Source organism: Methylobacterium sp. (assembly GCF_019750675.1).
Classification (GTDB): domain Bacteria; phylum Pseudomonadota; class Alphaproteobacteria; order Rhizobiales; family Beijerinckiaceae; genus Methylobacterium.
The window spans coordinates 1-56423 of the sequence record NZ_JAIEOF010000052.1 but is presented as its reverse complement, the minus strand read 5'-3'; the positions used below and the strand labels follow the sequence as shown (position 1 = coordinate 56423).

At 70.3% G+C, this 56423-nt stretch carries 48 protein-coding genes and 4 pseudogenes (1 of these 52 running past the window's edge); 19 read left to right on the top strand and 33 right to left on the bottom strand.

Translation table 11 applies throughout. The features are described from left to right. Positions 1–1690 carry the 3' portion of a cobaltochelatase subunit CobT gene (gene cobT / locus K2X24_RS02670; RefSeq protein ID WP_292494366.1) on the top strand. 212 nt of this gene lie to the left of the window's left edge, so 1690 of the gene's 1902 nt are visible here — the last part of the coding sequence; its start codon lies beyond the left edge, outside the window; its stop codon occupies positions 1688–1690. Between the two features lie 108 nt (positions 1691–1798). Here the strand turns inward: cobT and addA are convergent, their stop codons facing one another. The 10 genes from addA to K2X24_RS02620 form a co-directional block, all read right to left on the bottom strand. Further along, positions 1799–5290 carry a double-strand break repair helicase AddA gene (gene addA, locus K2X24_RS02665; RefSeq protein WP_292494365.1) on the bottom strand — a complete coding sequence of 1164 codons (3492 nt, stop codon included), beginning with the start codon at positions 5288–5290 and terminating at the stop codon, positions 1799–1801. Then, positions 5290–8424 carry a double-strand break repair protein AddB gene (addB, locus tag K2X24_RS02660; protein ID WP_292494363.1) on the bottom strand — a complete coding sequence of 1045 codons (3135 nt, stop codon included), beginning with the start codon at positions 8422–8424 and terminating at the stop codon, positions 5290–5292. Before addB ends, addA begins: the two co-directional genes overlap by 1 nt. A 66-nt stretch (positions 8425–8490) precedes the next feature. Continuing rightward, a complete protein-coding gene (locus tag K2X24_RS02655) occupies positions 8491–9231 on the bottom strand; it encodes a nucleotidyltransferase family protein (protein ID WP_292494361.1) in 741 nt (246 codons plus the stop codon). Between the two features lie 80 nt (positions 9232–9311). Further along, complete coding sequence (tsaE, locus tag K2X24_RS02650) at positions 9312–10841, bottom strand: tRNA (adenosine(37)-N6)-threonylcarbamoyltransferase complex ATPase subunit type 1 TsaE (RefSeq protein ID WP_292494378.1); 1530 nt, start codon at positions 10839–10841, stop codon at positions 9312–9314. Between the two features lie 191 nt (positions 10842–11032). Further along, positions 11033–13531 (bottom strand): ATP-binding protein, encoded by a 2499-nt coding sequence (locus K2X24_RS02645; protein ID WP_292494359.1) that lies wholly within the window; start codon positions 13529–13531, stop codon positions 11033–11035. A 321-nt stretch (positions 13532–13852) separates the two neighbouring features. Beyond that, on the bottom strand, positions 13853–15253 hold the full coding sequence (ahcY, locus tag K2X24_RS02640) for an adenosylhomocysteinase (RefSeq protein ID WP_292494357.1): 1401 nt from the start codon (positions 15251–15253) through the stop codon (positions 13853–13855). Between the two features lie 171 nt (positions 15254–15424). Beyond that, on the bottom strand, positions 15425–17041 hold the full coding sequence (locus K2X24_RS02635; protein WP_292494355.1) for an AMP-binding protein: 1617 nt from the start codon (positions 17039–17041) through the stop codon (positions 15425–15427). A gap of 10 nt (positions 17042–17051) precedes the next feature. After that, positions 17052–17651 (bottom strand): nitroreductase family protein, encoded by a 600-nt coding sequence (locus K2X24_RS02630; RefSeq protein ID WP_292494354.1) that lies wholly within the window; start codon positions 17649–17651, stop codon positions 17052–17054. A 204-nt stretch (positions 17652–17855) separates the two neighbouring features. Next, positions 17856–18095: a hypothetical protein gene (locus tag K2X24_RS02625; protein WP_292494352.1), complete on the bottom strand. Its 240-nt coding sequence runs from the start codon at positions 18093–18095 to the stop codon at positions 17856–17858. 69 nt (positions 18096–18164) lie between these two features. Then, positions 18165–18392, bottom strand: a complete 228-nt coding sequence (locus K2X24_RS02620) for a hypothetical protein (protein WP_238275472.1) — start codon at positions 18390–18392, stop codon at positions 18165–18167. 100 nt (positions 18393–18492) lie between these two features. On the opposite strand from K2X24_RS02620, the gene K2X24_RS02615 reads away from it, so the two are divergent. Beyond that, entirely contained in the window at positions 18493–18744 is a 252-nt protein-coding gene (locus K2X24_RS02615) for a hypothetical protein (protein ID WP_292494350.1), read from the top strand. 4 nt (positions 18745–18748) lie between these two features. Here the strand turns inward: K2X24_RS02615 and K2X24_RS02610 are convergent, their stop codons facing one another. Then, on the bottom strand, positions 18749–19369 hold the full coding sequence (locus K2X24_RS02610) for a glutathione peroxidase (RefSeq protein ID WP_292494348.1): 621 nt from the start codon (positions 19367–19369) through the stop codon (positions 18749–18751). 187 nt (positions 19370–19556) lie between these two features. On the opposite strand from K2X24_RS02610, the gene K2X24_RS02605 reads away from it, so the two are divergent. Then, positions 19557–20066, top strand: coding sequence for a PRC-barrel domain-containing protein (locus K2X24_RS02605; protein ID WP_292494346.1), 510 nt, complete (start codon positions 19557–19559; stop codon positions 20064–20066). Positions 20067–20226: 160 nt separating this feature from the next. Here K2X24_RS02605 and K2X24_RS02600 read toward each other — a convergent pair whose 3' ends face one another. Further along, positions 20227–20661: a histidine kinase gene (locus K2X24_RS02600; protein WP_292494344.1), complete on the bottom strand. Its 435-nt coding sequence runs from the start codon at positions 20659–20661 to the stop codon at positions 20227–20229. A gap of 319 nt (positions 20662–20980) precedes the next feature. Between K2X24_RS02600 and argJ the strand changes: the two genes are divergently transcribed. The 4 genes from argJ (at position 20981) to K2X24_RS02580 (ending at position 25043) form a co-directional block, all read left to right on the top strand. Then, a complete protein-coding gene (gene argJ / locus K2X24_RS02595) occupies positions 20981–22231 on the top strand; it encodes a bifunctional glutamate N-acetyltransferase/amino-acid acetyltransferase ArgJ (protein WP_292494342.1) in 1251 nt (416 codons plus the stop codon). Positions 22232–22260: 29 nt separating this feature from the next. Continuing rightward, positions 22261–22962 carry an SIMPL domain-containing protein gene (locus tag K2X24_RS02590; protein WP_292494376.1) on the top strand — a complete coding sequence of 234 codons (702 nt, stop codon included), beginning with the start codon at positions 22261–22263 and terminating at the stop codon, positions 22960–22962. Then, on the top strand, positions 22959–23375 hold the full coding sequence (locus K2X24_RS02585) for a (deoxy)nucleoside triphosphate pyrophosphohydrolase (protein WP_292494340.1): 417 nt from the start codon (positions 22959–22961) through the stop codon (positions 23373–23375). Before K2X24_RS02590 ends, K2X24_RS02585 begins: the two co-directional genes overlap by 4 nt. Positions 23376–23474: 99 nt before the next feature. Beyond that, positions 23475–25043, top strand: a complete 1569-nt coding sequence (locus K2X24_RS02580; RefSeq protein WP_292494338.1) for a DUF6880 family protein — start codon at positions 23475–23477, stop codon at positions 25041–25043. 33 nt (positions 25044–25076) lie between these two features. Here K2X24_RS02580 and K2X24_RS02575 read toward each other — a convergent pair whose 3' ends face one another. Both K2X24_RS02575 and K2X24_RS02570 read right to left on the bottom strand, forming a co-directional pair. Next, the gene (locus tag K2X24_RS02575) at positions 25077–25436 is read right to left on the bottom strand and encodes a DUF427 domain-containing protein (RefSeq protein ID WP_292494337.1); all 360 of its coding nucleotides are present in this window, start codon (positions 25434–25436) and stop codon (positions 25077–25079) included. Beyond that, on the bottom strand, positions 25433–26311 hold the full coding sequence (locus K2X24_RS02570; RefSeq protein WP_292494335.1) for a methyltransferase domain-containing protein: 879 nt from the start codon (positions 26309–26311) through the stop codon (positions 25433–25435). The genes K2X24_RS02575 and K2X24_RS02570 overlap by 4 nt, the downstream gene beginning before the upstream one ends. A 140-nt stretch (positions 26312–26451) precedes the next feature. Between K2X24_RS02570 and K2X24_RS02565 the strand changes: the two genes are divergently transcribed. Next, positions 26452–26673, top strand: coding sequence for a hypothetical protein (locus K2X24_RS02565; RefSeq protein ID WP_292494333.1), 222 nt, complete (start codon positions 26452–26454; stop codon positions 26671–26673). Positions 26674–26722: 49 nt separating this feature from the next. Then, entirely contained in the window at positions 26723–27487 is a 765-nt protein-coding gene (locus K2X24_RS02560) for a ComF family protein (RefSeq protein ID WP_292494331.1), read from the top strand. Positions 27488–27561: 74 nt separating this feature from the next. On the opposite strand, the gene K2X24_RS02555 is transcribed toward K2X24_RS02560, so the two are convergent. The 3 genes from K2X24_RS02555 to K2X24_RS02545 form a co-directional block, all read right to left on the bottom strand. After that, on the bottom strand, positions 27562–28818 hold the full coding sequence (locus K2X24_RS02555; protein WP_292494328.1) for a nitrate/nitrite transporter: 1257 nt from the start codon (positions 28816–28818) through the stop codon (positions 27562–27564). A 286-nt stretch (positions 28819–29104) separates the two neighbouring features. After that, a complete protein-coding gene (locus K2X24_RS02550; RefSeq protein ID WP_292494326.1) occupies positions 29105–31855 on the bottom strand; it encodes a PAS domain S-box protein in 2751 nt (916 codons plus the stop codon). 154 nt (positions 31856–32009) lie between these two features. Further along, on the bottom strand, positions 32010–32258 hold the full coding sequence (locus tag K2X24_RS02545; protein WP_292494324.1) for a hypothetical protein: 249 nt from the start codon (positions 32256–32258) through the stop codon (positions 32010–32012). 339 nt (positions 32259–32597) lie between these two features. Between K2X24_RS02545 and K2X24_RS02540 the strand changes: the two genes are divergently transcribed. Beyond that, on the top strand, positions 32598–33518 hold the full coding sequence (locus K2X24_RS02540; RefSeq protein WP_292494322.1) for a L,D-transpeptidase: 921 nt from the start codon (positions 32598–32600) through the stop codon (positions 33516–33518). 89 nt (positions 33519–33607) lie between these two features. Here K2X24_RS02540 and K2X24_RS02535 read toward each other — a convergent pair whose 3' ends face one another. The 3 genes from K2X24_RS02535 to K2X24_RS02525 all read right to left on the bottom strand — a co-directional run bounded on the left by K2X24_RS02535 (position 33608) and on the right by K2X24_RS02525 (position 34670). Next, a complete protein-coding gene (locus K2X24_RS02535) occupies positions 33608–33802 on the bottom strand; it encodes a hypothetical protein (RefSeq protein ID WP_238275503.1) in 195 nt (64 codons plus the stop codon). A 154-nt stretch (positions 33803–33956) separates the two neighbouring features. After that, a complete protein-coding gene (locus K2X24_RS02530; protein ID WP_292494319.1) occupies positions 33957–34319 on the bottom strand; it encodes a DUF6481 family protein in 363 nt (120 codons plus the stop codon). A 141-nt stretch (positions 34320–34460) separates the two neighbouring features. After that, complete coding sequence (locus K2X24_RS02525; RefSeq protein ID WP_238275572.1) at positions 34461–34670, bottom strand: cold-shock protein; 210 nt, start codon at positions 34668–34670, stop codon at positions 34461–34463. Positions 34671–35017: 347 nt separating this feature from the next. Here K2X24_RS02525 and K2X24_RS02520 point away from each other — a divergent pair, with 347 nt between their 5' ends. Continuing rightward, complete coding sequence (locus K2X24_RS02520; RefSeq protein ID WP_292494317.1) at positions 35018–36037, top strand: AraC family transcriptional regulator; 1020 nt, start codon at positions 35018–35020, stop codon at positions 36035–36037. A 197-nt stretch (positions 36038–36234) separates the two neighbouring features. Here the strand turns inward: K2X24_RS02520 and K2X24_RS02515 are convergent, their stop codons facing one another. Beyond that, on the bottom strand, positions 36235–37341 hold the full coding sequence (locus K2X24_RS02515; protein WP_292494315.1) for a PAS domain-containing protein: 1107 nt from the start codon (positions 37339–37341) through the stop codon (positions 36235–36237). Between the two features lie 572 nt (positions 37342–37913). Here K2X24_RS02515 and K2X24_RS02510 point away from each other — a divergent pair. From K2X24_RS02510 to K2X24_RS02500, 3 genes and pseudogenes are all read left to right on the top strand, one after another. Next, positions 37914–39398 (top strand): PAS domain-containing protein, encoded by a 1485-nt coding sequence (locus K2X24_RS02510; protein ID WP_292494313.1) that lies wholly within the window; start codon positions 37914–37916, stop codon positions 39396–39398. Positions 39399–39430: 32 nt separating this feature from the next. Continuing rightward, positions 39431–40715, top strand: a pseudogene (locus tag K2X24_RS02505) (chemotaxis protein CheW); the annotation flags it as partial. 82 nt (positions 40716–40797) lie between these two features. After that, positions 40798–41273 (top strand): annotated as a pseudogene (locus K2X24_RS02500) (chemotaxis protein CheW). Positions 41274–41520: 247 nt separating this feature from the next. Here K2X24_RS02500 and K2X24_RS02495 read toward each other — a convergent pair. The 7 genes and pseudogenes from K2X24_RS02495 to K2X24_RS02465 form a co-directional block, all read right to left on the bottom strand. Beyond that, a pseudogene (locus K2X24_RS02495) lies at positions 41521–42672 on the bottom strand (ATP-binding protein); the annotation flags it as partial. Positions 42673–43092: 420 nt separating this feature from the next. Further along, positions 43093–43398 (bottom strand): annotated as a pseudogene (locus K2X24_RS02490) (ATP-binding protein); the annotation flags it as partial. 20 nt (positions 43399–43418) lie between these two features. Further along, positions 43419–44426, bottom strand: coding sequence for an ATP-binding SpoIIE family protein phosphatase (locus K2X24_RS02485; protein WP_292494311.1), 1008 nt, complete (start codon positions 44424–44426; stop codon positions 43419–43421). Positions 44427–44428: 2 nt separating this feature from the next. Then, a complete protein-coding gene (locus K2X24_RS02480; protein WP_292494309.1) occupies positions 44429–44833 on the bottom strand; it encodes an anti-sigma regulatory factor in 405 nt (134 codons plus the stop codon). Beyond that, positions 44814–45218: an STAS domain-containing protein gene (locus tag K2X24_RS02475; protein ID WP_292494308.1), complete on the bottom strand. Its 405-nt coding sequence runs from the start codon at positions 45216–45218 to the stop codon at positions 44814–44816. Before K2X24_RS02475 ends, K2X24_RS02480 begins: the two co-directional genes overlap by 20 nt. A 4-nt stretch (positions 45219–45222) precedes the next feature. Continuing rightward, positions 45223–46104, bottom strand: coding sequence for an STAS domain-containing protein (locus K2X24_RS02470; protein WP_292494306.1), 882 nt, complete (start codon positions 46102–46104; stop codon positions 45223–45225). A 408-nt stretch (positions 46105–46512) separates the two neighbouring features. Beyond that, on the bottom strand, positions 46513–47007 hold the full coding sequence (locus K2X24_RS02465; RefSeq protein WP_292494304.1) for a DUF3280 domain-containing protein: 495 nt from the start codon (positions 47005–47007) through the stop codon (positions 46513–46515). 403 nt (positions 47008–47410) lie between these two features. On the opposite strand from K2X24_RS02465, the gene K2X24_RS02460 reads away from it, so the two are divergent. The 3 genes from K2X24_RS02460 to cysQ all read left to right on the top strand — a co-directional run bounded on the left by K2X24_RS02460 (position 47411) and on the right by cysQ (position 51922). Then, on the top strand, positions 47411–50035 hold the full coding sequence (locus tag K2X24_RS02460) for a cation-transporting P-type ATPase (RefSeq protein WP_292494303.1): 2625 nt from the start codon (positions 47411–47413) through the stop codon (positions 50033–50035). A gap of 115 nt (positions 50036–50150) precedes the next feature. Beyond that, positions 50151–51011, top strand: a complete 861-nt coding sequence (locus tag K2X24_RS02455) for a universal stress protein (protein ID WP_292494301.1) — start codon at positions 50151–50153, stop codon at positions 51009–51011. A gap of 62 nt (positions 51012–51073) precedes the next feature. Then, entirely contained in the window at positions 51074–51922 is an 849-nt protein-coding gene (cysQ, locus tag K2X24_RS02450; protein WP_292494299.1) for a 3'(2'),5'-bisphosphate nucleotidase CysQ, read from the top strand. Here cysQ and K2X24_RS02445 read toward each other — a convergent pair. The 5 genes from K2X24_RS02445 to K2X24_RS02425 form a co-directional block, all read right to left on the bottom strand. Next, positions 51824–53425, bottom strand: coding sequence for a bifunctional aminoglycoside phosphotransferase/ATP-binding protein (locus tag K2X24_RS02445; RefSeq protein ID WP_292494298.1), 1602 nt, complete (start codon positions 53423–53425; stop codon positions 51824–51826). The genes cysQ and K2X24_RS02445 overlap by 99 nt on opposite strands. A 16-nt stretch (positions 53426–53441) precedes the next feature. Beyond that, entirely contained in the window at positions 53442–53663 is a 222-nt protein-coding gene (locus K2X24_RS02440) for a hypothetical protein (RefSeq protein ID WP_292494296.1), read from the bottom strand. A gap of 116 nt (positions 53664–53779) precedes the next feature. Further along, positions 53780–54466, bottom strand: a complete 687-nt coding sequence (locus K2X24_RS02435) for a helix-turn-helix domain-containing protein (protein ID WP_292494294.1) — start codon at positions 54464–54466, stop codon at positions 53780–53782. Between the two features lie 124 nt (positions 54467–54590). After that, the gene (locus K2X24_RS02430; protein ID WP_292494293.1) at positions 54591–54815 is read right to left on the bottom strand and encodes a hypothetical protein; all 225 of its coding nucleotides are present in this window, start codon (positions 54813–54815) and stop codon (positions 54591–54593) included. Between the two features lie 93 nt (positions 54816–54908). After that, complete coding sequence (locus tag K2X24_RS02425) at positions 54909–55277, bottom strand: SPW repeat protein (protein ID WP_292494291.1); 369 nt, start codon at positions 55275–55277, stop codon at positions 54909–54911. Positions 55278–55619: 342 nt separating this feature from the next. Here K2X24_RS02425 and K2X24_RS02420 point away from each other — a divergent pair, with 342 nt between their 5' ends. Then, positions 55620–55877 carry a phasin family protein gene (locus K2X24_RS02420; RefSeq protein WP_292494289.1) on the top strand — a complete coding sequence of 86 codons (258 nt, stop codon included), beginning with the start codon at positions 55620–55622 and terminating at the stop codon, positions 55875–55877. Between the two features lie 100 nt (positions 55878–55977). Beyond that, complete coding sequence (locus K2X24_RS02415) at positions 55978–56283, top strand: hypothetical protein (RefSeq protein ID WP_292494287.1); 306 nt, start codon at positions 55978–55980, stop codon at positions 56281–56283. Positions 56284–56423: the final 140 nt, after the last annotated feature.

Genomic DNA, 56423 nt, shown 5'->3' with positions numbered 1-56423 from the left:
CAACGCCGACTCGATGGCCCTGCGGCTCGGCTGCCACGACGTCGCCGTGCACCGGCGCCTCGCACCGGAGAATGCCGGAGCCCGCGCGGTGTTCGACGCCGTCGAGCAGGCCCGCGTCGAGGCGATCGGCTCGCGGCGCATGGCCGGCGTCGCCGCGAACCTCTCGGCGATGCTGGAGGACCGTTACCATCGCGGCGGCAAGTACGAGGACATCACCGACCGGGCCGACGCTCCGATGGAGGATGCCGTCGCCCTGATGGTGCGTGAGCGCCTGACCGGGGCGGCGCCCCCGGCGGCCGCCAAGAAGATCGTCGATCTCTGGCGCTCGCACATCGAGGACAAGGCCGGCCCGAGTCTCGACGGCCTCATCGGTGCCATCGAGAACCAGCGCGCCTTCGCCCGCTCGGTGCGCGACCTCCTCACCTCCCTGGATATGGCGGACGAGACGCCGTTCGACCCCGAGGACGACGAGAACGACGACGAGAACGAGGCGCAGGACGACGAGCAGACCCCGAGCGAGGGCGAGGCCGAGGAACAGTCGCAGGGCGACCGCTCCGAGATGGAGACCTCGCAGGAGGCGACCGACGAGTTGCAGGAAGGCGCCACCGAGGCCGCCGACGCGCCCTCCGGCGAGTTGCCCGACGAGGCCGAGAACGCCGATTCGGAGGAGGCTTCGGAAGCGTGGCGGCCGCCGTCGCAGAAGACCAACGAGCCGCGCGGGCCCGAGTACAGGGTCTTCAACCCGCGCTTCGACGAGATCATCCACGCCGAGGACCTCTGCGACGCGGAGGAGCTCGCACGCCTGCGCACCTACCTCGACAAGCAGCTCGCCCATCTCCAGGGCGTGGTGGGGCGCCTCGCCAACCGGCTGCAGCGCCGGCTGCTGGCCCAGCAGAACCGCGCCTGGGACTTCGACCTCGAAGAGGGCCAGCTCGATCCCGCGCGCCTCGTGCGCGTGGTCACCGACCCGTTCCAGCCGCTCTCCTTCAAGCGCGAGAAGGACACGAATTTTCGCGATACCGTGGTCACGCTGCTGCTGGACAATTCCGGCTCCATGCGCGGGCGCCCGATCACCGTGGCGGCGACCTGCGCGGATATCCTCGCGCGCACGCTGGAGCGCTGCGGCGTCAAGGTCGAGATCCTCGGCTTCACCACGCGGGCCTGGAAGGGCGGACAATCGCGGGAAGCGTGGCTGGCCGGCGGCAAGCCGAACACGCCGGGCCGCCTCAACGACCTGCGCCACATCGTCTACAAGTCGGCGGACGCCCCCTGGCGGCGCGCCCGCAAGAACCTCGGCCTGATGATGCGCGAGGGCCTGCTCAAGGAGAACATCGACGGCGAGGCGCTGGACTGGGCGCACAAGCGCCTGCTGGCGCGCCCCGAGCAGCGCAAGATCCTGATGGTGATCTCGGACGGCGCGCCGGTCGACGACTCGACGCTCTCGGTGAACCCCGGCAACTATCTCGAGCGCCATCTGCGCTGGATGATCGAGGACATCGAGACCCGCTCGCCGGTGGAGTTGCTGGCCATCGGCATCGGCCACGACGTGACGCGCTACTACCGCCGCGCCGTGACCATCATCGATGCCGAGGAACTCGGCGGCGCGATGACGGAAAAGCTCGCCGAACTGTTCGAGGAGGATGCCGGCGGCGCCGCGCCCCGCCGCAAGGCGGCGGGCGGACGCCGCTAAGCGACTTTCGCGAAAGTGGTCGCCGATCTTGCAACCAAAATCTGCGATACACGAAAAATCGAGGCGGACTTGCGTTGGCGTGCCAAGGCAAGTCCGCCTCGGCGCGCCTCACGCGGCGCGCTGCGCCAGGGTCTCGAGGGCGTCCGCGATCTCGTCGGCCGAAAGCCGGCGGATCGTCGGCCCCGAGGTCCAGACCAGCATCGGGACGACCCGGTGCGCCGGGTAGATCTCGGCCAGCAGCGCGGCGTAGAGGGCGATCTGCCCGGCCTCCGCGCGGGGCAGAGGGGCTCCCGCCGCCGGCGGCCGGCCCGTCTTGAAATCCGCCACCCAAACCGTATCGCCCGAGATCGCCAGGCGGTCGACCCGGCCGAAGACCGGGCGGGCGATGCCCCCTGCCGTCACCCGTCCCGATAGGGTAACCTCGGCCCGGGCATCGCGGGCGAAGAGCGGCGCGAGATCGGGCTCTTCCAGCAGGCGCAGGGTCGCGCTGACGATGGCCGCCTGCTTGGGCCGCTCCAGCGCCGGGGCGCGGGCACGCACGAAGCTGGTGGCCGCCGCCTCGCGCTGGCCGGGCTCGATCCGGGGCAGGTGCTCGACGAGGGAATGGATCAGGGTGCCGCGTCGGCGCGCTTCGCTGTCGGCCTGGCGCCGGCCCGGCTCGCGGCGGGTATCGGCCGCGCCGAGGGCGCGCGAGGGCGTCACCGGAGGCGCCGCATCGGTCTCCGAGGGCACGGGCGCTTCGAGCCAGGCCGGAAGCGCGGGCCGTGGCGGGGGCGCGGAAGCGGCGCGCTCGGCCGGAATCACGGCACCGCCCTCGCGCCACAGGGTGGCCGGGCCGTACCGGGCCTCGATGACCTCGCCCGCGCCGAAGGCACGCTCCATCCCGCTGCGGATCATCTCGCACCAGGCCGCCTCCGTCGGCGCCTCGTGGCCACGATAGGGGGCCACCACGAGGCGGTCGGCCGCCCGGGTCATGGCGACGTAGAGGAGGCGGTTGTGCTCCTCGCGGGCGCGGGCCTGCAGGGCGGCGCGGGCCTCGGTCACGGCCGCGCAATCGCCCGCCTTGGCACCGGCCCAGATCGGCGGGAGGGGGCTGGCGCCGCGCCCGAACCGGGGCTCGGACAAGGATCCGGGCGCCATCGCGAGGAGGGGCGGATCGTTGCGCCCGAGGGTCTCGCAGCCGTCGATGACGATGACCACCGGCGCCTCGAGCCCCTTGGCCCCGTGGACGGTCATCACCCGGACCTCGTCCCGGCCCGATTCGAGGTCGCGCTTGACCGTGTGGCCGCCCTCCCCGCGCCCCGGCACGGTGTCGTAGCGGGCGAGAAAGCCGCCGAGGGACGGTGCGTCCGTGCCCTGCTCGGCCTGGGCCGCGGTCATCAGGAACACATCGATGGCATCGCCCGCCTCGCCGCCGAGGCGCGAGACCAGGGCACGCCGGCCGCCCCGCGCGCCCAGCAGCGTGGCGTAGAACCCGAACGGTCCCTCGCAGGCCGCGAGGTCGATCCAGGATCGCAGGGCCGCGTGACCCCGGATCGCGGCCGGGTCGCCGCCGGCGGCGTGCCGCGCGAGCGCGTCCTCCAGGGTCTCGTGCAGTTCGCGGCGCGACGCGATGCGCACGAGGTCGTCGTCGTCGAGGCCGACGAGCGGTGTCTTCAGAGCGCCGGCCAGGGTCAGGTCGTCGGCCGGCAGGAGCCCGGCCCGGCCCACCGCCACGAGGTCGTTGACGGCGATGTGGGCGGCGATGTCGAGGCGGTCCTGGCCGGCGACGGGCACGCCCAGGGCCTTCATGGCGCGAATCACCTCCTCGAAGGCCGCCGAGCGCTTGCGCACCAGGATGAGGATGTCGCCCGGACGCCAGACCCGGCCGGTCTCGTCGCCGGTGGTGATCCAGGCGAGCGCCGCCCGCGCCACGCGCCGGGCCGTGAGGATCGCGGGCGCGTTGGTCTCCGGCGCATCGACGGGGGCGGCCCAGGCATCGGGCTCGGGCTCGTCCGCCGGCTCCTCGATCGGCCAGAGCTCCACCGTGCCGGGGGCGGACGTCCGCGCCGTGCTGTGGCTGGTGCCGACGGCCGTGTCGTCGAAGGAGAGTCCCTCGTAGTGCTCGGGGATCGCGAAGGTCGCGTCCACCGCGCGCAGGACGCCCCCGGCCGAGCGGAACGACAGGGTGAGGTTCACGTCCGCGAAGGCGAGCCCAGCGCCTTCGGTCGCCCGCTGCCAGGCCCGGCGGGTGGTTTCGAACTCGCGGGGCTCGGCACCCTGGAAGCTGTAGATCGACTGCTTGGGGTCGCCGACGGCGAAGCGGGTCCGGGCGACCTCGCGGGCGCCCTCGCCGGAGGCGAACTCGGCGGTGATCCGGCGCAGGATCTCCCATTGGTGCGGGTTCGTGTCCTGCGCCTCGTCGATGAGCACATGGTCGACGCCGCGGTCGAGCTTGTACAGAACCCAGGTGGAATCGACCCGGCCGAGGAGGTCGAGGGTCTTGTGGATGAGGTCGTCGAAGTCGAGGGCGCCGAGGCGGGCCTTCTGGGCCTCGACCCGGCGGTGGATCTCGCCCGCCAGGGTGAACAGGGCGCGGGTGCGCTCCAGGGCGCGCACGCCCCGCAGGGTATCCCGCAGGGGTTCCAGGCGGTCCCGCTCCTCGCAGAGCGCGCTCTTCACGTCCTCCGGCACGGCCTTGGTGCCGAGGCTCTTGTCGGCCTTCGGCGAGCCCTCCTTGGTGAAGAAGATGCCCAGATAGGTCTCGAGGGCATCGGAGCGCGTCCCGGCGGCCTCGACGGCCAGCAGCCGGTCGGCGATGCCGTCATCCGTGGCCTTGCCGGTGCGCAGGCGCGCGGCCAGCGCGCCGAGATCCCCCAGGACGCCGTCGAGCATCCGCGCCTCGATCGCGTCGGCGGTCTCGCCCGGGCGGACGCCGAGGGCCTCGGCGAGCCCCGCGAACGGACCGTCGAGGCCGGCGCGGCCGTCGAGCACGTCGCGGGCCCGCATGGCGTTGCGGATCGCCTTGCGCAGGGCATCCCCCGTCGCCTCGGGGCCGACGACGGCCAGCGCCTCGCCGAGATGCGGATGGCGGCCGCCGATGGCGTCGGCCAGCACGTTGCCGGTCTCGATGCGGAAGGCGTCGGCGGCCTGCGTCTCGTCGAGCACCACGAAGCGGGCCGGCACGTTCGCCTCGAACGGGAACATGTGCAGGAGCCGCTCGCAGAGGGCGTGCAGGGTCTCGATCTTCAGGCCCCCCGGGGTCTCCACCGCGCGGGCGAACAGCCGCCGGGCCACCCGCAGGGTCGTTCGCGATGGGCGTTCCCCCGTGAGTTCGGTGAGTTCGGCCGTGAGCGTGGCGTCGTCCAGGGTCACCCAGCGCCCGAGGACGCGGAAGACGCGGATCGACATGTTGGCCGCCGCGGCCTTGGTGAAGGTGAGGCAGAGGATGCGGGCCGGCGGCGCCCCGTCGAGGAGCAGGCGCACCACCCGGTCGGTGAGCACCTTGGTCTTACCGGCCCCCGCATTGGCCGAGACCCAGGCCGAGGCACGCGGATCGGCGGCCTTGCGCTGACGGTCCTTGGTGAGATCGTCGACGACGAACGCTTCGCGCACGGACATCAGTCCTCTCCCTCGCCGCCGAGCGACCATTCGAGCACCCGGGCGAGGTGGTCGTAGTCGCCGTAGGATTTGGCGTATTTTGGGTATGGCCGCGAGGTGTAGGCGGCCTCGCCGGCCAGGAAGCGGGCCACGAGGCCCCGGAAGCGGGCGACGTGCTCGTCGACGATGGCGGCGACCTCGCGCTCCTCGCCGCGCGGGGGCTTCACGGCAAGCGGCTCGAAGGGTTTGCGGCCGCCCGAGGCGTGCACGTAGAGGAGGTCGGGCGTCAGCGTGCTGGCGGGAAAGCCGTCGAAGGCGCCGGCCATGAGCATCGCCGCTTCCAGCGTGAGCTGGGGCGAGAAGCCGGCGAAGACCTCCTTGTTGCTCGGCGGCAGGCCGGTCTTGAAGTCGACGATGCAGGCGCCGCCGTCGCGGCGGCGCTCGATCCGGTCGGCGCGCGCCCGCAGGGTGAAGTTCTCAGTGCCCATCGGAATCACCCACTTGCCGGAGATCTCCGGATGGACCTTCGCCACCTGCCCGCGCCGCTCGGCCTCCCAGTCCAGGAATTTCGCGGCCAGCCGCTCGTAGCGGGGCCACCACTCGGCATAGAGCTCCGGATAGGTGTCGGAGATCGGCCGGAAGGCGTTGAGCGCGAGGTTGAACAATCGCTCCACCGCCGCGTCCGGAAACGCGTCGGGGTGGGCCTGCGCGAATTGCCCCAGGATCTCGTGGATCAGGGTGCCGCGATCGGCGGCGCCCGGCTCGGCCGCCACGGGATCGAGGGGATCGAGGCCGAGCACGTGCCGGGCGAAGATGACGTAGGGGTCGCGCACCAGGGTCTCGACCTCGGTGACGCTCAGGGAACGCGGGAACAGGGCCGGGTCGGGCCGGGGCTTCGGTTGCTTGAGACGCGGCTGCGCGGGGCCGGTGCCCTGGTCCAGGGCGGCGGCATAGCTCAGGTACCGGCGCCCGGCCTCGGTCACCTCGGTCCAGCGGGCCTCGCCCGCGAAGGCGCGCAGGCGCTGGAGGAAGCGCGAGGGCACGGTGGGGGCGCCCTCGCGCTTGGCGGCGCGGGTCAGGATCGCGTCGTGATGGCCGAGCGCCTGGACGAAGTCGTGCGCGCTCTGGCCGATGCGGCGTTCGGGCGGGTTGAGGCCGATGCGCTCGCGCATGGGCCGGTTGAGGAAGGCGTCCGTGGTCGTCTTCATCGGCCAGACGCCCTCGTCGAGGCCGCCGAGCACCACGCGGTCGACGTGCATCAGCCGCGCCTCCAGGAGGCCGAGGATGCGCAGGCGGGGGTGCGGACGCCCGTCGCTGCAGGCCACGAGCCGCTCCCGCGCCAGCGCGCTGAAGAAGGCCGGGTAATCGGAAAAGCGCCCGGGCAGCAGGCCGGGTTCGGCCAGTTCGAGGTCGTCGAACAGGCTGTCGAGCACGCCGAGGGAGGCGTCGTCGACGGCCTCGCCATCGGCCGCGTCGATCAGCCGGTCGAAGGTGGCGCGGTGGCAGGCGGCGTAGGCGACGAGGTTGCCGACGCCGCGATGATCCACGTCGAGGAAGCCGTCGAAGGCCACCTGCAGCCGGTCGAGGAGGTCGGCGGCGAGGTCCCAGTCGCGTTCGGTGAGGCGGCGCTTGGCGCGGGGCCGTCGCCCGGTGCCGGCGCGCTGGTCGGCCAGGGCCTGCTGCAATCCGGCAAAGCCCGGCGCCGGCGCGGGCCCGCGCAGGGCTCCGATCTCCAGGGCGGCAGCCGCCCGGACCACGTCGCTGCGCGGCATGCCGAGGCGCACGTAGGGATGGGACAGGAGCGTGATCAGCCGGGCCGGCTGAAGGTCGGCCGCGACTTCGGCGGCGAGGCGCGCGAGGCGCCCCGCGCGGCTGCGCGACAGGGCCTCGCCGCCGGAATCCTCCGCGACGATGCCCCAGCGGGCGAGTTCCGCGGCGACCCGCACCGCCAGCCCCCGGTCGGGGGTGATCAGCGCCGCCGTGGCGCCGGGAGTTTCCAGGGTCTCGCGCAGCGCGATGGCGATGACCAGCGCCTCTTCGCGCTCGTCGGCGGCCTCGACCAGGGCGAGACCCCGCATCCCCGCCTCGGCCAGGTCGGCGCGCGCGCGCGCATCGAGTTCGGCCCAGGCCTCGGTGGTCTCGGCCGGACGCAGGGCCTGCGAGAGCAGGGCGAAGCGGGCCCGGGCCTCGGCGGACGGCGCGCCCAGGCCGACGATGTCGGCCCGGTCGCGGGCGAGGCATCCCGGCCCGAGCAGGCGGTGCAGGATCGCCTGCGGATGGCCGTGCGCGGTCTCGCGCGAAACCCCCTCGCCGGTCTCGATGGCGTCCCAGCCGGCGGCGTCGAGCTCGCCGTCGAGACCCGGGAGCACCACGGCGCCGCGCGGCAGGCCCGCCACGGCGGCGATCAGCCGGGCGGTGGCGGGAACCGAGCCGGTCGAGCCCGCGACGATCATGGGCTCGGCCGGACGATCCCGGGCGAGGCGCTCGGCCTCGGCGAGCACGAGCTTTCGCGACCGCGAGACCGGGTCGCTCATGCCGCGCTCGGCGAGGATGCCGGGCCAGGCCTCGGCGGCGATCTTCACGAAATCCAGGGTCAGGCCGAAATAGCGCGAATACTCGGCCTCGACGGCGCTTCCGATCTCGGCCCAGGGCAGGCCCTCGACGGTGAGCGCGTCCATCAGCCGTTCGAGGTCGGCGGCGAGGCCGATCGCGTCGGCGGGCGAGGAGGGCACGAGGAAGGGTACGTCGTCGTCGATGGGCAGCAGCGTGCGGTCCACCGCCTCCGCCCAGCCCTGGACGAGACGCGCGAGGATCAGCCGGCGCTCCAGGGGCGGCATCGCCGGGGCGAGCACGTCGGGGCCGTTCTCGATGAGGGGGTTGGCGGCGAGATCGAGTTCCGCCTCGTCCGCCTCGCCGAGGGGCACCATGCGCGGCAGCAGCGCCGCATGGCCGAGGCGGGCGGCCAGGATCGCCGAGAGGGCCCGGACGGCGCGCTGCGTCGGCAGGTAGAGGGTGACGGAGGCGAGCGCGAACGGATCGGCGCCGATGTCGCCCACGAGCCGGCCCGCGATCAGCGCCTCGGCGAGGGTCTCCAGGAAGGGCGCCCCGGGGGGGATGGTGAAGACGTGGGATCCGGCGGCATCGGAAATCGGCATCGATGTTCCATGCCACCAATCCCGCCGTTCTGGAATGGGCGGGCTGACGGGCCGGGCGCCCGCGCCTCAGAGCGCCTGCTGCGCGCTCGCCTTCACCCGCGCCTCGGCGGCCGTGATCGCCTCCGGCGTGCCGACGTGGAGCCATTGTCCGTCGAGGCGCAGGCCGTGCAGGCGGCGGGCCGCGATGGCGCGGTCGAACAGGAGGTTGAGGGAGAAGGCGCCCTCGGGGGTGTCGGCGAACAGGCCGGGCTTCAGGATGGCGACGCCCGCGTAGATGAAGGGCGCCACCTCGCGCTCGCCGCGCCGCTCCAGGGCCCCGCCGGAATCCATGACGAAGTCGCCGCCGCCCTCGTAGCCGAGGCTGGTCGCCGTGGGGGCCACGAGGAGGAGGATGTCCATCGCCTCCGGGTCCCAGGCGGCGACGAGGCGGGCGAGATTGGAATCCGGCCCTTCGAGCCAGAAGGAATCGGCGTTGAAGACCACGAACGGCCCGTCGCCGAGGAGCGGAAGGGCCTTCTTGACGCCGCCACCGGTCTCCAGCAGGGCGGCGCGCTCGTCGGAGATCACGATGTCCGGGGCGCTCCGGCGCTTGGCCACGTGCCCCTCGATGAGGTCGGCGAGGTAGTGCACGTTGACCACCGCCCGCGTGATGCCGCCCTCGGCGGCCCGGTCGAGGGCGTGGTCGAGGAGGGCGCGCCCGGCCACCTCCACGAGGGGCTTGGGCACCGTCGCGGTGATGGGGCGCATGCGCTTGCCGAGGCCCGCCGCGAGGACGAAGGCGCGGGTGATGGGGGGGGTGTCGGACATATCGGCTTCGTCTCGTCGGGAAGGTCTCGGGCGGGCGCAGGCTGCCGCGCGGCGGCCCGCGCCCGGGTCTCGCGGGTCCTTCAGGCGCCCTCGCCCGGCTCGGCTGCGGCAGGCTTCGGCACGAGATGCGGCAGGTGGGCCTCGTGCCAGAGGCGCAGGTGCGTCAGGGCCGGATGGTTGAGGTTGCGCGCGAGGTAGCCCTCGATGCGCGGCAGGTGGGCGAGGTAGCCGGGTTTGCCGTCGCGGCGGTCGAGACGGGCGAAGATGCCGAGGATCTTGGTGGCGCGCTGGGCCGCCAGCACCGCGTAGGCCCGGGCGAAGGCGTGCATGTCGAAATCGGGCTCGCGGGCCCGGCGCTCGCGCACGTAGAGGCCGAGCAGGCGCAGTTCGAATTCGGCCGAGGCATCCACCCGCGCGTCCTGCAGCAGCGAGGCGACGTCGTAGGCGGGGTGGCCGAGCACCGCGTCCTGGAAGTCGATGACGCCGATGCGCTCCAGCCCCTCCCGCTCGGGCAGCCAGATCAGGTTGGGCGAATGGTAGTCCCGCAGGGTCCAGGTCGGGCGAGCCGGGGTGATGCTGTCGAGGACCTCGGCCCAGAGGGAGACGAACTCGGACCGGGCCGGACCCGGAAGCTCGGCGCCCCGGATCGCCGGGCAGTACCAGTCCGGCAGCAGCTCGGTCTCGAAGACCAGGGCCTCGAGGTCGTAGGGCGGCAGCACGTGGTCGATGCCGTCGGCCACGGGCAGAACGCCCGGAAGCTCGGTGGCGTGGAGCTTGGCCAGCAGGCGCACCGCCTCGGCGTAGCGCTCCGGCCGGGGGCCGGCGGCATCGACCACGGGTTCGGAACCGAGGTCCTCAATGATGAGCAGACCCTCGGCGAGGTCCTCGCCGTAGATGCGGGGGGCCGAGAAGCCGAGCGCCCGCAGGCCGCGGTCGACGCCCACGAAGGCATGCACGCTCTCGGCGAGCTTGACGATGGCGCTGTAGGGGCGGCCGTTGCGCACCGGCGGCCCGTCGGCCCGGGGCGGCGAGATCATTAGGACGGCGCTCTTGCCGTCGGGCTTCACCAGGCGCTCGTAGGCCCGCGAGGAGGCATCGCCCTGCATGGCGATGCGCGTCGCCTCGTCCCAGCCGCTGCGGACGAGGAGCACGCGCAGGGCCCGCGCCCGGCGCAGGCGCCCGGCCATGCCGCCGCTGCCGTCGATGCGAGCGAAGCGGGCGCCGTCGCCGAACTCGGCCCGCAGGGAAAGGTCGATGGACAGGATCGGCGCATCGCGGGGGCCGAGGCGCTCGGGCCATTCGACCAGGGTGATGGCGGTCTCGGCCATCTCGTCGAAGCCGAGTTCGACGAGTTCGTCGGGGCTGCGCAGCCGGTAGAGGTCGGCATGCACGATGGCGCGGCCGTCGGCCGCCTCGTAGGGCTGGATCAGCGTGAAGGTCGGGCTCGGCACGTCGAGGGTCGGGGCCTCCGCGAGCTCGCGGATGAGCGCGCGCGCCAGCGTGGTCTTGCCGCCGCCGAGACCGCCCGACAGGGCGACGATATCGCCGGCCACCAGGAACTCGGCGAGGAAGCGGCCGAGATCCTCGGTGGCGCTCTCGTCGGGAAGCATGATCTCCCAGGCCGATTTCACCTCACGCCGGGGCGTGTCGGCACCATCCTCGTTCAACGCCCAACTCCTCCTCGGCCGCGATCGGCGGGATCGCACGGATCCTCGCGTTCATAACGGAGCATCCTTAACCAAATCGCGGACCCTGCCGAAGGCTCCCAAAGCGACGCAGGGGGGCCGGCCGCGGCCTCCGCCTACTCGGCGGCATCCTGATGGGCCGCCCTCTCGGAGATCGGGAAGGAGCAGGTGACGCGGGTGCCCACGCCGGGCTCGGAATCGAGGCTGACCCGGCCACCATGCAGTTCCACGAAGGAGCGCACGATGGAGAGCCCGAGGCCGACGCCGCGATGGCGGGTGCCCAGCGTGTGGCTCTCGAACCGATCGAACACCCGCGCGGCGACGTCGGGCGGCATGCCCTGGCCCTGGTCCGCCACGGTGAGGGTGAGCTCGGAGGCGTCGCGCCGGACCTCGACCCGGACCTGCTGACCGGGCGACGAGAAGCCGACGGCGTTCGACAAGAGGTTGAACAGGATCTGGCGCACGCGCTTGCCGTCGGCCACGAAGGTGCCGACGTCGTCGGGCACGTCGAGGTCGAGGGTGATGGCGGAATCGGCGAGCCGGTCCTCCAGCCCGCGCACGGCCGCGTCGACGGTGGCGCGGACGTCGACGACCTCGCGGGTGAGTTCGAGGGAGCCTGCGTCGATGGAGGCGAGGTCGAGGATGTCGTTGATCATCACGAGCAGCGCGCCCGACGAGCGCATGATGTGCCCGGAATACTCGCGCTGGCGCTCGTTGAGGGCGCCCACCGTCTCGTCGCCGAGAAGCTGGGTGAAGCCGATGATGTTGGTGAGCGGCGAGCGCAGCTCGTAGGAGACGTGGTTCACGAAGGTGTCGCGCAGCTGCGAGGTGCGCTCCAGGGCATCGTTCTTGTCCGTCAGCGCCCGCTCCACGTTCACGCTGGCGGTGACGTCGATCAGGGTGAGCAGCGTCGCGCCCTCGGGCAGGGGCTGGGCGGCGCAGTCGAGCACGGTGCCGTCGACGATCTCCAGGCGGCAGGTCAGGCCGGCCCGGCTCTCCAGGCCCGTGATGGCGCCGCGGATGTCGATCCACGGATCCTCGTCGGGCGAGAGGGTCTGGCAGGCGGCGATGACCGCATCGACGCGCGGGCGCTCGCCCAGGGTCTCGGGGTCGAGGCGCCACAGGGTGGCAAAGGCGCGATTGGCGAAGGTCAGCCGGCCATCGGCGCCGAACACCGCCACGGGCTCCTTCAGGGTGTCGAGGGTTTCGGCCTGCACCCGCATCAGCGCGTTGTAGCGGGACTCGAGCTTCATGTTCTCCGACACGTCGTCGAACAGGTAGGTCAGGCCGCCCTGCGGGTTGGGATCGGCGACGACGCGGAGCGACCGCCCGTCGGGCAGGTACCACCAGCCCTCGTTGGCCTCCACGGCGCGGTAGGCGGCGAGCACGTCGGCCTTCCAGGACTTGAAGTCGGCCTGCTCGGGCAGCTTCCGGGCGGCGCGGAGCCGGTCGAGGATCTCGCCGTCGAGGGGGCGGCCGTCGAGGAAGGCCTGATCGAGGTCCCAGAGCTGGCGGTAGGCGGCGTTGTGGAAGATCAGGCGCTGGCGGGCGTCGAACATCGCCACGGCGGTGGGGAGCTGGTCGAGGGTGCGGACGTTGGCGTCCATCTGGCGCTGGAGATCGGCGCGCACGCTCTCCAGTTCAGAGACGTCGACCGCGATGCCGACGCGGCCCGTCTCGATGGCGGTCTCGCTGACGTCGAGGGTCCGCCGCCCGCCGGCCACCACGGCGGAAAGCCTGTGGGCGGCCCGTCCGCCGGCGGCCAGGCGCGCGCCTTCGTCCCGGGCGATGAGGTCGCGCGCCTGCCGGTCGAGGAGTTCGACGCCGCCCTCGAGGGCGTGCTCGCGCGTGCCGGCCTCCACCGCCGCCACGTAGGCGAGGTTCACCCAGGCGAGAACGCCGTCGCGGTTGCGGCGCCAGACCGGCTGGGGAATCGCGTCGAGCAGGCTGCTCAGGGCCGACAGGCCACGCTTGGCCTCGTAGAGCGTCAGCCGCAGGTCGATGAGTTCACGCTTCTCGTCGGTGGTCTCGCGCAGGCGCAGCACGGCGCGGCCGGACAGGGCCTGCCCGTGCGCGTCGATGAAGCGCCCGTTCTGCGCGCGCAGGCTGAGGCGGAATCCGGTCCCGCGCGCCCGGAGGGTCTCGACGGCGCTGTTCAGGGCGTCGGCATCGACCGCGTGCAGCCAGGTCTCGAAGGCCAGGAAGGCCGCATGGACATCGCCCGGCATCCGCTTGCCGTCGACGAGGCCGGTATCGCCCTCCACGGTCGGGGCCCCGCGTCCGGACCAGGTCACGAGGATCTGGCGCTCGGCGTTGAGCAGCATCTCGGCCCGGTCGTGGGCGCCGCGCAGCATTGCAAGCTCGCTCAGGAGGTCGCGCTCCCGCCGTGTCCAGCGGCTGCGCTCGCGCATGTGCAGCAGGGCCACGATGGTCGCGAAGACCGTCAGGCCGATCAGGATCGCGAGACCCGCGGCGTTGTGGGTGTGCTGTCCGAAGCCCGCCGCGACGGCGCTGGCGTCCAGGCCCGCCGCGATCGCGTGCGCCGGGTGCGCGTTTACAGCGACGACGAGAGAGCCGACGCACACGAGCGCGCGCGCCGTTCGTTCGACCCTCATGATCCGTCCCGCCTCCACGAATCTTCGATGAGGCGCCAAAGCGCGCCCTTCCCGCATCCGCCCGAAGGCCGGGTGCGAGCCACTCCATCTGAGGAATCCGCCCACACTAGCGCGACGGGGAATCGTGGAGGAAGAGGGTTAAGCTTAACTTTAAACCATCCGGACGCGATCGGCCGCGAGGGGGCGCAGAAAAGCCACACTGGCCGACGGCTCGCGGGGGTCCTGGCGCGGGAGGCCGGACACGAAAAAGCCCGGCACGGAGGCCGGGCTTCGATCGTCGATGGCGGTCGTGCGACGCCCCGGGAGGGGCGTCGGCCGGCCTCAGTAGCGGTAGTGGTCGGGCTTGAACGGGCCGTTCTCGGAGACGCCGATATAGGCGGCCTGATCGGGACGGAGCTTCGAGAGCTTGACGCCGATCTTCTCGAGGTGGAGGAGCGCCACCTTCTCGTCGAGGGCCTTCGGCAGGGTGTAGACCTGCTTCTCGTACTTGCCCGGGTTGGTCCAGAGCTCGATCTGGGCCAGGGTCTGGTTAGTGAACGAGGCCGACATCACGAAGGACGGGTGGCCGGTGGCGTTGCCGAGGTTCACCAGGCGACCCTCCGACAGGAGGATGATGCGGTGGCCGTCGGGGAAGGTGATCTCGTCCACCTGCGGCTTGATGTTCGACCAGGTGAGGTTCTTCAGGCCGGCGACCTGGATCTCGTTGTCGAAGTGGCCGATGTTGCACACGATGGCGCGGTCCTTCATCGCCCGCATGTGCTCGATGGTGATGATGTCCTTGTTGCCCGTGGCGGTGACGAAGATGTCGGCACGCGGTGCCGCGTCCTCCATCGTCACGACCTCGTAGCCTTCCATGGCGGCCTGGAGCGCGCAGATCGGATCGACCTCGGAGACCAGCACGCGGCAGCCGGCGTGGCGCAGCGAAGAGGCCGAGCCCTTGCCGACGTCGCCGAAGCCCGCGACCATGGCGACCTTGCCGGCCATCATCACGTCGGTGCCGCGGCGGATGCCGTCGACCAGCGACTCGCGGCAGCCGTAGAGGTTGTCGAACTTCGACTTGGTGACGGCGTCGTTCACGTTGATCGCCGGGAAGAGCAGCTTGCCCTCCTTGGCGAGGTTGTAGAGGCGGTGCACGCCCGTGGTGGTCTCTTCCGAGACGCCCTTGATCGAATCGGCGAGACCCGCGAACCAGCCCTTCGGCTTCTCGGCGAGCTTCTTCTTCAGGAGCGCGAAGAAGATCTCCTCCTCCTCGGATTCCGGCTTGTCGAGGAAGGCGGTGTCGCCGTTCTCGGCGCGGAGACCCAGGTGCACGAACATGGTGGCATCGCCGCCGTCGTCGAGGATCATGTTCGGCATACCGCCGTCATGCCAGTCGAACAGCTTCGAGGTGTAGTCCCAGTACTCCTCGAGGGTCTCGCCCTTGATGGCGAAGACCGGGATGCCGGCGGCCGCGATGGCGGCGGCGGCGTGGTCCTGCGTCGAGTAGATGTTGCAGGAGACCCAGCGGATGTCGGCGCCCAGCGCCTTCAGGGTCTCGATCAGCACGGCCGTCTGGATCGTCATGTGCAGCGAGCCGGCGATCTTCGCGCCCTTCAGGGGCTGCGACGGACCGAACTCCTCGCGGGTGGCCATCAGGCCCGGCATCTCGGTCTCGGCGATCGAGATCTCCTTGCGGCCGTAATCGGCCAGACCGATGTCCTTGACGATGTAATCCTGGGCCATTGCGTGTTCGCTCCGTGTCTCGTTGCGTGTCGGCGAGGGCTATAGCAGGGCCGCCCCCAGGAAGCAATCAAGATATAAAGATGTCTTTATGCGACGGATTCCAGCCTGCGTCGGTCGAGCCGGACCGGCACCGCTCCCCGGGGCATGCAGCGCCCGTCCCGGCGATCGGCCTCACGTTTCGTCGCGCAATTGCCGCCGGATGATCTTGCCGGTGGTCGTCATCGGCAGGTGATCGCGGAAGGCGATCTCGCGCGGGTACTCGTGCGCGGAGAGGCGCGTGCGCACGAAGGCCTGGATCTCGGCGGCGAGTGCGTCCGAGGCGACGTAGCCATCGCGCAGGACGAGGAAGGCCTTAACGATCTCGGTGCGCAAGGGGTCCGGCTTTCCCACGGCGGCGGCCAGCGCCACCGCCGGATGCGAACCGAGGCAATCCTCGATCTCGGTGGGGCCGATCCGGTAGGCCGCCGAGGTGATGAGGTCGTCCTCGCGCCCGACGAAGTGGACGTAGCCGTCCGCGTCGCGCCGGGCGGTGTCGCCGGTGAGCATCCAGTCGCCGGAGAACTTCTTCTCCGTCGCCTCCGGTTGGTTCCAGTAGCGCAGGAACATCACCGGGTCGGGCCGCGCGACGGCGATCTCGCCGGGCTCGTCGATGCCGGCCTCGATGCCGTCGGCGCGCAGGATCGCGACGCGGTGCCCGGGCACCGGGCGCCCCGTCGAGCCGGCCCGCGCCACCCCGGCCGCCGTGCAGGCGGCCAGCACGAGGTTGCACTCGGTCTGGCCGTAGGCCTCGCCGATGGTCAGCCCGAGTTCGCGGCGCGCCCAGTCGAAGGTCTCGGGGCCGAGAGCCTCGCCGGCGGAGGCGATGTTGCGCAGGCCCGCCAGATCGAAGCGTCCGCGCGGGTCGGAGACGCCGCGCAGCATCCGGAGGGCCGTGGGCGGCAGGAACGCGGTGGTGATCGCCCGCTCGGCGATGAGCCGGAACGCCGCCTCGGGCTCGAACCGGAAACCAGGGCAGGCCACCACCGGCACGCCGAGATGCAGGCTCGGCAGGGTCGCGTTGAGGAGTCCGCCGGCCCAGGCCCAGTCCGAGGGCGTCCACATCCGGTCGCCGGGCCGGGGCGGGAAGTCGTGCATCATGAGGAAGCCGGGCAAGTGCCCGAGCAGCACCCGGTGGGCGTGCAGCGCGCCCTTGGCCGGCCCCGTGGTGCCGGAGGTGTAGATCATCAGGGCCGGATCGTCGGCCCGGGTGTCGACGGCGGTGAAGCCCTCCGGGGCCTCGGCCATCAGGGCCTCGGCATCGACCGCCCCTGCGCCGGCGCCGTCCATGCGGATGACGAGGTCGAGGTCGGGCAGGTCGGCCCGGATGGCTTCGAGCTTCTCGAACCCCGCCGCGTCGGTGACGATCACCCGCGCGCCGGCATCCCTCAGCCGGTAGCGCAGGGCATCCGGCCCGAACAGGCCGGCGAGCGGCAGGGCGATCGCCCCGAGCTTGTAGGCGGCGCCATGGGCGACCACCACGGCGGCCGATTGCGGGAGCAGCACGCCGATCCGGTCGCCGGGGCCGATGCCGTGCGCCCGCAGGCCCGCCGCGAAGCGGTCGGAGCGCGCGCGCAACTGTCCGAACGTCGTCTCCGTGACCGTCGCGCCCACCACCTCCTGGATCGCGACGCGGTCGGGCGCGCGCGCAGCCCAGCGGTCGCAGACATCGACGCCGATGTTGTAGCGCTCGGGGATGTCCCAGGTGAAACCGGAGACGAGCCCGGCATAGTCGGCGGCAGGCTTCAGCACGGCGGCGGACTCAGGCCTCTCGGGCCTTGAAGGCGCCCGCGAACGCGAAGTCCCTGATCGGCCGGCGTCCGTTCGGCACTTCCTTGGCGCGCTGCTCCTCGGTGAGGTCGGCGGGGTCCGCCGCGCGCCCGACCGCGTAGGCGGCCTCGACCTGATGGTCCGCCGGCACGTTGAGCAGCGTGACGGCGCGTTCCTTGTCGAAGCCGCCCATGCCGTGCACATGCCAGCCCTGGCGGATCGCCTGGAGCTGGAAGTTGGCCGAGGCGGCCCCGGTATCGAGGGAGTGGCTCGCCGAGGGCTTCAGGCCGTCGCCGGTCTTCATCAGCTTGCTGGAGACGAGGATGACCAGGGCACCGGCGCCCTCCGCCCATTTGCGGTTCCCCGGCACCAGCAGGTCGAGGAACGGCAGCCAGTCGGGCGTATCGCGCACGGCGTAGACGAAACGCCAGGGCTGGGAATTGTACGAGGACGGCGCCCAGCGCGCGGCCTCGAACATGCGCAGCAGTTCCGATTCCGGAACCGCCTCGCCCGTGAAGGCGCGGGGGGACCAGCGCTCGATGAAGAGCGGGTCGATGGCGTGGTCGGGCCGGCGAGGGTTCTGGGTGGTCAAGAAAGGGCTCCTGGGCGAGGTTCGCGGGACGCGGCACCGTTTCCCCGGCCCGTCATCCGCCTGCGAAAGCCGTACCCCTCTCAGGGTATGCCACGCGATCGCCCTGCCATGCACGAGGTTGTGCCGGCGAGGCAATCGGCCATTCGACCCAGGCCGTTCCGCCCGATGGACAGCGCTCCGGGCGGCGAACCGCCCGGCGGACGCTCAATCGACGACCTTGGCGGTCGGGCGATCGTTGCCCTGGGCCGTCTCGTCGTGCCACGCGCCCTTGCCGTCCTGGTAGCGGATCGGCTCGGTGGAGCCCGGAACCTGCTGCTCGGCGGCCGCCGCCTGCGCCGCCTGGAGGGCATCGTCGTGGCTCGGGAACGTCTCGGAGAAGACGTCGCCGACCTTGTAGGCGTAGCCGCCGTCGTGCTCGACGATGCGATAGGTGACCTCGGTCATGGTGGCGTCCTTCACTCAGAGCGTGAACCTGTGGGAGGGCGAACCCGGCGCGGTTCGGGAGGTTCCCGCTCAATGCCGCGTCGGCGGGGCCCAGGCGAGGTTGGCGACGGCCGCCTCGCAACCCGCGACCAGCGATCCGCGCACGTCCCCGGGATCGTAGCCCGGCCCGTCGGGAAAGCCGACCACGTGCACCGTCGGGCTGCCCTCCTGGCGAATCCGGGCGAGCCAGCCCTCCGGCGCACGCTCGAAAGCCACCTCGTAGGCGGCGCCCGCCTGCTCGAAGCGATGGGGTTCCATGATCCGTCTCCCGGGCGCTCGCTGCGGCGCCTCGCCGGATGTGGGGCTTTGGGGTATCGCAGCGAAAGCCCCGTCCGGTCGATCCCCGCGCAGGAACCGCATGCCACCGATCCGCCCCACCCGTCCCGTTCCGAACCCCTTCGTCCTCGGCCTCTTCGCCGTGACTTTCTTGGCCCCAGGCCCGGCTCGCGCGGAGTTCAGCCTGTTCGGCAGCGCCGAGCGCACGCCCGCCAATCCGTTCGCGTCGAACTACGCCTCGCCGCCGGTGCGCGGTTCGGCCGAGCGTCCCCGCCGCGTCCGGCGGAACGCGCCGGCCGAGGCGCCGAGGCCGCCGCGCGACATTCCCCGCTGAGGTCTCAGCCGGCGGGGAGCGCGTTGGCGATGGCGGTGACGATGCGCGGATCGTTGGGCTCGACGGAGGAGGGATAGGCCCCGAGCAGGCTGCCGTCCCGGTCCACGAGGTACTTGTGGAAGTTCCAGTTCGGCGTGCTGCCGGGCTTCTCGGCGGCGGCCCAGCGGTAGAACGGATGGGCCGCCGGCCCGCGCACGTGGGTCTTGGCCGTGACCGGGAAGGTGACGCCGTGATTCTTGCGCGCGGCCTCCGCGATGGCGACCCCGTCGAGGGGCTCCTGGTTGCCGAAATCGGGCGACGGGACCGCGATGACGGTGAGGCCCCGGTCACCGAAGCGGGTCCAGAGGCCCTGGAGTCCGGAGAACTGCCCGGCATAGCCGCAGGCCGTGGCGGTGTTCACGACGAGGATGGGGCGGCCCGCATAGGCGTCCAGCGGCAGGGTACCGCCCTCGGGTCGCTCGAAGGCGAAGGCCCCGGCGCGTATCTCGCCCGCGCGCGCCCCGGGAATGCCCCAGGCGACGGCCCCGCCGAGCAGCGCGAGGGCGTGGCGCCGGCCGATGGGATGCGCCGGTCGCCGCGACAGGCTGGCGGACGGCGTGACCTCCGAAATCAGGATCTTCGACATGGCGCGGCTCCCGTCAGGCGCGGGGAAACGCTCCACCGTCCTGTCCGGGGGAACTTAACGTCCCCGCGTCGTTCGTCCATCGGGGCCGGCGATTTGGCGGGAACCTTTCGGGAAGGCCTGAGCTTGAGCGTGTGCCATCTTGGACCCGGCGCTTATTTCGGGTCCGACCTTCGGAAAGACTTCGCCCATGCGCAGCCTGTTGCTCGGAACGACCCTTCTCGTCGCGAGCGCCACCCTCGCCCTCGCCCAGGCACCGGAGACGCCGGCCCCGGGCTCCAACGCCTCCGCCCCGGTCCCGGCCGCGCCGGCCACCCTCGCCAACGACCTGCGTCCCACCTTCGTGGCGCAGAACAAGAGCGACATGGTCACCTCGAAGCTGGTGGGCCTCACCATCCAGAACCGGGCCAGCGAGACCATCGGCGAGATCGCCGACGTGGTGCTCGACGAGAAGATGACGGTGAAGTCCTGGGTGGTCGGCGTCGGCGGCTTTCTCGGAATCGGCACCAAGTACGTCGCCATCGACCCGAGCGCCCTCAAGCTGGCGCGCGTCGACGACAACACCCTCAAGGCGACGATCGACACCAACAAGGACCAGCTCCGCGCCGCGCCGGAATACGTCTATCTCGGCAAGGCGAAGTCGAACGCGGACGCCAAGCCGGCGGACCCGAAGCCGGCCGACGCACCCAAGGCGCAGTAGCGGCTTCGCTCGGGATAGGGGCGCCTCGCGACGGCGGAACCGACGGGCGGCCGGCAATCCGGTCTCCCGGATGTCGGCGTCCATTGCGCGAAGCGCCGCCCGCGGCAGCGAAGATCGACCCCGCCGGGGTCACGGATCGGCGTCGTGTCCGGGGGAGCGATCAGCTCGCGCTGCGCAGGGCGTCCCACACCGTGGAGGCGACATGATCGATGCGCCGCACGGCGAGGAGGCCGGCGCGCGCGTGCTGGGGCAGATCGCCTTCGAACAGGGTGTCGATCGGGTCGGACGCGTCCTCGTCCGGCTGGAGACCGAGGTCGCTCGCGAAGACGATGCGCAGGTCCGGCCGCAGGGCGCGGGCTTCCTGGGCCAGCTTCAGGCAACACAGCTTGCCCTGAAGGCTCACATCCGTGACGAGGACGTCCACCGGCAGGCCGAGGGCCAGCACCGTCATGGCATCGACGCCGCAATCGACCGTGGTGGCGGCGAAGCCGGCCCGGCGGATCTGTGACGAGACTTCATCGCGCCAATGCTTCTGGCGCCCGGCGATGAGAACCTGGACGCCGTAAGCGCCACAAGGCGAGGTCGGTAGTTCCATCGTCGAGACATCCCTCTCGCGCCCGAACATCCGTGCCGAAGACCTTTCGTCGACTGTGCGTCGCAGCATGCTATGTCACGTCCGCCGACACAGACAAGCCCCCGCATGCAAGCGCGTGCACGGGCCTCGGGCAATGATGGTGCCAAGGCGACGCGCGATCCGGCCGCGCGATCCCGGCACCGGAAGCGGTCTCGGGGACATTGCCGTGATGTGACAGCCACATGACGGGCGCCCCGGTTGACGCAAGGGCGCCGCGCGGGGCAACACCGCCCTCGCCGCGCATGCCACGCAGCGGCGGACAGCCGGAGTCGTGAAGCCCATGTCATCCGCCAAGAGCCCGCCGGTTTCGCCGCTCGCCCCGCAAAGCCAGCCCGACCTGCCCCCGATTCGCGGCGTCGGCCTCGCCACAGCGCAGGCCGGCATCCGTTATTCGGGCCGCACCGACGTGCTCTACGTGGCGCTGGCCGAGGGCACGCAGGCGGCGGGCGTGTTCACCCGCTCGAAATGCCCCTCCGCCCCGGTGGACTGGTGCCGCGAGGCCCTCGGCAGCGCGGGTGCCCGCGCCCTCGTGGTCAATTCTGGCAACGCCAACGCCTTCACGGGCCTTCGCGGGCGCGAGGCCGTGGCGCTGACGGCCGAGATCGCCGCCGAGGCCGCGGCGTGCCGCCCGCAGGACATCTTCATCGCCTCGACGGGGGTGATCGGCGAACCCCTCGACGCCAGCAAGTTCCGGGGCGTGCTGGCCGATTGCGCCGGGCGGACCGAGGACGGCGCCGCGGCCTGGGCCGCGGCCGCCCAGGCGATCATGACAACCGACACCTTCCCCAAGCTCGCGACGCGCCGGACCGCCATCGACGGGACGACCGTGACGCTGAACGGGATCGCCAAGGGCGCGGGCATGATCGCCCCGGACATGGCGACCATGCTGAGCTTCGTCTTCACCGACGCCGCCCTGCCCCAGGACGTGCTGCAGGCGCTGCTCGCCGCCGGCACGGCGACGAGCTTCAACTGCGTGACGGTGGACGGCGACACCTCCACCTCCGACACGCTGATGCTGTTCGCCACGGGCGCGGCCGGCAACGCCGCGGTCTCGGCCGCCGACGACCCACGCCTGTCGGATTTCCGCGCCGCGCTGGACGAGCTCCTCGTCGAACTCGCGCAGCTCGTCGCCAAGGACGGCGAGGGCGCGCGCAAGTTCGTCACCGTGCGGGTCACGGGCGCGACCAGCGACGCCTCGGCCCATCGCATCGCCATGTCCATCGCCAACTCGCCCCTGGTGAAGACCGCCATCGCGGGCGAGGACGCGAACTGGGGCCGGGTGGTGATGGCGGTGGGCAAGGCCGGCGAGCCCGCCGACCGCGACCGCCTGGCAATCTGGTTCGGCGACGTGCGCGTGGCCCGCGAGGGCGCCCGCGATCCCGATTACAGCGAGGCGGCGGCGAGCGCGGTGATGCGGGAATCGGACGTGACCGTGCGGGTCGATCTCGGCCTCGGCGACGGCGCCGCGCGCGTCTGGACCTGCGACCTGACCAAGCTCTACATCGAGATCAACGGGGATTACCGCTCGTGAGGCGCGTAAGGTTAGCCCCTCTCATCGCGCTGGCGCTGCTCGGGTCCGTGGGTGACGCCCGCGCCGAGGAGAAGCCGGGATCGGGCGAGGGCCGGATCCATGTCGTCGGCCGCGCCCGCGCCGAGGTGGTGCCGGACTTCGCCGCGGTCGAGATCGGCGTCGAGGCCAGGGGTGCGAGCCCGGCCGTGGCCCTCGACGGCGCCAGCGCCGCCGCCAAGGCGATCCTGGCCCTGGCCGGGGAGTTCAAGGTGCCGGAGGCGGATCTCGGCACCTCCGCCGTCACGCTCCAGCCGGTCACCCGCTCGATCCGTCAGGCGGACGGATCCTTCGCCGAGAAGCCGGACGGCTACCGGGCCGGCAACACGGTGCGGCTGCGCCTCGCCGACATGGCACGCCTCGGCGAACTGATGCGCCGGGCCCTCGACGGCGGCGCGAATCGCATCGACGGCGTCGGCTTTGGCCTGCGCGATCCCGAGGCAGCCGAGGCCGCCATGCGCAGCGCGGCGATGAAGGACGCGCGCGCACAGGCCGAGCGGCTGGCCGAGGCGGCGGGCGTCACCCTCGGGCGGGTGGTGTCGATCCAGTCGCCGGCTTCGGCCAGCGCCCCGCCGATGGCCCTCGCGGCGCCCGCGCCGATGCGCGCCAAGCGCGGTGGCGCGCCGGTGCCCCTGGCGGCCGGAACCATCGAGACCGGCGCCGACGTCACGGCGACCTTCGCGATCGCCCCGTGAGCGCGCCCCTTCGCATTCTCCTGGTGGTCGCCGTCGCGCTGGTGGACACCGACGGGCGCGTCCTCCTGGCCCAACGCCCGCCGGGCAAGCAGCTCGCCGGCTTGTGGGAGTTCCCCGGCGGCAAGGTCGATCCCGGCGAGCGGCCGGAAGAGACCCTGATCCGGGAACTCTCCGAGGAACTCGGCATCGCGGTGAAGCAGGACTGCCTCGCGCCGCTCACCTTCGCGAGCCACACCTATCCGGACTTCCACCTGTTGATGCCGCTCTACGTCTGCCGGCGCTGGGAGGGCCTGCCGCGCTCCATGGAAGGCCAGGCGCTGAAATGGGTGCGCCCGCGCGACCTCAAGGACCAGCCGATGCCGCCGGCCGATGCCCCACTGATCCCGTTCCTCCTCGATCTCCTCGGCCCCTGATCCGGTTGCAACCGTGTTCGCCTACACCCGCGGTCCCCTTGGATTCGCGCGGCGTTTGTGCATCGCTGGCCGGCGGGCCGTGTCGGGGGAGTGCGGAACATGGGGCGCAAGGCAGCGGTGACCTCAGGAATCACCGCCGAGGAACGGGATGACGCGGACGTCGACGGGCCGGACATCGAGGCGCCGGCCGTGGCGGACGCGGCAGCCAAGCCGGCCAAGCCGAAGCGCGCATCCCGAAAGACCACGCCGAGCCATGAGACGCTGACCAAGCTCGGGATCGAGCGCCTGATCTCCCTCGTGCTCACCGAGGCATCGCACAATCCCAACTTCAAGAAGGTGGTGACGGCGGCGGTCGCGGCCCTCCAGGGGCCGGACGCCGTCGCGGCCCTGATCGACCGGCGCCTGACCGCCCTCGAGCGCGCCAGCGGCTACATCGACTGGATGAAGCAGCGCGCCTTCGCCCTGGACCTCGACGCCATGCTCACCACGGTGGTGGGCGAACTCGCCGCCCTCGCCCCCGACGCCGCCCTGGACAGGCTGGTTCGCTTCCTCGGCGGGGCCGGCGACGTGCTGGGGCGGGCCGAGGATTCGAGCGGCCGCATCCACGGTGTGTACGAGCGGGCGGCCGATGCCGCCGCCGCGCTCATCGTCGATCTTGACGACGCGAATGCCACCGCCATGGCCGTGCGCCTCGTGACCCGGCTCGAGACCGACGGGTACGGGCTGATCGAGGGTCTGATGCACGGCCTCATCCCGCGCCTGCCCGAGGCCGCCCTCGTCCCCCTCGACGACGCGCTCGCCCAGGCGACGCCGCCGGCCCCCGCCAGCGGCACGAAGGAGCGGGACTGGCTGACGGAGGCGGAGCGCAGCCGCCTCATGCGGCTCCGGCAGTCCATCGCGGACCGCACCGGCGACGTCGATGCCTTCATCGCCCTCGAGACCGGGCGCGCGCCGGAGCCGCCCGATCACGTCCAGATCGCGGAGCGCCTGCTCGCCGCCGGCCGGGCTCGGGAGGCGCTTCAATGGATCCGCCGTCCGCAGAAGCGCGGCACCACCATCGTCACGCGGGAGCAGTTGCTCACGGGGCGGTTCGACACCTCCGTCCCGGAGCGGGTGAAGATCGCCCTGGAGGTCCGCATTCACGACGCCCTCGGCGACTCCAAGGCCGCGCAGGACCTGCGCTGGCGGACCTTCGAGAACAGCCTCGACCGCGACATGCTGCGCGCCTACCTCGCCAAGCTGCCCGACTTCGAGGACGACGAGGCCCTGCAGCGCGCCTTCGCGATCGCCGAAGCGCATCCCGACCCGTACGGCGCCCTCGCCTTCTTCACGCATTGGCCGGACCCAGCCCGGGCGGCACGGATCGTGGAACGGTATCGCGGCACCTGGGACGGCTGGCGCTACGAAGTCCTGGCCCCCGCCGCCGAGGCCCTGGAAGATCGCGAGCCGCTGGCCGCCACCGAACTGTACCGCATCCTCGTCGACAACATCCTGGACCACGCCTACTCGGGGGCCTACGGCCACGCCGCCCGTTACCTCGCCGCCCTGGACGACCTCGCGGACGCGATCGCGCCGGGCGCCATCAGCCCCGACCCGGATCTCTACCGCAACGACCTGCGCCGCCGGCACGGCCGCAAGGCCGCCTTCTGGTCCCAGGTCCGGGCCTGATCGCGTCCGGTCCGCCGGACTCCTCCCGACGCCTCAGGTCGCCGCGATCGGGTCGATCTTGTCCGGGTAGAAGGCGAAGTGTCCCGCGATGGCCTCGACGGCCGCATAGGGGGCCTCGTAGCTCCAGACCGCGTCGGTGGCGCCGGCGTCCGGCGTCGTCAGGCTGAAGTAGGCGGCGTCGCCCTTGTAGGGGCAGTGGCTGCGCCGGGTGCTCGGGGTAAAGTGCGCCCAGCGCGCATCCGCGCGGGGAATGTAGAACACCGGCGGATAGTCCGCCTCCCGGAGGACCAGGGCGGCGTCGGTCTCGGCCAGCAGCGTGCCCGCGAGGCTGACGCGGACACGCCCCGGATACGGCGCGATGTGGATGGGGTGGTCCGGTCCGGGCTGTCTCATGAATTCGGTCCTTCGGGTTTCCGCTCGGTGGTGCCCAGCGCATCGGCGAGACGCGCCTGCGCGGTCCCGGGCTTCAAGGGCTTCTGCTGACTCTCGTGCGGGGCCCAGCCCGAGAGCCACAGGATCTCGAAGCTGGCGCGCAGGCGCCCGTCCGGATCGGCGAAGCGCTCGGCGTAGAGGGTGGCGGCGCGCATCAGGGTCGCCCGCCGCAAGGGAGTCCGCCGCCGCTCCGTGAGGACGTTGGTGAGGCCCATGGCGCGCAGGTCGCGCATCAGGGCGAACGGATCGGGGTAGCGCACGGTCACCGTCTCCACGTCGGTCACCGGCAGGGCGAAGCCCGCGCGCTGGAGCAGGCTTCCCATCTCGCGCACTTCGGCGAAGGGTGCGACGCGCGGGCTGATCCCGCCCTCGCACTCGCTCTCGGCCTGCCCGAGGACCTGCCGCAGCTCCGTGAGGGTGCGTCCACCCAGCAGGCACCCGATGAACAGCCCGTCCGGACGCAGCGCGCGGCGCAATTGCGCCAGGGTTCCCGGCAGGTCGTTGACGTGCTGCAGGGCCAGGAGCGAGACCGCCAGGTCGAGGCTCTGAGCCCGCAGGGGCAACGCTTCGGGATCGGCCAGGACGGTGCCGCGCTCGGGCACCGGGGCGAGGCGCAGGACCTGATCCGCCCGCCCGCTCGCACGAAGGTGATCGGCGGCCAGGGGCGTCGGCGTGGCCAGATCGAGGGCGGTCGGAAAAGTCCGCAATACGGCGGCGAGCCGGTCGTCGAGATCCTCCACCACCCGCCGAAGCAGAAAATCGGCGTAGCCGGCCCGGCGGGCGCGGGCGAGGCGGCTGCGGGCGAGGCCCGTATCGAACAGCGGTGGCGGCGTCATCTGGGAAGACATGCGGAATGATGGGAAGACATGCGGGATGACATGGCGCGCCCGGACGTGTGGCGCCAGCACCCGGAACGCGAAACCGGCCCCGATTGTTGAGGGCCTACGATTCGACAGCGAATCCGGAGATCAAAGCCATGAAAGCCATTCTGTTCGGCGCGGCCCTCACCGTCGCAGGCCTCTCCCTCGCCACCACCGGCGCGGAAGCGAAGGGCTGCATCAAGGGCGCGGTCGTGGGCGGCCTCGCGGGTCACGTGGCAGGGCACGGGGTGCTCGGCGCAGCGGCGGGCTGCGCGGTCGGGCGCCACCAGGCCAACAAGCGCGATCGCCAGGAGAATCAGGCGCAGCCGGCGCGCTGAGGCGCAGACCCGGTCGCCTCCGCGCGATGCGGAGGGTAGGGTCGCCGGCATGGCCCCTGCGTCCAGCATCGCCTTCGCCGGACTGCGCCGCCTCTGGGGCGGCGCAGTGTCCCTAGTCTATCCACCCACCTGCGCCGGCTGCGGCGGGGCCATCGCTGATCCGCACGCCCTTTGCGCCACCTGCTGGTCGGGCCTGCGAATGATCGAGCGGCCCTATTGCCAGCGGCTCGGACTTCCCTTCGCCGTCGATCACGACACCGGCCCGCTCCTCTCGCCGCGCGCCATCGCCGATCCACCGGTCTTCGATCGGGCCCGGGCGGTCACCCTCTACGAGGGCGGCGCCCGCGACCTCGTCCACCGCCTGAAATACGAGGATCGCCTCGATCTCGCCCCCGTGCTGGCGCGGATGATGGCGGGTGCCGGATCGGAGCTCCTGAGCGAGGCCGATTGCCTCGTGCCCGTCCCGCTTCACCGCTTCCGCCTGTGGCGGCGGCGTTTCAACCAGGCGGCGCTCCTCGCCGAGCGCGTCGGGCGTATCGCGCAGCGGCCGAGCGAACCCGGATACCTCGCCCGCGTGAAGGCGACGCGCTCGCAAGTCGGCTTGAGCCGCGTCGCCCGCGCCACGAACCTCCAGGGTGCGTTCCGGGTCCCGGAGGCCGCGCGGGCCGCGCTGCAGGGGCGCCGCATCCTGCTCATCGACGACGTCATGACCACGGGGGCGACCGCGAACGCCGCGTCGCGGGTCCTCCTGCGCGCCGGCGCAGCGTCCGTCGACGTCCTCGCCTTCGCGCTGGTCTCGGGCGAGGTCGGCTGACGCACGCCCGAACGGAAACGGGGACCCGAAGGTCCCCGTCCGTACCGGCCGGCTTTCGAAGATCCCGCCCGCCCTCAGGCGGTCACGGGGCCGAGGGGGGCCGCATGCCCCGATTCGGGGGCTGCCGGCGTCAGCACCTTGCCGCGCGGACCGACCCAGGTGCCGACCCACTTGCGCTGCCAGACCAGCAGGCAGCCCAGCACCACCGCCGCGAAGACCGCGTAGCCGACGAAGCCGTAGGCGAACGAGCCGGTATACTGCTTCGACAGGCCCATGACGTTCGGCAGGATGGCACCGCCGAGGGCGCCGACCTCGCCGATCATGGAGCCGGCGACCGCGGTGTTGGCCGGCCAGCGCAGGGGGACGAGCTGGAACAGGGCGCCGTTGCCGGCCCCCAGCGCCGCGAAGCAGAGCATGAACAGGGCCGTGGTCAGCGCGAGGGAGGGCGTCGCGGTCAGGAGCAGGAATGAGCCCACGGCGGCCAGCAGCACCACCGACAGCACCAGGATGCCACCCATGCGGTCGGCGAAGTAGCCGCCGACGACGCGGATGCCGGAGCCCATCAGGGCGGCCAGCATGGTGAGGCGTCCGGCCTCCACCTTCGTCACGCCGAACTGCTCGTAGAAGAAGGTCGGCAGGAAGTTGGACAGGCCGATGAAGCCCCCGAAGGTGATGATGTAGATGAGGTTGAAGGCCCAGCCGTCCTTCTGGAACAGGCAGGAGACGTGCTCCTTGAAGGATTGGTGCTCCGCGTCCGGCGGCTCCTTGGCGAAGACGATCATGACGATGAGGGGGATCGCCATTACGCAGCCGGCAAAGCCGTAGACGGATTGCCAGCCGTAAACCTGGGCGAGCGGCGGGGCGAAGAGCACGGCCAGCACCGTGCCGGAATTGCCGGCGCCGGCGATGCCCATCGCCAGACCCTTGTGCTCCTTGGGGAACCAGCCCGAGCCGAGCGAGAGGGCGACGCCGAAGGACGCACCGGCGATCCCGAGCAGCACGCCCATGGCGAGCACCTCGTCGTAGGTGTTCACGTAGAAGAAGCCGTAGGCCATCGCGAGCATGATGATGGCCATCTCGGTGATGGCGGCATTCTTGCGCCCGATATACTGGGCGAGCACCCCGAGGGGGAAGCGCATGATCGCGCCCGCCAGGATCGGCAGCGAGATCATGAACCCGGTCTGGGCCGGGGTGAGCTTGTAGGTCTCGGTGATGAACGGGCCCATCGCGCCGTTGAGCACCCAGATCGCGAAGCAGAAATCGAAGTAGAGGAACGCGGCGAACAGGGTCGGAGGGTGACCGGATTTCATCACGGTCTTGAAACTGGCCATGGAGTGCGTCTCGAGGTTGGCGGCCGCGCGGCGGCCGCTCTTGCCAAGGGATCCGGACTCACGCCGTCCGCCTGCGGAGCGCCGTTGCTCCGCCCGCCGCCATGAGGCGACGCAGCACCATGAGCATCGAACGTGCCAGTTGCAGCGCCCTCGACGTTTCGGGCCGTCGATGCCCGCGCTGCCCATCCGGAATGCTGGCCCGTGCCGCGCGACGCGGCATTGCCCATTCGTTAGGCCTGCGGCCCGATCGCTCGGATCGGGCGTGAACCGGGCCTTGCGGCGGCTTTCAGGTGTCGGACTGGAAGGCGGCGAGCGGGGCGGCGATGGTGCAGGTGACGCCGTCCGGCGGGAAGGCCAGGGCGATGGTACCGCCGACCTGGCCCGCGAGACCGCGCTCGATGAAGCGGGAGCCGAAGCCCTTGCGCGCCGGCTTGATCACCGGCGGTCCGCCGACCTCCGCCCAGGAGAACACGAGGTGCGCCTCGTCGGCGTCCGGGCGGACCGACCAGCGGATGGCGACGTGGCCGTCCTCGCGCGAGAGCGCCCCGTACTTGGCGGCGTTGGTGGCGAGTTCGTGCAGCATCAGCGCCAGGGACAGGGCGGGCTTCGCGCCGATCTCGAGGTCGGGACCGTCGAGGTGGAAGCGTCCGCTGCGGTCCTCGTGCAGCTTCAGGGCGCCGCGCACCACGGGGCCGATCAGGGTGCTGCCCAGCGCGCCCCCCATCAGGAGGTCGTGCGCCTGGCCCAGCGCGATGAGGCGGCCGGCCAGCACCTCCTTTGCGGTGTCGACGTCGACGGCCGAACGCATGGTCTGGGTGGCGATCGACTGCACCATCGCCAGCAAGTTCTTCATCCGGTGGCTGAGTTCGCGGTTGAGGAGTTCCTGCTGCTCCTCCGCCCGCAGGCGGGCGACGGCGGCGCGGGTGCGGTCGACCACGTTGCGAACGAAGTCGAGGATGTCGGGAGTCCAGTTGCGCCGCTTCGCATCGTGCAGGCAGAGGACCGCCACGAGATGCCCGCGCTCCAGCAGCGGCAGGTTGATCACGGTGCGCACGTCGAGGGCACGAAAGCCGCGGGCCTGCGGGGCGGTACGCGGATCGGCCTCGACGTCGTCGACGATGACCGCCCGCCCCTGCCGAAGCTCCGGCAGGTAGCTGCCGTAATCCGCGTAGCGATGCCGGCCGGCGATGCTGGTCACGCCCGGCAGCGTCCAGTCGCGGGCGATGTCGAGGTGGCAGCCCGTCGCGTCGAGGGTTCCGTAAGCGGCCCGGGTCAACCCCAGGGTGCGGCCCGCGATCTCGGCGGCCGCGTAGGCCATCTCGGTGGGATCGTGCAATGCCCCCAGGCGCTCACCGAGCTCCACCAGGGCGGCCTGGCGCTCCTCCGAGCGCTTACGCTCGGTGATGTCCACGGAGGCGCCCGGGAACCGCAGCGGCGTGCCGTCGGGCGCACGCACGAGGCGCCCGCGCGCGATCACCCAGCGGTGGGAGCCGTCCGGCTGCACGATCCGGTACTCGCAGGCGAACTCCTCGGCTCCGGCGAAGAGGCGGTCGAGCTCCGCCTGGAACATCGCCACGTCGTCGGGGTGGAAGTTGCGGGTGTAGTCCGCCAGCGGCGCGCCGAGGGCCGCCCGCTCCGGATCGACTGTGTAGATCCGGGCGAAGTTGGCGTCCGCGTAGACGACGTTCTCGCGCAAATCCCAGTCCCAGGTCCCGATCATGCCGGACGCGCCGAGGGCGAGGCCGAGGCGCTCCTCGCTCCGGCGCAGGCGCGCGCTCGCCGCCTTGCGCTCGGTGACGTCCGCCACCGTCAGGACCGCGCCCTGCACGAGGCCCGCCTCGATGATCGGGGCGTTGGTGGTGATCACGTCGATGGGCGTGCCGTCCCGCCGGAAGAACGTGGTCGCCCGCTCGCGCAAGGGTTCGCCCGTCCGCAAGGACCGGACGACCTCGCAGTCCGAACTCGGGAAGGGGCGCCCGTCGGCGTGGTGATGGTGCGCGACGTCGTGCAGGTTCTGCCCGATCAGTTCCCCCTCCCCCCAGCCCAGCATGGCCTCCGCCGCCGGGTTGGCGAAGGTGATGATGTCGTCCCGGGTGAGGCGGAAGACCGATTCGCTGAGGTGATCCGTGACGGTCTGGAGCAGCGCCGTCTGCTTCTCCAGGGCCTCCTCGGCCCGGTGCTGGACCGTACGGTCCCGCAGGATCTTGAGGTAGCCGATATGGGCCTCGCTCCCGTCCCGGAGGGGCATCATCTCGCCCTGGGCCCAGAAGTGGGTTCCATCCTTGCGCTGGTGCCAGCGCTCGTCGTTGGCCCGGCCCATGGCGCGGGCCGTGCTCATCTCGCGCTCGAGGATACCGCTCGCCCGGTCGGCCTCGATGAAGAACAGGTCGGCGGAACGGCCGAGGATCTCGGCCTCGGTCCAGCCCAGGACGCGCTCGGCGCCGACGTTCCAGCTCGTGATCAGGCCCGCGAGATCCATGGCGATGATGCCGTAATCGATCGCGCTCTCGATGATCGCCGCGTTGCGCCGGTCGGATTCCTGCCGCTCCTTGAGGGCGCGGCGCAGGTCGAGCTCCGTCATCACCTGCCGCGCCAGGGTCCGCAGCGTGAAGGCCTGCACCGGGGTGAGATCGCGCGGGCGGGTATCGAGGACGCAGAGCGTCCCGAGCGCCTCGCCCTCCGGCGTTCGCAGGGGCATGCCGGCGTAGAAGCGGACGTGCGGCTCACCCGTCACGAGGGGATTGTCCGCCGTGCGCGCATCCTGCGTGGTGTCGCGGATGACGAAGAGGTCGTCCCCCTGGATCGCGTGCGCGCAGATCGATTCGCTCAAGGTCGTCTCGGAGCGCGGGAAGCCGATGCGCGCCTTGAACCATTGGCGATCGGCATCCACGAGGGAGACGAGCGACACCGGCATCTCGAGGAGCATCGCGGCGAGGCGGACGACGTCCTCGAACGCGGTCTCGGGAGCGGTATCGAGAATGTCGTAGCGCGCCAGCACCGCGCGCCGCGGATCGATCTCGTCGCCGGTCGTACTCAATCACCCCTCCGGGCGCATGCGCGTCGGCCTCGCGGCCGAAGGCAGAGCCTCGCTCCCTGTACGCGCTCGACCGCGATTGTCCTAACGCCAGGCGGCACGCGGACCCGCCCCTACGGCGTCGACCCTGCGGGGGCTGCGCTCAGATCGGCGCCCTTCAGCGGCAGACCGTGACGTTCCGCACGACCCAGCCCTCACCCGGCTGCCACAGCTTGCGGCGGCTGCGCTGGCAGGCGGCCGGCTCCGGCTCGCTGGAGGTCCAGGCCGTGTCGGGCGCGACAGGTTCGGGGGGACGCGCGCTCGGGCTGCGGCCCGCTAGGGCCTCGCCCGGCACGAGGGCAAGCAGGAGCAGCGCCGCCAGCAGGGGACGACGCGAGCGGGAGCGGGGACGCGGGGGGACCGGCACGGGTCGCGTTCCATGTGTGGGAGTGGGTGCCCCTGTTCGGGCACGGCTTCTATGTCGGTACGGCCCGCATTTTTGCAATCGCTTGCTGAGCGGATCGGCGTGCCGTCCCGCACGTTTTCGGCGTCATGGTGAAAACCGGGCTGCCGGAGCCGGACGGGATCTCGGGAAGTCTCCGGCACGGAAAGTCTCCGGCAAGGTTGTGCCCCTCATGCATCGCACGGGATCTTTGGTGCGCATGCAATGCTGCCCAGTCGTCAACCGACGTGACGCGCGGTGATTGGCTTGCTAGGCCCGGAGCCACGATACCCACATTCACGACGACTGCTCGAGCGACCCTCCATGCCTCAAACGACCCGCCGCACGCTTCTCACCGGGGCGACGACGAGCCTCGCGCTCCTCACGCCGATCGGGTCCGCCTTCGCCCAGGGCCGTGGACTCTTCAACGACGGCATCGACGGCGACCTGCCCTACGACGACGAGCGCCTGTACCGCGACGAGGCGGGCAGGCTCTATCGCCGGCGGGGCGGCCAGTACGTGCCCTATTCCGAGCGCGGGGCCGACCGCGATCCCGATCGCATGAGCCAGCGCGGCCGGGCGCCGGTCGCGGACGATCCGGATGCCGACCTCTACGCGCCCCGGCAAGTCCCGCCGGCCTCGCCCCAGCAGGCGGCCCCCGCCAAGCCGGTCGACAACGGGCCGATCGACTACAACCGCGCCTACGCGGCGATCACCGACGAGCCGTTCCCGGTCTATGCCTTCAACTGGCGGAAGGCGAACCCGTCGTTCCTGCGCCAGGAGATCGCCTACACGGGCTCGGAGCCCCCGGGCACCATCGTGGTCGATCCGCGCGCGCACCATCTCATCCTGGTCCAGCCGAACGGCCGGGCGCGGCGCTACGGCGTCGGTGTGGGCAAGCAGGGCTTCTCCTGGTCGGGGGCCTCGACGGTCAACTCGAAGCAGATGTGGCCCGACTGGTACCCCCCGAAGGAGATGATCGCCCGCACGCCGAAGCTGGCGAAGTCGGTCTCGCAGCTGCAGAGCGGCCTCGGCGTTCCCGGCGGCTCGCACAACCCGCTGGGCGCCCGGGCGCACTATCTCTGGCAGGGCAACAAGGACACGCTCTACCGCATCCACGGCACCCTTGAGCCGGATTCGATCGGCAAGAGCGTGTCGTCGGGCTGCATCCGGATGATCAACCAGGACGTCATCGACCTCTATGGTCGCGTCGAGATCGGCAGCCGCGTGGTCGTGCTGACCTGACAAAACGCAAATCGCCGGCAGCGATCAGGATCGCTGCCGGCGAAAAGATGTCTTGAGGGCCGTTGAGCCCCCTTCGTTCGTCGCGTGCCTCAGACCTCGGTGATCTCGCCCTCGCGCACGGCCCGCTCGCTGGAGCCGGACTTGATCCGATAGAACGGCTCGCCGGTCTGGTCCTCGGGTACGAGGCGGACGATCTCGAAGACGTCGGAGACGTCGGCCTTGCTGGCGGCGTAGCCGATCTGGGCACGGCGCACGCGCTGGCCGAGCTTGAACTTGTGGGACATGGTGCGTGGCTCCGTGATCGGAGGCCGGGCGCAGGTCACGCCTCGGCGGGAGGCCGGATCGATCCGGCCCTGTGAGAATGTCCGCCTCGCACCGGATGCGATTGCGGGCAGGCAGGAAGACGAGGCCGCCGGAGCGGCCGAGCCTCTAGCCTGATCAGCGGCGAGCCTTGGCCTTGCGGGCGGCATAGCGCGCATCGCGCTGGGCCTTCTGCTCCAGGCGTGCGGCAGCGGCCTGGGCGATCTTCTCCTCGGCGGCGCGGGCCTCCTCGGCGGCGAAACGCTCGCGCTCGGCCTCGGCCTCGGCTGCTCTCTGGGCTTCCGCTTCGAGCCGGGCCTGCTCGCGGGCGGCGACGCGGATCTCCCGCTCCCGCGCGATCTGGGCACGCTCCGCCTTGCGGGCGACCACGGCCGGATCATCCGCCGGCGGGCGGTCGCGGAAACGTGCCAGCGCGGCGGCGCGAGCCTCTGTGGCGGCCTTGAGGCGGTCGGTCATCGAGTTCGGGTTGAATTGGCTCACACAGGATCCTGTGATGCGGGAGGCCGCGAGGCGGTCGCGCTCCCCTGGAGATTGAGGCTGAGAACACAAGTGAGCCGCCTCCCTTCCGGGAAGCGGCTCTTGAAAAAGCCGGACGCCGCGCGAACGCGGAGACCTGCCGGATCAGACGGTCTGGAGGCTGCCGGCGGACTGCTTGCCGCTGCGCTTGTCGGTTTCCATCTCGTAGGAGACCTTCTGCCCTTCGGCGAGGCCACGCAGACCGGCGCGCTCGACGGCCGAGATGTGCACGAACACGTCGTTGCCGCCGTTATCCGGCTGGATGAAACCGAAACCCTTTGTCTCGTTGAACCACTTAACAGTACCGACAGCCATCATATTCCTTCGCCCTTGCGGGCTTATTTCCCGGAGGTCCACGCGATCGTGCGCGGCCGTCTCCGTCATCGCTCCGAGGAAAAACACTTCAAGCCCAATTTCTGATCGAAATCGCGCCGAAAAAGAACTTTCGCTGGATTGATGGGGAGGGTGTACGCGCTTTTCTCCGATTAGGCAAACCGATTATTGAATCAGCATTTTGCGTGATCCGTCTGGACCATTCCGGATGGACATGGCCTGTTCTCCTCGGGCGACGAACCTTCCACCGCGCGGACATCCTGCCGGAACGAATGTGACGCCCTGATCTTGAATGTGCCGAACCGGCTCAGATCGATGGGGTCTATCCCTTGCCCGCGACCTCAGAGGATCACCAGGACGGCACCTTTCCCCTGCGACGCGTGACGTTTTCCAGCCGGGACTACCCGTCGGAGGACGCGGCCGGCGTCTATCAGCTTCTGTTCGCGAGCTCGGCCCTCGTCACGCCGCTGCACACGCCCTTCCACGTGGAGATCACCAGCCTCTGGTCGGAGCACATGCGGTTCCACTTCATGGAAGGCGTGCCCTTCGTCTTCCACCGTCCGGCGCAGAAGATCGGCTACGACGGCCTCGACGCCATCGTGGTGCAGCACGTGGAGACGGGGGCGATCGTCGGCCAGTTCGACGGCCGCGAGGTGCGGGCGGATGCGGGATCGCTCTACATCATCGACTTCTCCCGTCCGGTGATCGTCCGGGACACCACCGCCCTTCCGCTCCAGAAGCGCAACTTCGTCGGCCTGCCGCGGGCCTTCGCCAAGCGCTGGCTCGGCCCCCTCGAGCGGCTGCACGGCTTCGTCGTTCCGCCGGACATCGCCGGTGCCTACACGGATCACCTCCTGAGGCTGCGCGAGCGACTGCCCCACCAGAGCACCCTCGACGTCGCGACCCTCACCACCACGGCGACGCTGCTGGCCCGGGCCATCACCCAGGCTTCGGGCCACGGCACCTCGCGCTCCGACCCGGCGCTGCTGTTCCGCAAAGCCTGTCTCTATATCGACACCGCGCTCGGCAACCCGGATCTCGGCGCCGCCGAGATCGCCCGCGCCATCGGCACGTCGCGGACCCGCCTCTTCGCGGCGTTCCAGGGCGTCGGCGGGGTCGAGCGCTACATCCGCGCCGCTCGCCTCCAGCGGGTCCGGGCCGCCCTCGGCGAGCCGGCGCAGGCGCATCCGATCGCACTCCTCGCCGACGCGTTCGGGTTTCGCAGCGCAGGCCAGCTCAGCCGGATGTTCCGACAGCATTACGGCGTGACGCCGACCCAGTTCCGCGCGGATGCCGACCCGGGCGGGGTCCGGCGCCGCGCGGACGGGAACGGGCATGCGACCTGCTAGAGCGGAGACCGCCTCACGCCGTGATGCCGCGGTGCCGCGCGGGCTTCATGCGCCGGTCGGCAGAGGATACGCTCGCGCCGAGCGGCGGGACACCTGATGGCGAAGACGGATCGAGGGCCGCAGGCCGTGTCGAACGTCCCGTCGTCGATACCCGAACGCGCCCCGCCCCCTGTCGATTGCACCCGGAACCCTTTTCCTCACGCCTCGCGGACGCCCGGCTTCTTTCCGGCCTCGAAGGTGAACTCGACACCGGCCAGTTCAAAGGCGCGGCGCACGGCCATGACGGTGTCGTGCCGGGGCTGGATGGCCGAGGACGGGTCTTCCAGCCGGTTCAGGGTCGAGACGGAGACGCTGGCGAGCCTGGCCAAATCGTCCTTCGACAGGCCGAGCAGGCCGCGTGCGGCCCGCACCTGCCCCGGGGTCAGGCCGGCTTCCGCCGGGTCCGCGGCGTCCTTCGCCTGCACGGATGATTCCGGCGACACTCCGGTGCCGGAGGCGCCGTAACGGGTCCGGCCCGGGACGTTGAGGCACACGCCGACCCACTCACGCACCGAGCCGTCCTTGTTCAGCACCGGCGCCCCGCGCGAATTGAACCAGCGGTAGATCCCGTCCGCGCACAGGATGCGGTAATCGGTGTTGTAGGTCGCCGTATGCTCGACGGCCGTCATCCAGGCCGCATGCGTCCGGGGGCGGTCCTCGGGGTGGATCGCGTCCATCCAGCCGAGGCCCTGCATCTCGCCGAAGCTCTGTCCGGTCAGGGTCATCCACTGGGTCATGTCGGACGGCTCGCCGTTGGCCTGGGTGACCCAGAGCACCGCGGCCGTCGCGGTGATCAGCGCGTTGAGGCGGTCGTGCCGCTGCATCATGGCGTTCGTGGCCTCGTGGTGGGCGGTCACGTCGAACACCACGCCCATGCCCTGGTTCGGCTGCCCGTCCTGCCCGATGATCACCTCGGCGTGGTGCAGGATCCAACGCTGGGTCCGGTCCGGGCGGATGATGCGAAACTCGCGGTTGATGGGCTGGCCGCTCCGCAGCACCGCAATCTGATCCGCATGGGCCGGCTTGTCCTCGGGGTGGATCATGTCCAGGCCGAAGGCGAAGGTCACGACGGAGGCCGGGTCTAACCCCAGGATGCGGTAGAGACCCGGCGAAGCGTCGAGACGCTCGGTGCGCAGGTCCGCCGACCAGAAGCCGACCTTGCCCGTATCCTCGATGAGCTTGAGGAAGTGGCGGGACGAGAACGCGCGGAGAACGCCGTCGCCTTCCGGTGTCTTCTGCGGGCGCATCAGAGCTCGTGTGGGCATCCGGATCTCCCAGGGGACCGCTAGGTCCTGCCTTGGATTTTTATCTGCCACGCAGGGGTTGCGCATTACTTAATTGACATCAATCAGGTCAAATTCGTGCGAGCATTCTTGGAACCCCGCCGCGCACCCGAATGCCGCCGGCGCCGTCGTCAACGCAGCGAGGGTCAAAGGTTCGGGATGTCTTCGGCGCATCCGTAATTCACGGCCGATCCCGTCAAGAGGTGTCGATGAATAGGCTTATCGATGCTTTCCACTGCCGGACCTCGACGAATCAGGTCGACCGGGACCTGACCGTGCGACGGCGTCGCGGCGGTGATCCGCCGGACTTCAGAGACACCGGAACATGGGTCAGGCTCGTCAGACTCCATATGACAGCCAGAATGGCCATCCGATGAACCGATGACCGATTTTCGCGCAGTCGTAGCGCCAAGCGTTCCTGTCGGGTTGGAATGACAGGAAATGAGACGGCGATTCCCGGGAATACCCCTGAGTCTGGAGGATCTCGCTTCGCAAGCATTATGACGCGCCGCCTAGTCTACCCCATCGGCGGCCGAGAGCCCGTCGCATGGGGGATGACGATGTTCTGGAAGGGCCACAAACTGAAGTCGAAGCTCGACGCGCTCGACACGTCCCAGGCGCTGATCGAGTTCGACCTCGACGGCAAGGTCGTTCACGCGAACAAGAACTTCCTCGATGCCCTGGGCTACCGCCTCGACGAGATCCGCGGCCAGAGCCACGCCATGTTCGTGGAGCCCTCCGAGCGGGACGGAATCCCCTATCGCCAGTTCTGGGAGGCCCTGCGCCGGGGCGAGTTCCAGGCCGCCGAGTACAAGCGGATCGGCAAGGGGGGGCGTGAGGTCTGGATCCAGGCGAGCTACAACCCGCTCTACGGCCGCGACGGCAAACCCTGTGGCGTGTTCAAGTGCGCCACCGACATCACCGCTCAGAAGGTGCGCACCGCCGACTTCGAGGGCAAGCTGAACGCTCTCGACCGCTCGCAAGGCATTATCGAATTCAACCTCGACGGCACGGTCATCACCGCCAACGCCAACTTCCTGGCGGTCGTCGGCTACGGCCTCGACGAGGTGCGCGGCAAGCACCACGCGATGTTCGTCGATGCCGGCGAGCGAGACCGGGCGGCCTACCGCGCCTTCTGGGATGCCCTGCGGCGCGGCGAGTTCCAGCAGGCCGAGTTCAAGCGCATCGCCAAGGGCGGGCGCGAGGCCTGGATCCAGGCGACCTACAACCCGGTCCGGGACGCTTCCGGCCGCTTGGTGAAGGTCGTGAAGTTCGCCACCGACATCACCGCGTCCGTGATCGAGCGGCACCGCCGGGCAGAACTGCAGCGCGGCATCGACAGCGACCTCGACGGCGTCGCCGCGTCCGTCTCCCGCGCCTCGGAGCAGGCAGTGAGCGCCGCGAGCGCCGCCGAGCAGGCCTCCGGCAACACCCAGAACGTCGCCGCAGGGGCCGAGGAGCTTGCCGCCTCGGTCGGCGAGATCAGCAAGCAGGTCAGCCGCGCCCTGCAGATCACCGGACGCGCGGTCGAGCAGGCCAATGCCACCTCGACCGTGGTCGCCGGCCTCGCCACGGCGGCCCAGTCCATCGGCGAGGTGATCGAACTCATCGACGACATCGCCCGCCAGACCAATCTCCTGGCTTTGAACGCCACCATCGAGGCGGCGCGGGCCGGTGAAGCCGGCCGAGGCTTCGCGGTCGTCGCGGTTGAGGTGAAGAGCCTGGCGGCCCAGACGGCGAGGGCGACCGAGAGCATCGGGAGTCAGATCGCCGGCACCCAGTCGGCCGCCAAGGAGGCCGCCACCGCCATCGCGGGCATCGGCGAGACCATCGGGCAGGTGAACGACATCTCGGCCTCCATCTCGACCGCCGTGGAGCAGCAGGCCGCAGTGGCCCAGGAGATGTCGGCGAACATGCAGGCGATGACGAGCGCCGTCAGCGAGATCAGCCAGAACGTGGGCTTGATCGCCGCCTCCACCCGCGAGGTCGATGCCTCCACCCGTCAGGTCCGCGAAGCCTCGCGCAGCATGGCGGCCTGAGCCGGCCCATCCCCGAGACCAGGAGCGAATCGATGGACGACCTTCTGCGCGAATTCCTGACCGAGAGCGCCGAGCACCTCGACACCGTCGACGCCGAGCTCGTGCGGTTCGAGCGCGACCCCACCGACGCGGCGGTGCTGCGCAACGTCTTCCGTTTGGTGCACACCATCAAGGGCACCTGCGGATTCCTCGGTCTGCCCCGCCTGGAGGCCCTGGCACATGCCGCCGAGACCCTGATGGACAGGTTCCGGGATGGGCTGCCGGCGACGTCGGAGGCGGTGACGCTGGTGCTCGCCACCCTCGACCGGCTCAAGCAGATCCTGAATGCGCTCGCGGTCGCGGGCACCGAGCCGCCCGGGGAGGACGCCGACCTGATCGATGCCCTCGAATCGCTGGCGACGGGGCAGGCCACCATGACCGGGGGGGAAGCGGTCGCGGCGGCCTGGTCCGCGTCGGCCGAGCGTGTCCCTGTGTCCTCTCGGGTCGAACCGGGGGCGGCCCTCGACGAACTGGCGGCAGCCCTCTGGGCGGCATCGGGCCCTGACCCCGTCACGCTCCCTTCGCCGGTACCGGGTCGGGGCACGGTCCGCGCAGACCGTGGAGCGCATCAACGGGGCCCCGGTCCTGTGCCTGCGCGACCGGTTGCTGCCGGTGGTGCCGCTCGCCGGCGCGCTGGGGCTCGACGCGCCGGTGGCGGACGACGGCTTCGTGGTGGTGGCCGAGGTCGGGCGCCGACGCTTCGGCATCCTCGTGAACGCGGTCTTCCACACGGAGGAGATCGTCGTGAAACCGATGTCCGCCAAGCTCCGGAGCATCCCGCTCTTCGCCGGCAACACCATCCTGGGCGACGGCACCGTGGTGCTCATCGTCGATCCGAACGGCGTCGCCGCCACGGTATCGGCCGAGACACGCCGGTCGGACGGGAACGCCACGGCGGCCGGGACGGCCGCGCGCTACCTCGTCTTCCGCAGCGGGAACGACCTCAGGGCGGTACCGCTCTCGCTGGTCACGCGCCTGGAGACGGTCGCGGCGGAGCGGATCGAGTGGCTCGGCGAGAATCCGGTGCTCCAGTACCGGGGCCGTCTCATGCGGCTCGTTCCGGCGGAGGCCGGCATGGCGGTCCGCCGGGCGGGAAGCCAGGACCTCCTGGTGTTCTCCGCGGGCGAGCGTCCGACCGGCCTGCTGGTCGACGGCATCGTCGACATCGTCTGCGAGGAGGTCGAGGTCACGTCGCGCCGCCCCGGCATCTTGGGAACGCTGGTGCTGCGCGGGCGGGCCACGGACCTCGTCGATGTCGGACACGTCCTGTCGCTGTCGGACGGCACGAGCCCGCTCCCCACCACCTCCGGGCCGAGGCCCGACCCCATCGCCCTCGCGGCCTGAACGACGGGATCCAGCCATGACGTACGCAGGCCAGCCTCCGGCGATGTCCGGCGCGACGTATGACTACGTGACCGTGATGGTGGGGAGGCCCTGTTCGGCCTGCCCATCGCCCGGGTGCACGACGTCTTCAAGCCGGCCTCGGTCACGCCGGTCCCGCTCGCCCCGCCCGAGGTGGTGGGCCTGCTGAACCTGCGGGGCCGGGTGGTCACCGCGCTCTGCCTGCGCCGCCGGCTCGGCCTCGCGCCGTCGACATCCGGGGAAAGCGGCATGGCAATCGGCCTGGAACAGGGCGAAGAGACCTTCGGTCTCGTCGTCGACGGCATCGGCGCGGTGCTGAGCCTCACGCGCGACAGCTTCGAGCCCGTCCCGCCCAACCTGGACGCACGCTGGCGCGGTCTCGCCCTCGGCGTGCACCGGCTCGACACGAAACTGCTCGTCGTTCTCCAGGTCGATGCCCTGCTCGCCTTCGGACCGGCAGTCCAGGCCGCGTGAGGGCCGTGGCACGGACGACGGGACCGCCTCCATCCCCCAAGTCCGTCCCCTTCCGATGAGGAGCGGCGGCTGCGGGCCGCGTCGCGGGTCTCCGAGCGCTAACCGAGCATTCTCGCAGACCTCCACATCGTCGCCGTCATCCGCCCCGGGCCCGAACAGGCCGCGAAACGGACGGCGGGTCCAGGACAGCCCCTGGAAGAAGAGCTCTCGCTCAGCCGTCGTGCAGGCGGCATTCCGGCGGCCTCGGTCACGAGCCGTCGCCTTCGATCATGTCTCTGATGCGGGACATCAGCGTATCCACCGCGAAGGGCTTCGTGATCATCGCCATGCCGGGGTCGAGAAATCCCGACGGCGTCGCCGCGCTTTCCGCATAGCCGGTGATGAACAGCACCTTGAGGTCGGGACGGGTTTCGCGCGCCTGATCCGCGAGTTGCCGTCCATTCAGGCCCGGCAAGCCCACGTCCGAGACGAGAAGATCGATCTGCACCGACGACTGCAGGACCCGTAATCCGGAGGGTCCGTCCCCGGCCTGAAGGGTCTTGTAGCCGAGGTCATGGAGGACCTCGACGATGAGGTCCCGCACGGTCTGCTCGTCCTCGACCACCAGCACGGTCTCGCCCGCTCCACGCGGGAGCTCGCCCATCTCCGCCATAGGCGCCACCTCGACATGGCTCGCGGCGTTACGAGGCAGGCGAATGGTGACCGTGGTCCCGCGCCCCACGACACTCTCGATGTGCGCCTGCCCTTCGGACTGACGGGCAAAGCCGTAGATCATCGACAGGCCCAGGCCCGTGCCCTGGCCGAGCGGCTTCGTGGTGAAGAACGGGTCGAAGGCCCGCGCCACGACTTCGGGCGGCATGCCGGTCCCCGTGTCGGAGACGCTGATGCAGACGTACTCCGATGTCAGCCCCAAGTTCCGCAGATCCGGGTCCTTCGCCTCGTGCCGCCCATTGGTGGTCGCGATGGTCAGGACACCCCCGTTGGGCATGGCATCGCGCGCGTTGATGACGAGGTTCAGGATCGCGTTCTCGAGCTGGTGCGGGTCGCACAGGGTCGGCCAGAGGGCAGGCTCCGAGAGGACGCGCAACGCGATGGCTTCGCTCGTGGTCCGACGGAGGAGATCGGACATGCCGCCGATGAGCGCGTTCACGTCCGTCGGCTTCGGGTCGAGGGGCTGGCGACGGGCGAAGGCGAGGAGCCGATGGGTCAGGGCCGCGGCACGATTGGCCGAGGCCATGGCCGTCTCGATGTAGCGCGGAAGGTTCTCGGTGCGGCCCTGCCGCATCCGGGTCTGCATCAGGTCGAGGGATCCGACGATTCCGGTGAGCAGATTGTTGAAGTCATGCGCGATGCCACCGGTGAGCTGCCCCACGGCTTCCATCTTCTGGGACTGGCGCAGGTCCTCCCCCATGCGCTCGCGCTCCTCGGCTTCGGCCTTGAGCCGTTCGTTCGCCTGCGCGAGTTCGATCGTGCGTTCCGAGACCTGACTTTCCAGGGTCGCGCCGGCCTCGCGCAACTGCCCGGCCTGGGTCTCCAGTTCGGCATAGAGCGCGACCACACCGCGGTTGGTCTCCGCCAACTCGGCGTTCAGGCGCCGGGCTTCCTCCTCGCGTTCGGACAGGTCCGCGAGGCTGGCGAGCAATTCGCGGTTCTGCTCCCGCATCGCGGCTTGTGGCCCCTCGCTCCAGCCCCGCATCGCCTCCGCCAGCGCGGCGACCGCCGGTCCGGTGAGCGGAGGGCGGCCAGCGGGGATGACCTTCCCCAACGTCACCGTCGTGCCGTCGTCGGGCTTGGTGAGAACGTCGAACCGGTCCATGAGCCGGCGCGAGCCGGTGATGCCGATACCGAGACCTGTGGCCGAGCGATACCTGCCCTCCAGGATCGCGGAGAGTTCGGCGATGCCAGGTCCCTGATCGACGATGCGCACGACGAGCGCCTGGCGCCCGGCGATGACATCGACCCCGAGTTCGACACGACCGCCGCCGGCATAGTCGTGGGCGTTGCGGGCGATCTCCGAGACCGCGGTGGCGATCCGGGTCTGGTCCGGCGCGCCGAAGCCGACCTGGCCCGCCACGCGCCGGACACGCTGGCGCACCGTGAAGATGTCATCCTCGTGCGCGATCATCATCGTCACGAGAGGCCACCTCACGATGCCGGGTCCCTGGCGACCACGACGGTGGCGTCGTCGCGTCCCCGGGCGAAGTCGCGGTAGATCACCCCCGCGACGAGGCTCGGATGGGCGCCGGCCAGGCCGGGATAGTTGTCGAGGGACCAACTCGTTCCGATGCCGTCCGAGCACATCACGAGGAGGCTCTGCGGCGTGAAGGGATACTCGAACTCCTGGATGCGGCGCGCGACGAGGCCGGCGGTTCCGGCTAGGGAAACCAGGCGCTTGGTCACGCCACCGGTGATCACGCCACCCGCGACGTTGCCGATGCCGGTGAACACCAGCACCTCGCGTTCAGGGTCGTAGCGCGCCACCGACACCGCTCCACCGCGGGTATGGCCGAGCCCCGCATGAACCGCCGCGAGGATGCGCCCGGGCGGCTCCTGATCGTGCGCGCGAAACACGCGCACGGCCGCGTCCGAGGCCTGCGCGGCCTGAGGTCCATGCCCGAGTCCGTCGGCCACCAGCACGGTCCACCCCTTGCCGTGTGGACGGATGCAGTAGGCATCCCCGTTCACGACCTCGCCGCGCAAGGGCACGCCCACGGCGCCGAAATAGGGAATCGGACCGGGAGCACCGGATGAGCCCTTGCTCACCGTGCCGCCGATGCGCGCAAGCACGGCCAGCCCCCGCCTCGGCCACGCGGCGATATCGAAGGCCTGGGATTGGCGCCTGACGGCACCGAGGCCGGTGCCGGGGCTTCCCCCGGTGGAAAAGCCATCGCGCAGCACTGCGGCGACGTCGGAGATCCCGGTGCCACGGTCGAGCGCCAGGATCTGCACGCCCGTGCCGGTTTCGTCCTCGAAGATCCCGATGAGGATCTCCCCGTCGGTCCCGTACTTGACGAGGTTGGTCGCTAGTTCGGTAACGACGATGGCGACCCGGCCGCCCGCCGTTTCATCGAACCCCAGCGACAGTGCGACGCCGCTCGCCCGGCGCCTCGCCTCGGCGACCTGGCTTGCCTCGGTGACGGCGACGCTGATCATGTTCACTTCCAGCGCGCGATGACGACGCGTGTTCCGATGCCGACGGTCGACTCGAGATGAAACTCGTTGGAGAGGCGTTTGGCACCGCTCAAGCCAAGCCCCAGGCCGCCCCCTGTCGTGTAGTGGTCGGTGAGGGCGAGTCCGATGTCGGGAATGCCGGGGCCCTCGTCCTCGAAGGTCAGGCGCACGCCACGGCGGCGTCCCTCCTGCAGTAGCTCGATCCGAACCTCGCCGCCGCCGCCATAGTCCAGCGTGTTGCGGGCGAGTTCGCTCGCCGCCGTGACGATCTTGGTCTGGTCGACCAAGCCGAGGCCCGCCTCGACCGCAAAGGTCCGGACGGCCTGGCGGACGCGCACGACATCGTCCCCGGTGTGGATCGATTTGCGCTCAGTCCTCGTAACGGCCACGAGCGCTCCTCAGGCCTTCGGCGTCGTCCTCGTCGAGCCGGGCCTGGATGATCGCCATGCCGCGCTCGACGTTCAGGGCCGTCTTGATGCCGGACAGCGTCAGGCCCAGCTCGACCAGCGTGATGGCGACGGCTGGGCGCATGCCGACGACAACGGTCTCCGCGTCGAGGACGCGCGAGACCGATGCGATGTTGTCGAGCATGCGTCCGATGAAGGAATCGACGATTTCCAGAGCCGATATCTCGATCAGCACACCCCGCGCGCCGGTCCGCGAAATCATCGCCGTGAGGTCCTCCTCCAGGGCGACCGCGAGACGGTCGTGCATGTCGACCTGGATGGTCACGATCAGCGCGCCACCCAGCTTGAGGATCGGGATGCGGTCCATGATGCTAGCGACGGCTTTCGTCTGGTGCGGATGGAGCCTTGCGAACGACGCTGCGGCCCGTCCTGCGTAGCGCCAGTGCGAAGGCGTCGGCCAGGGTGGACTTGGAGATCACGTTGAGCTCGACGCCGAGGTGGACCATGGTCTGGGCGATCTGGGGACGGATACCCGACACGATGCAGTCGGCCCCCATCAGGCGGGCAGCCGCGATGGCCTTCAGCAGATGCTGTGCCACCAGCGTGTCGACGGTCGGAACGCCCGTGATGTCGATGATGGCGATTTCCGCCTCCTCGTCGACGATGGCCTGCAGGAGGTTCTCCATCACCACGCCGGTTCGTGCGCTGTCGAGGGTGCCGATCAGGGGCAGTGCGAGGATGCCGTCCCAGAGCCGCACGACCGGCGTCGAGAGTTCGGCGATTTCCTCGCTCTGGCGCCCGATCACCTCCTCGCGGCTCTGCTGGAAGACCTCCATGGTGTGCAGGCCGAGCTGGTCGAGCACCTTGCTGGCCGACCAGATCCCAGCCGCCACCTGTGCGGCATCCGTCCCGGACGCCCGGCTCAGGGCGTCGAAGATCGGCTCCTTGAGCGAGAACAGGAAGGAGATGGTGTCGGTCGGGGTGAAGCCCTGGATGGCCCGGGACCGGGAGATGTCCGCGAGGCTTTCCCGCAAGGACGCATAGGCGTCCGTGGTCGTATCCGTGCCGCCCGAGGCAAGGGCCTGGCCGAGTTGCCCGAGCACCGACTTGGCCTGTGTCTGAAGCTCGGCTTCCCGGATGCGGCCGGTTTGGAGCGCGCCGCCGGCCTTCAGAAGCGCGACCCAGGCGTCGAGGATCGCGGCTTCCTCCCTGGTGACAGTCTTGATCAGGACCTCGGTGCCGTCCATCGCCATTCAGAAAATCCTTGGGCCGGATCCTATTTCGTCCTGCGCGTCTAACCCACGCTGCAAGTCACGGATAGTCACGTTCGACGACGACCGAGCCTTTGCATCACCTTATCGTTGGTCGCGAAGAATTTTGCCTGACCCGATCGGGGCTGCCGTCCCGTTCTATGTCCGATTGCATTGGCCAGCCAATTGGGCGGCGGTCGTCGCGATCACCGACACCGGAGGCGCCGGGTCGCGGCCGAGTTCCGTACATCGGTCAGGCGCTGGCTCGACACCCTTTCAAGCCGCCGGACCGCGATCGTGAGCCGGCTTCTGCAGCAAACATTCCGATGTTCTCGCCCAGCGCCCGCTCGACCGTAAACCGACGCGTGATAAATACACACATCGCAGCCGCGCGGCATGCCGGCAAAGCCTTCAGGGAGCGGGAGGCATGCTGTTCTTCACGAGGTATTTGATACCGCGATCAAAGGACACGTCGTTGTCGCCCCTGATATCCACGCTGTAGGCCTGCTCGGGCTTGCCGCTCCGAAGGTCCTTTACATAGACGTTGATGTTCAGGATGAGGTTCGAAACCTTCTGGATCTCACCGGTGATCGCGACGTCGGCCCCGAGCTTCTTCGCGTATTCCTCCGCGCAGCCATTGCAACGCCGGAGGTTCGACCCTTTGGCGACATCCTCCCGCACGGGATCGGTCGATACGATCGCGTAACGGGCGCTCTCTTCCAATAAGGAGCGGAGCTGATCGCTCAGCGGTTTCAGGCGCGCCTTGTCCGCGTCGGTCGGCTCCTGGGAGCCAAGGTTGGCAAGCTCGAAATCGAAGACTGCGGCCTTCGGAGGTTCCGCGCGCGCTCCCGCCGTGACAGCGAGCAATACGCCGAGCGAGGAAATCAGTAGGCGAGAGAGAGTCATCGGCGTCCCTTCTGGATATTCTCAGGAGGTGAACGCGTGAGGGAAGCGGTTAGGGTATCAGGTCGACGGCATACCGTCAGTCGATCCCCCGATTCGCAGAAGAATCTCGTCCAGGATGACCGGGTGCCGGGCCGAGCCATCGCGGGAGAGCCGCGAAGCCGGGGGGAGGATCACTCGGCGCTTGAGGCGGATCAACGTCCGGCCGGCCGACACCTGGGAGGCTGGGACGTGTCAGACCAGACCGGGCGCTCAGATGGCAAGCGATCGACCCCTCAGTGGCCCTGGGACGGTGTGCGATCCGGCTCTGGTATCCAACGAGCCCGCCCCCCCTTTCCCCGCGCACGGAGACATCGAACGGGGCATCGAGGCCGCGAGTTGCGACGCGCGCGCCACAGGCGGTTCGATGCCGGCGGGCGAGGAGACCGTCCATGCGCTATCGGCCGATAAGGCTGCGAGCCGCTTCGGGACCCTCCTACAATCTGGCCTGACGGATGCGGAGGCCGAACGACGGCTCGCCCGCTTCGGCCCCAACGTGATCGCCACCAAGAAGAAGGCGGGCAAGCTCGCCCTGCTCCTGAACCAGTTCACCAGTCCGGTCGTCTATCTGCTCGCGGCGGCGGGTGCGCTCTCGCTCTACTTCGGCGACTGGCAGGAGGCGACCGCGATCATCGTGGTGCTGGCCATCAACACCGGTCTCGGCTTCTCGACCGAACTGAGAGCGGCGCGGTCCGTCGAGGGGTTGCGGGCACTCGGGACGCGCTCGGCCCGCGTGCGCCGTGACGGGCACGCCCGAATCCTTCCCGTCGAGGATCTCGTCCCGGGCGACATCGTTTTGCTCGATGGTGGCGATGCCGTCCCGGCCGACATCCGGTTGGTCGAGGCGTCCAACCTGGGCGTGGACGAGTCCACCCTCACGGGCGAGTCCGTGCCGGTGGACAAGTCGCCGGATCCGGTCGCGCCGGACGCCCGCCTTGCCGAGCGCACCTCCATGCTGTTCCGGGGCACCCTGATCACGCGCGGCAGCGGCCTCGGTATCGTCGTGGCAACGGGTTCGAGAACCGAGCTCGGCGGCGTCGCGCGACTTGTCGAGCAAGCAGAGCCTGATGGTTCGCCCTTGGAGCGACGCCTGGAACGGCTGTCCGGCCAGATGGTCTGGGTGATCCTGGCGCTTGCCCTCGTCCTCGCCGGCCTCGGCGTGGCAACCGGCAAGGATCTCCGTCTCATGACCGAGGCTGGGATCGCGCTGGCGGTCGCGGCCATCCCGGAAGGCTTGCCCGTCGTCGCGACACTCGCGCTCGCGCGCGGGATGTGGCGGATGGCGCGGCGGAATGCGTTGATCGAGCGCCTGTCGGCCGTCGAGACCCTTGGCGCCACCACGGTGATCCTCACCGACAAGACGGGCACCCTCACCGAGAACCGCATGATGGTGCGATGGCTGTCGTTGCCTTCGGGGGAGGCCGACCTGACCGATCCGGGCTCCGCCGCCGCCGAGACCCGGCGTTTGCTTCGGGTCGCGGTCCTCTGCAACGACGCCTCACTGGGGCGGGGTTCCGAGCACGGTAGCGGCGACCCGATGGAACAGGCGCTGCTGCGGGCGGGGCGATCGGTCGGGCTGGACCGCGCGGCAATCCTGCGCGACCGGCCGCTCGTGCGGAAGCACGCTTTCGATGCGGGCACCCGCATGATGGCCACAGTCCATGCCTTCGGAGCGAGCCACCTGATGGCGGTCAAGGGCGCCCCTGAGGCCGTCCTGGCCGCCTCGCACGCTGTCGTCGGCACAGAACGGGACCTCCCGCTCGACGGCATCGCCCGGGACCTGTGGCGGCGTCGCATCGAAGACCTGGCCGCGCGGGGCTTGCGGGTCCTCGCCTGTGCGGAACGGTCCGTGGACGCCGCGGAGGCTCGGCCTTTCCAGGAGCTGACGTTTCTCGGCCTGGTCGGCCTGGAGGACCCCGCCAGATCCGACGTTCCGGAGGCTCTGGCCGCCTGCCGCGCCGCGGGTATCCGCGTGGTCATGGTGACCGGCGACCACGCCGTTACGGCCCTGAGCATCGCTCACGCGGTCGGGCTCGCCCGACCGGGGGACCGAGTCGTCGAGGGCGGCACCGCCGGCGCGATCCGGGATCGCCTGTATGAGGTTGCGGTTTTCGCGCGGGTGAGCCCCGCCGAAAAACTGGCCCTGGTCAGGGCGTACCAGGAGCGGGGCGAGATCGTCGCCATGACGGGCGACGGCGTCAACGACGCGCCGGCCCTGAAGCAGGCGGATATCGGCGTGGCGATGGGTCGGAGGGGCACGGACGTGGCGCGCGAGGCAGCTGCCATGATCCTCTTGGATGACGCCTTCCCGACCATCGTGGGCGCGATCCGCGAGGGTCGGGTCATCTTCGACAACATCCGCCGGTTCGCCGCCTATCTCCTCGCCTGCAACCTGAGCGAGGTGATGGTCGTCGGGCTCGCCATCGTCTCGGCCCTGCCACTCCCAATCCAGCCGTTGCAGATCCTCTACCTCAACGGGGTGACCGACGTGTTTCCGGCCTTCGCCCTGGCGATGTGCGAGGGACGCGACGACATCCTCGCACGACCGCCGCGCGACCCGCGCGAGCCCATCCTCGGGCGGACGCAATGGGTCCAGATCGTCTTGCATGCCGCCATTCTGACGGCCGGGACCTTCGGGGGACTGGCGGTCGCCGAGTTGTGGTTCGCCCTCGATCGCGCTTCGATCGTGACCGTCGCCTTCCTGACGCTCGCCTTCGCGCAGCTCTGGCAGGTCTTCAGCATGCGAGCCTCCGGCGCGCGGCTGTTTCGCAACGAGGTCACCCGCAATCCCTGGGTCTGGGTCGCCCTGCTCCTCTGCGCGGTGCTGCTCATCGGCCCGGCTTACCTGCCTGCGGTCGGACATGTTCTCGGGCTCGTTCCGCCCACCTCGACCATGTGGGCGATCATCCTCTGCGCGAGCGTCGCACCGCTCATCGTTATCCAACTCGGAACGATAACCATGGGCCGCCGCGGGCCAGCCGGCCGGGCATGACGACCGCCGGGCCGGCCCGGCGCCGCCGCGTCCCGACCGCCCGGCGTTGCGATGGATCAACACGCAACCGCCCCGCGGTGCGAAACTCGGGCGGCCAGAACGTCCGGAGCCCCGCATGTCCCTTCCGCTCTCATCCTGCCATGCGGAAATCCGCGACGTTCTCGTGTGCCTGACCGAGGAAGGCCGCGGCGACGAGCCCGAAACCGCCCTGGCCTACGGGCTCTCGCTCGCCGCCGAGACGGGGGCCCACCTCACCGTACAATCTGCGGCGCGGCGCCTCACCGTTGTTGCCGGAGGGGCGTGGGGGTTCGTGAACGACCTGGTCGCGACCGAAAACAGGCGTCTGCGTAAGCTCGCGCAGGCCGTCGCCGAATCCGCCGCGGCCGACGCCGCCAGCGCGGGTGTGACCTGTACGACCGAGGCGCCATACCTTGCCTACACGGACCTGGTCGCACGGCTCACCGCCAGAGCGCGGCTCGCGGACCTGACCATCCTCGATGCGGAGACGCGTGAGGTCGATCTCGACCGAGACCTGATCGACGGAATCCTCTTCCGGAGCGGGCGACCGCTTCTCGTGGTTCCGCCGGGCTGTGAGGCGTACGCCGCGCGGCGGATCCTTGTGGCCTGGGATGGCAGCGCCCAGGCGGCGCGGGCGGCGAACGACGCGCTGCCGTTCCTGCGCGCGGCGGACTTGGTGGAAGTGGTGTCCGTCGTCGGGGAGAAGGACCTTCCGACATCCGCAGCCGGCGCCGCCTTCGCTCCCCACCTGGCGCGGCATGGCGTGAGGGTCTCGGCAATCGATGTGCCGGTCGTCGGCGACGTCGCTGAGACGCTCAGGGGCCGGGCCGGCGAGGTCGGCGCCGATATGCTGGTGATGGGCGCCTACCGGCATTCACGCCTCCAGGAATGGTTCCTCGGCGGCGTGACGCAGTCCCTCCTCAATCGCAGCCCCCTGCCCCTGTTCCTGGCACATTGACCGGGGGACGTCCGGCGGGCGCGCGGAGAGCCACGTCGGATGGCGGAGATCGAGGCGCAGGCATGGGCGAGACCGACGGCACCGAATCCCGTCGCGCCCGGGATGAACTGGCACGGGATCTCGCCTGCGTCGCGGTGACCGCCGGCTCGACCGTGGCCGCCGTCTTCGCGGCCGGTTGCGCATTGACGTGGAAGGGCGACGGTTCACCGGTCACCGATGCGGATCTCGCCGCCGAGCGCATCATCTGCGACCGGCTGTCGGAGCGATTCCCGGAAATGCCCATCGTCTCCGAGGAGCGCATAGCGGCGGGGGATGCCCCGGTGATCGGGTCCCGCTTCGCGCTCGTCGACCCCCTGGATGGCACGCGCGAATTCATCGCCGGGCGCAAGGAATTCACCGTCAACGTCGCAATCGTCGTGCGGGGCCGGCCGGTGGCAGGAGCGATCTACGCTCCGATGCTCGAGCGCCTCTGGATTGGCGGGGCTTCGGCCTACACCTGCACCGTCGCGCCGGGTGCAGGATTGCCTGATCTCGCCGCGATGCGCCGGATCAAGGTTCGCCTGCCCTCGCCCGATCACCTTGCCGCGCTGGTCAGCCGCTCGCACATCGACCCGCATACGGAGACCTACCTCGGGCGGCTGCCCGTGTCGGAGCGCAGGCCGATGGGCTCCTCGCTGAAGTTCTGTGTCATCGCGGAAGGTCAGGCGGACCTCTACCCGCGCTTCGGCGCCACCCGCGAATGGGACACCGCCGCGGGTTGCGCCGTCCTGACGGCCGCAGGCGGAAGCATCGTCGATCCGGAAGGTCGACCGCTACGTTATGGAGGCGTCCAGAGCGGCTTCCGGCACGACGGCTTCGTCGCGTTGGGGGGCCTGCGCTTCGTCCCGGTCGCCGAAGGAGATCCCCGATAGCAGCTTGGCCCGAAGGGCTTCCGGTGCGAGGTCAGCGTCGACCCGCCACCAGGCGATGTGGCCGCAATCGCGTTTGAGTTGGGCCGCGAGGACGTCGACGGTCGCGTCGGACGGGTCGAGGCGCCGCCTCTCGATCCGGGCCGAAAGTGTCGCCGTCGGCGCCTGGAGCCAGATCCCGCGGAATGGCACGCCGAGGTCGCTTGCGCACGCCTCGATCGCCGCTCGCTCCCCCGGCCGGTCGAAAACGGCGTCCGCTATGGCGCAATGCCCCGCCTCCAGAACCTTGCCCGCTTCCTGGCGGAGGGTGGCGTAGACGCGCTCCGAGACGGAGGTCTCGTAGGCCGTGGCTGGAAGCCGCGTCGTCGGGGCCACTCCGTGCAGGCGTTTGCGAATGCGGTCGCTGCTAAGGATACGCGCACCGGGAGCGGCGCCGAGCCAAGGCGCGAGGAGGGCCGCCACGGTGGACTTGCCCGACCCGCTCAGTCCTCCCACGGCGACCAGCCCTGCCTGGGCCTCGTCGAGCAGCGACTTGGCCAGATCCAGATAGGCTCTGGCTTCCGTCAGCTTCTCGGCCCGCTCATCATCGGCTCTCCCATCCGCCTGCACGGCCGTGACATGTGCGCGGATGGTGGCGCGCAGCGCCATCAGGAACGGCAAGAGGCCGATGCCGTCCGTTTCGTCGGCTTCGTCGAGGTAGCGGTTGAGGAGGAGGTTGGCGAGGTCGCGCCGCTCGCGATGCCAGAGATCCATCAGCACGAAGGCCAGGTCGTACAGGACGTCGATGGTCGCGATGGCCACGTCGAACTCGATGCAATCGAAGGGGGTCGGCACCCCGTCGAAGAGGCAGATGTTGCGGAGCGTGAGATCGCCGTGGCAGCGGCGCACCTTGCCGGCGACGCGCCGGGCATCGATCAGCATCCGGTGCCGCTGCAGGACCTGACGGAAGCGCGTCGCGAGGTCCTGGGCCTCGGGGGCGGTCGTGAGACGGGAAGCCCGGAGAGCCTCGTCGTTCATGTCGATGAGGGCGGCCATGGCCGCGGATCCGCCATGCTGCTGGCTGACCTCGGCCCTGGCGTGGAAGGCGGCGATGCGATGGGCGAGGGCGGTGACGAGGTCCGGGCTCAACCGGCTGGTCTGGGCCATCGCATCGAACAGGTTCTCCTGTGGGAATCGATGCATCTCGACGACGGCGTCGACCAGGGTCCCTGGGCCGTCGAGCGCAAGGCTTCCGTCCGGCTCTCGCGTGATCCGATGGACGCCGATGTAGAGAGATGGCGCCGTTCTGTGATTGAGGTCGAACTCGGCCTGGCACATCGCGAGCCGCAGCTCGGCCGAGGAGAAGTCGAGGTACGGGAAGCGCACGGCCCGCTTCAGCTTGAAGACGCGCCCGTTGCCGAGGAACACCTCGGAAATGTGCGTGCGCATGATGTCGACCGGTTGGCCGGATCCCTTCAGGGACCGCCACAGGAAGTCGGCGACTTCGGCCTGGCTCCCGTTCGACATCTGCAAAGCCCCGCCTTCAATGCGTCGGCGTCGGCTGCACGGAGTCGTGATGATCCGAGCCGGTCTTTTTCGCCTTCTTGCCCGCAGTCTTGATCAGTGCCGCAAAGGCCGAGCGCAGGATCTTCTTCTTGGAGACCTGCGGCCAACGCTGGCGAACGGCCGCAATCAAGTCCTTTATCTTCATCCCCGGCTTGACGACCTTCACGATCTCCCGGCTGATCGTCGATGTCGATGGCATGTTCGATCCTCCGCATAACTGTCGACTTGTTCTTTGAGGCGCGTGCAGCGTCATTGATCTGGGTCAAGCCCAGCATGAGCTTCGATCGCGGCTCGTGCCTCATGGGGCGGCGCCAGTCAGTCCTCGACGACCCGGCGAAGGCGCTGGCGGCGCAGGCTGACGCGACGTCCGCCGGCACGCAGGAGGGCGCCGGTCTCTTCGAGCTGGGACAGGGTCCGCGACACGGTCTCGATGGTCAGGCCGAGGTAGTCGGCGATGTCGCGCCGGGTCATCGGCAGCGCGAAGGTGCCGGTCCCGCCGAGCCGTTCGTCGACGTCGATCAGGAACGTCGCCACCCGCTCCAGGGCGGAGCGCCGGCCGAGCAGCAGCATGTGGTCCTGGGCGTGACGCAGGCCCCGGGTGGCCATGTTCCAGAGGTGACAGGCAACCTCGGCGTTGCGGGCGGCGGCGCGTTGGATCGCCGACCGCCGGAAGATCAGGACCTTGGTGTCCGAGAGGGCCTCGGCGGAGTGCCGGTGGGCCTCGCCCTGCTCGAAGCCGAAGAGATCGCCCGGCAGGTGGAAGCCGGTGATCTGGCGGCGCCCGTCGCCGAGGACCTTGTGGGTCCGGACCGCGCCTTCGACGACCCGGTAGACGACGTCGGCGTCCTCGCCCTCGCCGTAGATCTCCTCCTCGCGGCCGTAGGAGAAGGGGGTGCCGAGGAGCTCGGGGCACCCCGCGAAGAGGGCGACCTCGCGTCCGCCTGCGAGTGGCGGGCTCACGGGGTCGAACGACGGAAAGGGTCGCGTCATCGGGGTGGCCATCGCTTCGCTCCTCGTCCGGATCGGATGAGGACGAAGTTGGCCGCGCCTGCGCGGCAAGACCATTCCGGCCCGCTTCTTAAGGGCCGCCCCCTAAGGGCAACCACGTAGGTCCCAGGGTCGACCGTCAGCCCCCGCCGAACGCCACGGGTATCCATCCGCCGGCGTGGTCGGGCGCCATGAGCAGGGCGAAGCGGGCCGCGAGCAGGGACACGACGGCGCTGGCGAGCGCGTAGACCAGCAGGGCCAGGACGAAGGTCAGGGCCTCGGCGTGATGGCGCAGGGCGTGGATCGAGGCACAGCCGGATGTGAACGCCGCAGCCAGGAGGATCGCGAGTGGATCGGACGGCATGACCGTGGTTCGCAGCAATCAGGAGCCGTGGAGTCTGCGGCTGCGCCGGCCGTCACGGGTCGGCGCAGCCCCTGTTCGATGAACACGCTCCGATCAGACGGACCGCGCCTCCGGGGACCGGTACAGTCGCCAGAGCTCGGACCCGGACAGGACAAAGACCGCGAGGCCGATGATCACGTGAGCGCCCGCGACGACATTCAGGTCGGCAAAGCCGAGCACCCACGGCGCCGCGGCCACCCAGAGGCCGACGGCGAGATTGAGGTATTCCTCCCAGTCGTAGGACTTGCTGAGCGCCAGCATGGCGATGATGGCGATCGCGGCGCCGCAGACGAAGGCGTTCCGCGCCGCAACGGAATCGCTGCCCAGCTCCAAGTACCAGGGAGCCAGAAACAGGGCGATGCCCAGAAAGACGTTCAGGCCGTTCAGGACCGCGTCCTCGGCCTGGTTCTCGATGGTACGCATCGACGTCTCCTCGGAAGAAGGACTCCTCGGAGGCAAGACCGACCGGGAGCCGAGCGACAGACGTCCCGTCGCCTCCATCCGAGGACAATCATCTCGCGACAGGTCGCAGCCTTGATTCAAGTCAAAACCATCATTCCAGGCAGCATCCCTGCCCTTTGCGTGCTTTAGCGGTATAAATTCCTATAATCGCCCATACTGGGGCTCCGCTCTCGGCTGCCTTGATCTCGATCAAAAGGTCCGTGCCGATATCTGGCACCCTAGGCGTCGACGTCATGCCAGGAGATCGACATGCAAACGGCTCATCCGTCGCGCCCTCATGCCGCGACCGATTCGACTGCGCCCTTGGCTGCCAGCCTGACCGTTTGGCACGCCCTCGTGATCGACCTTCCGTTGCGCCTGGCAGCGGAGGCGATGCGTTTCACGGGCCAACGACTCCAGGCCCAGGCGGAGCATCTCACGGCCCTGGCCCGGTGCGGATCGCTCGAGGATGCCGTCACGCTCCAGACGACCTTCGTGACCAAGGGGGTGTCGGACTATCGCAGCGAGGCATCATCGCTGTCCCATGAGGTGGCCCAGACGGCGTTCGCCAAGGCGGCCTGACGGAGGCTCGCCCGGGCGGCGGCGCGATCCAAGGCTGCTTGCTCGCCGCCAAGCCCGGATGGGCGAAGGAGTGGATCGGATGCCGACGGGACGAGTTTCGGTGACTTCCTACCGCGTGTTCCAGCACCGCCGAGAACCCGGCCTGTGCTGCGCCGTGCGCGAGACAATGCTCATCCCGCCTTTCATTCGTGCGGACCGTTGGTCTTTCGGCGCGAACTTCCGTGAGGACGACGGCCTGCCGTATGGTTTCGAGCCGTTGCCCGCGCGCGAGGCGAGTGCGGCGTTTGGCTATTACCTGTTCCATCATCCGTGCGAGACGCTGGCGCTGAGGCATTGTCGGCATTGGCCCGACGATGCGGCGGATTCTCCGAAGGCGGCGCTTACGCAGGCCGCCGGAGGGTGGTGACAGCCGGGGTCAAGGCTCCGCCGCAACTGCCCCTTCGCCCGCTGTCGATCACCCTCAGGAGCGGACCTCGCACGCCCGACGGCGGCCGTGGGGGGGGATCATGTCGAGGAGGGTCTCGAAGGCGAAGGGCTTTTCCATGA

Excerpts from the sequence above, each read along its gene's own strand:
- K2X24_RS02565 (WP_292494333.1), top strand. The coding sequence starts at position 26,452 with ATGAAAGCCATTCTGTTCGGCGCGGCCCTCACCGTCGCAGGCCTCTCC.
- cysQ (WP_292494299.1), top strand. The coding sequence starts at position 51,074 with ATGGGCGAGACCGACGGCACCGAATCCCGTCGCGCCCGGGATGAACTG.
- K2X24_RS02540 (WP_292494322.1), top strand. The coding sequence starts at position 32,598 with ATGCCTCAAACGACCCGCCGCACGCTTCTCACCGGGGCGACGACGAGC.
- K2X24_RS02560 (WP_292494331.1), top strand. The coding sequence starts at position 26,723 with ATGGCCCCTGCGTCCAGCATCGCCTTCGCCGGACTGCGCCGCCTCTGG.
- K2X24_RS02465 (WP_292494304.1), bottom strand. The coding sequence starts at position 47,007 with ATGACTCTCTCTCGCCTACTGATTTCCTCGCTCGGCGTATTGCTCGCT.
- K2X24_RS02535 (WP_238275503.1), bottom strand. The coding sequence starts at position 33,802 with ATGTCCCACAAGTTCAAGCTCGGCCAGCGCGTGCGCCGTGCCCAGATC.
- K2X24_RS02575 (WP_292494337.1), bottom strand. The coding sequence starts at position 25,436 with ATGAGACAGCCCGGACCGGACCACCCCATCCACATCGCGCCGTATCCG.
- K2X24_RS02555 (WP_292494328.1), bottom strand. The coding sequence starts at position 28,818 with ATGGCCAGTTTCAAGACCGTGATGAAATCCGGTCACCCTCCGACCCTG.
- K2X24_RS02605 (WP_292494346.1), top strand. The coding sequence starts at position 19,557 with ATGCGCAGCCTGTTGCTCGGAACGACCCTTCTCGTCGCGAGCGCCACC.
- ahcY (WP_292494357.1), bottom strand. The coding sequence starts at position 15,253 with ATGGCCCAGGATTACATCGTCAAGGACATCGGTCTGGCCGATTACGGC.
- K2X24_RS02470 (WP_292494306.1), bottom strand. The coding sequence starts at position 46,104 with ATGGCGATGGACGGCACCGAGGTCCTGATCAAGACTGTCACCAGGGAG.
- K2X24_RS02645 (WP_292494359.1), bottom strand. The coding sequence starts at position 13,531 with ATGAGGGTCGAACGAACGGCGCGCGCGCTCGTGTGCGTCGGCTCTCTC.
- K2X24_RS02570 (WP_292494335.1), bottom strand. The coding sequence starts at position 26,311 with ATGACGCCGCCACCGCTGTTCGATACGGGCCTCGCCCGCAGCCGCCTC.
- addB (WP_292494363.1), bottom strand. The coding sequence starts at position 8,424 with ATGCCGATTTCCGATGCCGCCGGATCCCACGTCTTCACCATCCCCCCC.
- K2X24_RS02485 (WP_292494311.1), bottom strand. The coding sequence starts at position 44,426 with ATGATCAGCGTCGCCGTCACCGAGGCAAGCCAGGTCGCCGAGGCGAGG.
- K2X24_RS02615 (WP_292494350.1), top strand. The coding sequence starts at position 18,493 with ATGCCACCGATCCGCCCCACCCGTCCCGTTCCGAACCCCTTCGTCCTC.
- K2X24_RS02455 (WP_292494301.1), top strand. The coding sequence starts at position 50,151 with ATGTCCCTTCCGCTCTCATCCTGCCATGCGGAAATCCGCGACGTTCTC.
- K2X24_RS02430 (WP_292494293.1), bottom strand. The coding sequence starts at position 54,815 with ATGCCGTCCGATCCACTCGCGATCCTCCTGGCTGCGGCGTTCACATCC.
- K2X24_RS02435 (WP_292494294.1), bottom strand. The coding sequence starts at position 54,466 with ATGGCCACCCCGATGACGCGACCCTTTCCGTCGTTCGACCCCGTGAGC.
- addA (WP_292494365.1), bottom strand. The coding sequence starts at position 5,290 with ATGTCCGTGCGCGAAGCGTTCGTCGTCGACGATCTCACCAAGGACCGT.
- K2X24_RS02445 (WP_292494298.1), bottom strand. The coding sequence starts at position 53,425 with ATGTCGAACGGGAGCCAGGCCGAAGTCGCCGACTTCCTGTGGCGGTCC.
- K2X24_RS02580 (WP_292494338.1), top strand. The coding sequence starts at position 23,475 with ATGGGGCGCAAGGCAGCGGTGACCTCAGGAATCACCGCCGAGGAACGG.
- K2X24_RS02425 (WP_292494291.1), bottom strand. The coding sequence starts at position 55,277 with ATGCGTACCATCGAGAACCAGGCCGAGGACGCGGTCCTGAACGGCCTG.
- K2X24_RS02460 (WP_292494303.1), top strand. The coding sequence starts at position 47,411 with ATGCCGGCGGGCGAGGAGACCGTCCATGCGCTATCGGCCGATAAGGCT.
- K2X24_RS02475 (WP_292494308.1), bottom strand. The coding sequence starts at position 45,218 with ATGGACCGCATCCCGATCCTCAAGCTGGGTGGCGCGCTGATCGTGACC.
- tsaE (WP_292494378.1), bottom strand. The coding sequence starts at position 10,841 with ATGCTTCCCGACGAGAGCGCCACCGAGGATCTCGGCCGCTTCCTCGCC.
- argJ (WP_292494342.1), top strand. The coding sequence starts at position 20,981 with ATGTCATCCGCCAAGAGCCCGCCGGTTTCGCCGCTCGCCCCGCAAAGC.
- K2X24_RS02440 (WP_292494296.1), bottom strand. The coding sequence starts at position 53,663 with ATGCCATCGACATCGACGATCAGCCGGGAGATCGTGAAGGTCGTCAAG.
- K2X24_RS02515 (WP_292494315.1), bottom strand. The coding sequence starts at position 37,341 with ATGCCCACACGAGCTCTGATGCGCCCGCAGAAGACACCGGAAGGCGAC.
- K2X24_RS02600 (WP_292494344.1), bottom strand. The coding sequence starts at position 20,661 with ATGGAACTACCGACCTCGCCTTGTGGCGCTTACGGCGTCCAGGTTCTC.
- K2X24_RS02510 (WP_292494313.1), top strand. The coding sequence starts at position 37,914 with ATGACGATGTTCTGGAAGGGCCACAAACTGAAGTCGAAGCTCGACGCG.
- K2X24_RS02620 (WP_238275472.1), bottom strand. The coding sequence starts at position 18,392 with ATGGAACCCCATCGCTTCGAGCAGGCGGGCGCCGCCTACGAGGTGGCT.
- K2X24_RS02625 (WP_292494352.1), bottom strand. The coding sequence starts at position 18,095 with ATGACCGAGGTCACCTATCGCATCGTCGAGCACGACGGCGGCTACGCC.
- K2X24_RS02610 (WP_292494348.1), bottom strand. The coding sequence starts at position 19,369 with ATGTCGAAGATCCTGATTTCGGAGGTCACGCCGTCCGCCAGCCTGTCG.
- K2X24_RS02525 (WP_238275572.1), bottom strand. The coding sequence starts at position 34,670 with ATGGCTGTCGGTACTGTTAAGTGGTTCAACGAGACAAAGGGTTTCGGT.
- K2X24_RS02655 (WP_292494361.1), bottom strand. The coding sequence starts at position 9,231 with ATGTCCGACACCCCCCCCATCACCCGCGCCTTCGTCCTCGCGGCGGGC.